The sequence below is a fragment of the Bradyrhizobium sp. BLXBL-01 genome (genome assembly GCF_051853025.1).
Lineage (GTDB): Bacteria > Pseudomonadota > Alphaproteobacteria > Rhizobiales > Xanthobacteraceae > Bradyrhizobium.
Genome location: NZ_CP182471.1, coordinates 5,484,890 through 5,542,560, shown reverse-complemented (window position 1 = coordinate 5,542,560; position 57,671 = coordinate 5,484,890). Strand labels below are relative to the sequence as shown.

Annotated in this window: 49 protein-coding genes (2 of these 49 running past the window's edge); 21 read left to right on the top strand and 28 right to left on the bottom strand. The window is 65.4% G+C overall.

Going from position 1 to position 57,671, the window contains the following annotated elements; genetic code table 11:
- From ACNJYA_RS25815 to ACNJYA_RS25790, 6 genes are all read right to left on the bottom strand, one after another.
- Positions 1–1,143, bottom strand: the 5' portion of a protein-coding gene (locus ACNJYA_RS25815; RefSeq protein ID WP_260382933.1) for a thiamine pyrophosphate-requiring protein. It extends 492 nt beyond the left edge of the window; 1,143 of the gene's 1,635 nt are visible here — the first part of the coding sequence; it begins with the start codon at positions 1,141–1,143; the stop codon falls past the left edge of the window.
- Between the two features lie 106 nt (positions 1,144–1,249).
- A complete protein-coding gene (locus ACNJYA_RS25810) occupies positions 1,250–4,021 on the bottom strand; it encodes a winged helix-turn-helix domain-containing protein (protein WP_439363717.1) in 2,772 nt (923 codons plus the stop codon).
- A gap of 292 nt (positions 4,022–4,313) precedes the next feature.
- Entirely contained in the window at positions 4,314–4,736 is a 423-nt protein-coding gene (locus ACNJYA_RS25805; RefSeq protein ID WP_172784227.1) for a putative quinol monooxygenase, read from the bottom strand.
- Positions 4,737–4,809: 73 nt separating this feature from the next.
- Positions 4,810–5,643 carry a VOC family protein gene (locus tag ACNJYA_RS25800; protein ID WP_439400939.1) on the bottom strand — a complete coding sequence of 278 codons (834 nt, stop codon included), beginning with the start codon at positions 5,641–5,643 and terminating at the stop codon, positions 4,810–4,812.
- A 94-nt stretch (positions 5,644–5,737) separates the two neighbouring features.
- Positions 5,738–6,751 (bottom strand): aldo/keto reductase, encoded by a 1,014-nt coding sequence (locus ACNJYA_RS25795; RefSeq protein WP_439363715.1) that lies wholly within the window; start codon positions 6,749–6,751, stop codon positions 5,738–5,740.
- A gap of 55 nt (positions 6,752–6,806) precedes the next feature.
- Complete coding sequence (locus ACNJYA_RS25790; RefSeq protein WP_439400938.1) at positions 6,807–7,562, bottom strand: alpha/beta fold hydrolase; 756 nt, start codon at positions 7,560–7,562, stop codon at positions 6,807–6,809.
- A gap of 335 nt (positions 7,563–7,897) precedes the next feature.
- Between ACNJYA_RS25790 and ACNJYA_RS25785 the strand changes: the two genes are divergently transcribed.
- The 6 genes from ACNJYA_RS25785 to ACNJYA_RS25760 all read left to right on the top strand — a co-directional run bounded on the left by ACNJYA_RS25785 (position 7,898) and on the right by ACNJYA_RS25760 (position 13,410).
- Complete coding sequence (locus ACNJYA_RS25785; protein ID WP_439400937.1) at positions 7,898–8,833, top strand: helix-turn-helix domain-containing protein; 936 nt, start codon at positions 7,898–7,900, stop codon at positions 8,831–8,833.
- A gap of 81 nt (positions 8,834–8,914) precedes the next feature.
- Positions 8,915–9,379: a (2Fe-2S)-binding protein gene (locus tag ACNJYA_RS25780; protein WP_439363713.1), complete on the top strand. Its 465-nt coding sequence runs from the start codon at positions 8,915–8,917 to the stop codon at positions 9,377–9,379.
- 1 nt (position 9,380) lies between these two features.
- Positions 9,381–11,636: a xanthine dehydrogenase family protein molybdopterin-binding subunit gene (locus ACNJYA_RS25775; protein ID WP_439363712.1), complete on the top strand. Its 2,256-nt coding sequence runs from the start codon at positions 9,381–9,383 to the stop codon at positions 11,634–11,636.
- Between the two features lie 8 nt (positions 11,637–11,644).
- Positions 11,645–12,340, top strand: coding sequence for a hypothetical protein (locus ACNJYA_RS25770; RefSeq protein WP_439400936.1), 696 nt, complete (start codon positions 11,645–11,647; stop codon positions 12,338–12,340).
- Positions 12,337–13,026 carry a type 1 glutamine amidotransferase domain-containing protein gene (locus ACNJYA_RS25765; protein WP_439363710.1) on the top strand — a complete coding sequence of 230 codons (690 nt, stop codon included), beginning with the start codon at positions 12,337–12,339 and terminating at the stop codon, positions 13,024–13,026. The genes ACNJYA_RS25770 and ACNJYA_RS25765 overlap by 4 nt, the downstream gene beginning before the upstream one ends.
- Before the next feature lie 78 nt (positions 13,027–13,104).
- Entirely contained in the window at positions 13,105–13,410 is a 306-nt protein-coding gene (locus ACNJYA_RS25760) for a putative quinol monooxygenase (protein WP_172784235.1), read from the top strand.
- Between the two features lie 255 nt (positions 13,411–13,665).
- Here the strand turns inward: ACNJYA_RS25760 and ACNJYA_RS25755 are convergent, their stop codons facing one another.
- From ACNJYA_RS25755 to ACNJYA_RS25740, 4 genes are all read right to left on the bottom strand, one after another.
- The gene (locus tag ACNJYA_RS25755; protein ID WP_439363709.1) at positions 13,666–14,082 is read right to left on the bottom strand and encodes a hypothetical protein; all 417 of its coding nucleotides are present in this window, start codon (positions 14,080–14,082) and stop codon (positions 13,666–13,668) included.
- Positions 14,083–14,310: 228 nt separating this feature from the next.
- The gene (locus tag ACNJYA_RS25750) at positions 14,311–14,475 is read right to left on the bottom strand and encodes a Flp family type IVb pilin (RefSeq protein WP_172784237.1); all 165 of its coding nucleotides are present in this window, start codon (positions 14,473–14,475) and stop codon (positions 14,311–14,313) included.
- Positions 14,476–14,746: 271 nt separating this feature from the next.
- On the bottom strand, positions 14,747–14,983 hold the full coding sequence (locus ACNJYA_RS25745; RefSeq protein ID WP_172784238.1) for a hypothetical protein: 237 nt from the start codon (positions 14,981–14,983) through the stop codon (positions 14,747–14,749).
- 59 nt (positions 14,984–15,042) lie between these two features.
- Positions 15,043–16,035, bottom strand: coding sequence for a Ku protein (locus ACNJYA_RS25740; RefSeq protein WP_439363708.1), 993 nt, complete (start codon positions 16,033–16,035; stop codon positions 15,043–15,045).
- A 230-nt stretch (positions 16,036–16,265) separates the two neighbouring features.
- On the opposite strand from ACNJYA_RS25740, the gene ACNJYA_RS25735 reads away from it, so the two are divergent.
- From ACNJYA_RS25735 to ACNJYA_RS25670, 14 genes are all read left to right on the top strand, one after another.
- The gene (locus tag ACNJYA_RS25735; protein WP_162832009.1) at positions 16,266–16,421 is read left to right on the top strand and encodes a hypothetical protein; all 156 of its coding nucleotides are present in this window, start codon (positions 16,266–16,268) and stop codon (positions 16,419–16,421) included.
- A 241-nt stretch (positions 16,422–16,662) separates the two neighbouring features.
- On the top strand, positions 16,663–17,337 hold the full coding sequence (locus ACNJYA_RS25730; RefSeq protein WP_036035233.1) for a response regulator transcription factor: 675 nt from the start codon (positions 16,663–16,665) through the stop codon (positions 17,335–17,337).
- A 108-nt stretch (positions 17,338–17,445) separates the two neighbouring features.
- Positions 17,446–18,822 carry a sensor histidine kinase gene (locus tag ACNJYA_RS25725; protein WP_212256918.1) on the top strand — a complete coding sequence of 459 codons (1,377 nt, stop codon included), beginning with the start codon at positions 17,446–17,448 and terminating at the stop codon, positions 18,820–18,822.
- Positions 18,823–18,982: 160 nt separating this feature from the next.
- Complete coding sequence (locus ACNJYA_RS25720) at positions 18,983–20,383, top strand: hypothetical protein (RefSeq protein WP_212256917.1); 1,401 nt, start codon at positions 18,983–18,985, stop codon at positions 20,381–20,383.
- A gap of 100 nt (positions 20,384–20,483) precedes the next feature.
- Positions 20,484–20,753, top strand: a complete 270-nt coding sequence (locus ACNJYA_RS25715; RefSeq protein WP_172784242.1) for a hypothetical protein — start codon at positions 20,484–20,486, stop codon at positions 20,751–20,753.
- Between the two features lie 132 nt (positions 20,754–20,885).
- Positions 20,886–21,992 (top strand): c-type cytochrome biogenesis protein CcmI, encoded by a 1,107-nt coding sequence (gene ccmI / locus ACNJYA_RS25710; protein ID WP_439363707.1) that lies wholly within the window; start codon positions 20,886–20,888, stop codon positions 21,990–21,992.
- Positions 21,993–22,029: 37 nt separating this feature from the next.
- Entirely contained in the window at positions 22,030–22,563 is a 534-nt protein-coding gene (gene ccmE, locus ACNJYA_RS25705) for a cytochrome c maturation protein CcmE (RefSeq protein ID WP_172784244.1), read from the top strand.
- The gene (locus ACNJYA_RS25700) at positions 22,560–24,542 is read left to right on the top strand and encodes a heme lyase CcmF/NrfE family subunit (protein WP_212256915.1); all 1,983 of its coding nucleotides are present in this window, start codon (positions 22,560–22,562) and stop codon (positions 24,540–24,542) included. The genes ccmE and ACNJYA_RS25700 overlap by 4 nt, the downstream gene beginning before the upstream one ends.
- A gap of 4 nt (positions 24,543–24,546) precedes the next feature.
- Entirely contained in the window at positions 24,547–25,041 is a 495-nt protein-coding gene (locus ACNJYA_RS25695) for a cytochrome c-type biogenesis protein (RefSeq protein WP_212256914.1), read from the top strand.
- A 116-nt stretch (positions 25,042–25,157) separates the two neighbouring features.
- Positions 25,158–26,501, top strand: a complete 1,344-nt coding sequence (locus ACNJYA_RS25690) for a methyl-accepting chemotaxis protein (RefSeq protein ID WP_212256913.1) — start codon at positions 25,158–25,160, stop codon at positions 26,499–26,501.
- A 221-nt stretch (positions 26,502–26,722) separates the two neighbouring features.
- Positions 26,723–28,303 (top strand): Do family serine endopeptidase, encoded by a 1,581-nt coding sequence (locus tag ACNJYA_RS25685; protein WP_212256912.1) that lies wholly within the window; start codon positions 26,723–26,725, stop codon positions 28,301–28,303.
- A gap of 275 nt (positions 28,304–28,578) precedes the next feature.
- The gene (locus tag ACNJYA_RS25680; RefSeq protein WP_036035209.1) at positions 28,579–29,259 is read left to right on the top strand and encodes a response regulator transcription factor; all 681 of its coding nucleotides are present in this window, start codon (positions 28,579–28,581) and stop codon (positions 29,257–29,259) included.
- Complete coding sequence (locus ACNJYA_RS25675) at positions 29,243–30,703, top strand: ATP-binding protein (protein ID WP_439400935.1); 1,461 nt, start codon at positions 29,243–29,245, stop codon at positions 30,701–30,703. The genes ACNJYA_RS25680 and ACNJYA_RS25675 overlap by 17 nt, the downstream gene beginning before the upstream one ends.
- A complete protein-coding gene (locus tag ACNJYA_RS25670; RefSeq protein WP_439400934.1) occupies positions 30,700–33,669 on the top strand; it encodes a bifunctional [glutamine synthetase] adenylyltransferase/[glutamine synthetase]-adenylyl-L-tyrosine phosphorylase in 2,970 nt (989 codons plus the stop codon). The genes ACNJYA_RS25675 and ACNJYA_RS25670 overlap by 4 nt, the downstream gene beginning before the upstream one ends.
- On the opposite strand, the gene ACNJYA_RS25665 is transcribed toward ACNJYA_RS25670, so the two are convergent.
- From ACNJYA_RS25665 to ACNJYA_RS25645, 5 genes are read right to left on the bottom strand one after another with little or no spacing between them, the layout of a single operon-like run.
- Positions 33,644–33,877 (bottom strand): formate dehydrogenase subunit delta, encoded by a 234-nt coding sequence (locus ACNJYA_RS25665; protein ID WP_172784251.1) that lies wholly within the window; start codon positions 33,875–33,877, stop codon positions 33,644–33,646. The two genes, ACNJYA_RS25670 and ACNJYA_RS25665, sit on opposite strands and share 26 nt — an antisense overlap.
- A complete protein-coding gene (gene fdhD, locus ACNJYA_RS25660) occupies positions 33,867–34,694 on the bottom strand; it encodes a formate dehydrogenase accessory sulfurtransferase FdhD (protein WP_439400933.1) in 828 nt (275 codons plus the stop codon). The genes ACNJYA_RS25665 and fdhD overlap by 11 nt, the downstream gene beginning before the upstream one ends.
- A gap of 5 nt (positions 34,695–34,699) precedes the next feature.
- Positions 34,700–37,585 carry a formate dehydrogenase subunit alpha gene (gene fdhF, locus ACNJYA_RS25655; protein WP_439400932.1) on the bottom strand — a complete coding sequence of 962 codons (2,886 nt, stop codon included), beginning with the start codon at positions 37,583–37,585 and terminating at the stop codon, positions 34,700–34,702.
- Between the two features lie 10 nt (positions 37,586–37,595).
- Complete coding sequence (locus ACNJYA_RS25650; protein WP_439400931.1) at positions 37,596–39,152, bottom strand: formate dehydrogenase beta subunit; 1,557 nt, start codon at positions 39,150–39,152, stop codon at positions 37,596–37,598.
- Positions 39,149–39,625, bottom strand: a complete 477-nt coding sequence (locus ACNJYA_RS25645; protein ID WP_439400930.1) for a formate dehydrogenase subunit gamma — start codon at positions 39,623–39,625, stop codon at positions 39,149–39,151. The genes ACNJYA_RS25650 and ACNJYA_RS25645 overlap by 4 nt, the downstream gene beginning before the upstream one ends.
- A 225-nt stretch (positions 39,626–39,850) precedes the next feature.
- On the opposite strand from ACNJYA_RS25645, the gene ACNJYA_RS25640 reads away from it, so the two are divergent.
- Positions 39,851–40,744, top strand: coding sequence for a LysR family transcriptional regulator (locus ACNJYA_RS25640; protein WP_172784256.1), 894 nt, complete (start codon positions 39,851–39,853; stop codon positions 40,742–40,744).
- Between the two features lie 187 nt (positions 40,745–40,931).
- Here ACNJYA_RS25640 and ACNJYA_RS25635 read toward each other — a convergent pair whose 3' ends face one another.
- From ACNJYA_RS25635 to ACNJYA_RS25575, 13 genes are all read right to left on the bottom strand, one after another.
- On the bottom strand, positions 40,932–43,262 hold the full coding sequence (locus ACNJYA_RS25635; RefSeq protein ID WP_172784257.1) for a PAS domain-containing sensor histidine kinase: 2,331 nt from the start codon (positions 43,260–43,262) through the stop codon (positions 40,932–40,934).
- A 226-nt stretch (positions 43,263–43,488) separates the two neighbouring features.
- Entirely contained in the window at positions 43,489–44,862 is a 1,374-nt protein-coding gene (locus tag ACNJYA_RS25630) for a cation-efflux pump (RefSeq protein ID WP_439400929.1), read from the bottom strand.
- A 209-nt stretch (positions 44,863–45,071) separates the two neighbouring features.
- Positions 45,072–46,040 carry a zinc-binding dehydrogenase gene (locus ACNJYA_RS25625; RefSeq protein ID WP_439400928.1) on the bottom strand — a complete coding sequence of 323 codons (969 nt, stop codon included), beginning with the start codon at positions 46,038–46,040 and terminating at the stop codon, positions 45,072–45,074.
- 25 nt (positions 46,041–46,065) lie between these two features.
- Positions 46,066–47,061, bottom strand: coding sequence for an NAD(P)H-dependent flavin oxidoreductase (locus ACNJYA_RS25620; protein ID WP_172784260.1), 996 nt, complete (start codon positions 47,059–47,061; stop codon positions 46,066–46,068).
- Positions 47,062–47,370: 309 nt separating this feature from the next.
- Positions 47,371–48,021, bottom strand: coding sequence for a hypothetical protein (locus ACNJYA_RS25615; protein ID WP_439400927.1), 651 nt, complete (start codon positions 48,019–48,021; stop codon positions 47,371–47,373).
- A 54-nt stretch (positions 48,022–48,075) separates the two neighbouring features.
- The gene (locus ACNJYA_RS25610) at positions 48,076–48,273 is read right to left on the bottom strand and encodes a hypothetical protein (protein WP_210268228.1); all 198 of its coding nucleotides are present in this window, start codon (positions 48,271–48,273) and stop codon (positions 48,076–48,078) included.
- 192 nt (positions 48,274–48,465) lie between these two features.
- Positions 48,466–49,872 carry a hypothetical protein gene (locus tag ACNJYA_RS25605; protein WP_439400926.1) on the bottom strand — a complete coding sequence of 469 codons (1,407 nt, stop codon included), beginning with the start codon at positions 49,870–49,872 and terminating at the stop codon, positions 48,466–48,468.
- A 544-nt stretch (positions 49,873–50,416) separates the two neighbouring features.
- A complete protein-coding gene (locus tag ACNJYA_RS25600) occupies positions 50,417–51,199 on the bottom strand; it encodes a fumarylacetoacetate hydrolase family protein (RefSeq protein WP_439363702.1) in 783 nt (260 codons plus the stop codon).
- Positions 51,199–52,218 carry a 2-dehydropantoate 2-reductase gene (locus ACNJYA_RS25595; protein ID WP_172784264.1) on the bottom strand — a complete coding sequence of 340 codons (1,020 nt, stop codon included), beginning with the start codon at positions 52,216–52,218 and terminating at the stop codon, positions 51,199–51,201. Before ACNJYA_RS25595 ends, ACNJYA_RS25600 begins: the two co-directional genes overlap by 1 nt.
- Before the next feature lie 224 nt (positions 52,219–52,442).
- A complete protein-coding gene (locus tag ACNJYA_RS25590; protein ID WP_172784265.1) occupies positions 52,443–52,871 on the bottom strand; it encodes a CBS domain-containing protein in 429 nt (142 codons plus the stop codon).
- Positions 52,872–53,045: 174 nt separating this feature from the next.
- Complete coding sequence (gene oxlT, locus ACNJYA_RS25585) at positions 53,046–54,368, bottom strand: oxalate/formate MFS antiporter (RefSeq protein WP_439400925.1); 1,323 nt, start codon at positions 54,366–54,368, stop codon at positions 53,046–53,048.
- Positions 54,369–54,632: 264 nt separating this feature from the next.
- Positions 54,633–55,922 (bottom strand): oxalate/formate MFS antiporter, encoded by a 1,290-nt coding sequence (gene oxlT / locus ACNJYA_RS25580; protein ID WP_172784267.1) that lies wholly within the window; start codon positions 55,920–55,922, stop codon positions 54,633–54,635.
- A 411-nt stretch (positions 55,923–56,333) separates the two neighbouring features.
- Positions 56,334–57,671: the 3' portion of a tripartite tricarboxylate transporter permease gene (locus ACNJYA_RS25575; protein WP_172784268.1), read on the bottom strand. 162 nt of this gene lie beyond the right edge of the window; only the last 1,338 of its 1,500 coding nucleotides appear in the window; its start codon lies beyond the right edge, outside the window; its stop codon occupies positions 56,334–56,336.

The following is a 57,671-nucleotide window of genomic DNA, read 5'->3' as shown; positions in this document are numbered from 1 at the left end:
GGTGATGATCGTATTCTCGATATCCACGGTGTGCTGCAAGTCCCACAGCACGCGATAGGGGCTGAGCGGCGCGTCATTGCTGGTCAGCTTCGGCATCCATTTCGCCAACCATTCCTTGTGCGAGGCCGCGATCTCGGCCGCGATTGCCGATGCATCGCGATCCGCAGTGACGGTCTTGCCGATCTCCTCCAGCAGCGCGTCGAGCACGAGGCCGGCATCGCCGACCAGACCGATCTTCGCTTCCACATCCTTGTTGAGATGATTGGGATCGAGCGTCGAATGAATGATGGTCTTGCCCTTCGGCATCGCGATGCCGAAATTGGTCTCGGTGAAGGAGCAGCCGATGCCGAAGATGACGTCGGCCTCGGCCAGAAACTTCGGCACCGCGCGCGGCACTGCGAGGCCGCCGGAGCCGAGCGACAGCGGATGCGTCTCCGGAAACGATGATTTGCCCCCTAAGCTCGTGGTGACGGGGATCGCCAGCCGCTCGGCGAGCCGTTTCAGCTGCGGCCAGGCCTGCGCATAATGCACGCCCTGGCCGGCATAGATCACCGGCCGTTTTGCATTCACCAGCAGGCCGGCGGCGTCCTTGACGTGAACGGGGTCGGCGCCGTAGCGGGTGCGCAGCACCGGCGTGTAGTTCAGCGGCTCCGGCACCTCCTCGTTCCACATGTCCGAGGGGATCTCGACGATCACGGGTCCGCCGCGGCCGTTCTTCAGCTTGGTGAAGGCGCGGCGGAAGATGTTGGCGACTTCGGTCGCGAGGACGATCGGCTCGGACGATTTCGCGAACGGCTTCATCGCCTCGCTGGAATTGAAGTTCGGCTCGATATGCGCCAGCCTGCGCTGATAGCCCATCGGCAGCACCAGCACGGGGACCGATTCGCCGAAGCATTGCGCGACGCCGCCCATCGCATTCTCCGCGCCCGGCCCGTGCTGCATGCAGAAGGCGCCGATGCTGCGCCCCGACGTCACCCGCGAGATCGCGTCCGCCATGTGGATGCCGACGCGCTCCTGCCGCACCATCACGGGCCGGATCTCGGCCTTGGCCGCGTGCTCGATCAGATGGTTGACCGGATAGCCGCAGAGGATCTCGATGCCCTCGCGCCTCATGATTTCCGCAATGGCGGTGCCGAGCTTCATGGCGTCTCTCTCCCTGGCAAGGCCGGTTGATCCGGCTTGTTGCGAAGAGAGGATCAGGAATTTCCGGAAGCGTAAAGCGCGCGCGGCGAGCGTGGCGGTAGGCCAGCTATGCGTCGCGAGCGTGCACCGGCTCCATCCTGTGATGGTCGCCGTAGCCGCGCGCGGTGGGCCGCACGCGCTGCAGCAGATGCGTGGCCGCAAGCAGATCCGGCGTCTCGAAGCCCTCGGTGAACTCGCCATAGATCGGCGTGAGCAACCGGACAGCCTTGGATCTGCGGCCGGTCGCGATCCAGTGTGCCGCGAGATCGGTCGCGATCCGCAACTGGAATGTCATCGCGCCGATTGCGCGCGCTTCGGCCAGTGCTTGCTGCAGCCGCTTTTCGGCGCGCAGCGGCTCGCCCGCCTGGAGAAGGATCGCGGCGTCAACCCGCTGGAGCTCCGCGCGGCACCAGCGCTCGCCCTGGCGTTCCTGATGCTCGATCGCCCGGGTGATGGCCTGGCGCGCTTCGGCTATCTGTCCCTGCTTCAGATAGACGCGGGCGAGGACCGCAAGATAGCTGCCGATCCGCATCAAGAACCGGCATTCGATCAGCTCGTCGATCGCACCGCGAATTTCCTCCACCGCGCGTGGATCGCCCCTGAGGTCGCGAAGGCAGGCGGAGAAATAGCGCTCGACCGGAACCCAGCGTGAGATGCGCTCGCGTTCAAGGTTGCGGCGCAGTCGCTCAGTGTAGCCTGCGAGCGCGTCCAGATTGCCGGTTTCGAGCGCGACGGGAAGTGCGGCGAGCCCGAGTGCGTTCGACTGCGACACCCAATGGCCACTGCGATCAGCGGCGTCGACGGCGTCCTTGGCCAGCCTCGCCGCGTAGTCGGCTTGTCCTTGCATCCACGCCACGAAAGGCAGGTTGAAGCGGACGGTGATGAACCGGTAGACTTCGTTCGCATCCTTGCGCGAACGGCTCTCTGCCAGCGAATAAGTCGCTGCGAGGCGATCAAGAACCGGGCGGCTCTTGCTCAACTCGCCGGCAAAAGCGCGGGCCCAGGCGAGTGCCCGATCGGCTTCGGACGTTGCCGTGAGGTCGCGGTCGCGGTCGGCAAGCTCCGTTGCTTCCTCGAGATAAGTCGTGGCGCGCGGCACCTCGCCAATCTGCAACAGGTAGAAGCCGAAGCCGACCAGCGCCCGCTGCTGATATTCGATGTTGCCGGCCCGCCTTGCAAAGAGGATGGCATCGAGCCAGGCAATCTCGTTCTCGTTCGACATTTTGCGGGCGTAGAATAGGCTCCATCCAAGGGCGCAGGCGAGTTTTGTCTTCGACAGATCGTCGCACGGGACGGTCTTGGCCAATGCGAGCGCATCCGCCAACCGCGCCTGCGCTTCCGACAGGATCGACGTTTCCGACCACAAGGTGATCGCCGCAACCGTGAGCCTGATCCCGAGCACGGGATCGCCGTGCTCGCCGAATGCCCATGAAAGAGCTGCGCGCAAATCGGCGATGCGGCCAAGGTAACGCTGTGTCCAATCGGCCGGCTCGCGCCATTTCCACTCCTCCTCGGACTGCTCGAACAGCGTGAGGACACGTTGCGCATGACGGCGCAGCGCCTGGTCGCAGGCCGGATCGGCCCGGCGCCGCTCGCCCGCGTAGCGGCACGTGCTGTCGAGCAGGCGATAGCGAAGGCTCGCGCCATGTGCCTGCGCGCTCAAGAGCGACTTGGCAACGAGACTGCCAAGGCCGGTGACGACGTCGACCGGCGTGAGTCCTGCCGCCTCGGCGACGAAGACCGCGTCCTCAACCTCGAACGCATCACTGAACACCGAGAGCAGGCCGAACAGTCTGGCTTCCCGCTGCGACAACAGCCTGAAGCTCCAGTCGATCGTCGCCATCAGCGTTTCATGGCGCGGCGGCGCGCCATCGGCGGCGGGGGCACGGAAACCCAGATTCTGGTCGAGTAACTCCACCAATTGGCGAGGATTGAACCTGCCGATTTGGGCTGCCGCCAATTCGATGGCCAGCGGGAGGCCGTCGAGCGAGTGGCAGATTGCGGCGACGGCCTCGCAATCATCGTCGACGAATTGGTAGTCCGCCCATTCGGCGGCGCGGCTGACGAACAGCTGCACTGCCGGAAACCTGACGGCTTGATCGGCGGTCAGGGCGTGGCCGGGTCTTGGTGAGACCAGCGAGCCGAGCCGGACGACATGCTCGGTGGCGGTGCCGAGCGGTTCTCGGCTCGTCGCAAGCAGCCTGGACGGCGATGTGTCCGCCATGAACCTGCCGGCGAAGATCGTCGTGGCCGGCAGGACGTGCTCGCAATTGTCCAGAATGACCAGCATCTGCCGCGGTCTCAGATAGTCGATGGCCGCAGCCAGGCTGTTGTCCGGATTGCCCCTGATGCCGAGGGCCGTCACCAGAGCGGCGCCGAACAGCGTCGGGTCGGAGATCGTTGCGAGATCGACGAAGCACACGCCGTCGCGGCACTGTGGCGAAAATGCCTGGGCTACAGCCAGGGCAACCGTCGTCTTGCCGATTCCTCCTGCGCCAACCAGAGTCACATGCCTGTTGCCGGTCAACAGACCCGTGATTTCGTCGATTTCCGCTTCACGACCGACGATGCCGCGCAGCATTGGCGGACTGGACGAGGGGAGCGGTTCGGCGAGCGCAAGATCGTCCTCGACCTCGCCGATGCTGATCTGCACCTCCGCGATGAACTTGTATCCGCGGCGTGCCACGGTCGCGATGTAGACGGGCTCGATCTGGGTATCTCCCAGCGAACGCCGCAAGCTCCACATGTTGACCTTGAGATTGCTGTCGTGGAGGAAGGTGCCCGGCCAGGCGGCCGCCATCAGCTCATTCTTGCTGACCAGCTCGCCGCAGCGTTGCACCAGCAGCTGCAAAAGCTCGAATGCGCGTCCACCCAGCTTGACGGGGCGCCCTTTGAGAAGAAGCAACTGGCGGCGGGGAACGAGTCGAAAAGGGCCGAAGCAGTAGGTGAGCTCCCGCCGGTCTGTGCCCCGTTGTCGTATCTCCGTGGCAGCCCGCATTGCTCATTGCCAATCGATCGAACCGATCGACCGTAATTATCATGCACTGCAATAATTTTGAAGAGAGCGGTTCCGAATTCGTACGATTTGCCGCAGGGCAATTGCGGCAAAGCGCTCGCGCGGGACAGTTCGGCTATTTCTTGGGCTTGCCAAGCATGGCCATGCGCATGATTTCGACACCGCCGTCGGCAAGTTCCGGAAGCTTGGCGAACCAATCCTTCACATAAGGCATCGCGTTGTGCGCGTCGAAATCGGCCTGGCTGGCGAACACTTCGTAAAAGATGAAGTGGCCGGGCTTGGCGCGGTCTTCCTGAAGGAAATAGACCAGGTTCTTGGGATCGCTGCGGACCAGGTCGATCAGCGGCAAGGTGGCGGCGCGCAGCATGTCTTCTTTTCCAGGCTTGGCGCGCACCTGCGCCACCACGGAATATGCACCCTCCGGGATCTCCTGATAGTGCACGCGCGGCGTTTCCTGAGCCACGGCCGGAAGCGTCGCCGGCGCCGTAGCGGCGGCGATCAGCAGGGCGGCAAGCGAGTTGCGGACGAGAGTTTGCATGGTGAAGTCCTCGAGATGTGACTGTATCGCCGGGTGACCTGCTAAGGCACTGACCGCCGCCCCGCACGAGAGTCTAGCGCACGATGGTCTGTTGCCGTTTTGCCAAGGCCTCGCTGAAGCGCTTCTTGACGGGACCGAGCGCCTTGACGAACTTGAGCTGCTCGCCCTCCGGTCCCTTGCAGTAGATCAGCTCCCAACCGTTCGAGGGTTCGGCGGTCACCCGGTTCGTGTTGCTGCTGCGGGGAGCGGCCTTGCGATCCGCTTCCGTTATGACGCGGACCGTGCGGTTCGCTCTCACCTGCGTCATGCCGCGGCGTGCCGATTCCGCTTCGAGATCGGCAATGAACTTGTTGAAGTCGACATCGTCGCGAACATAGAAGCAGATATGCATCATGCGCGGGAAAGCAGGGCTCATGTGCTCCACCGGTTCGGCGAAGCTCTTCGCGCTGCCCATGGGCTGATCAGCCTCGCGATATTGCAGCAGCTCCAGCACCATGTTGTCGAACTGGATGAAGCGGACATCGAGCCGCTGTGCTCCGCTTCGCAAGTCGGGCACGCCGATGGTTCGCGGATTGACCCCGCGTGCGTTCGCCTCGATCTCCTGGTCGGCCAGCAGCGTGTTCTGCACCCCGTCGCCCTGGAAGTCGCCGTGCCGGAACACCTCGGTGCCGCCAAGCACCTCCGTGTAGAACTGGTAGGCCCGTTCCATGTTCTGGACCGTCAGCCCGAAATGCTGGACGCCCTGGAGCCGCGCGCCGAGCGGCGCCTCGTCGCGCTCGGCGTCCTGTGTCGCGGCCCGTGCGTCGATTGCCGTGCCGGCGACGAGGCCCGTGACGACGGCTGCGCCGGCGGTCTGGAGCAGGGCGCGGCGATCCATGGCGGTGGCGTTGTCGGCTTCATCTGTCATGTCGCTCTCCTTGGTCGTTCGGTGGATTGGTCTGCGTTGTCCTGCCGGCCGGAGCGGTGCTCGGCCGGGGTAAACCTGCCGCGCCCTCGGGCTTTCAATCGGCGACGGGAAGCGGGGCTGCGGGGCTGACCAGCCCCTCGGCGCGGAGCTCGCGCCAGAAGTCCGCCGGGATGGCCTCCTCGAGCGCAGCGCGATCCTCGGCGATGCGGCCCGGGCGGCTCGCACCGGGAATGACGGCCGCGACCACCGGATGGGCGAGCGCGAACTGCAGGCCGGCCGCCTTCATGCTGATGCCATAGCGGTCTGCGATCGCTTTGATCCGCGCCACCTTCTGGAGGATTTCGGGAGGCGCCGGCGCATATTCGAAGTTCGGGCCGCCAACGAGTGCGCCGGAACTGTAGGGTCCGCCGACGACGATCGCGAGCTCGTGCTCCGCGACCACCGGCATCACCCGCTGCAGCGCCCTTGCGTGGTCGAGCAGCGTGTATCGGCCCGCCAGCAGAAAGCCGTCGGGGCGCGGCTCGTCGAGCGCGAGCAGCAGCTCGATCGGCTCGACCCGGTTGACACCGAGTCCCCACGCCTTGATCACGCCCTCGTCGCGCAGCCGGTCGAGCGCTCTAAAGGCGCCCTTGCGGGCGCTTTCGAACACCGAGAGCCACTCGTCACCGTAGAAATCCTGCGCAACGTCGTGCACGAAGGCGACGTCGATGTGGGAGATCGCGAGCCGCTTCAGGCTGTCCTCGATGGAGCGCAACGTTCCGTCCCGGGAATAGTCGTTCACGATCCGGTTCGGGCGTCCGTGTCTGAAGACGCCACCCTTCTCGCCGAGATCGCGGGCATCGACATCCTCGATCTCGTCCAGGATCAGGCGGCCGACCTTGGTGCTGACGACATAGTCGCTGCGCGGCCGGCCGGCGAGCGCGGCGCCGATGCGGATCTCGGCAAGACCCGCGCCGTAGAACGGCGCGGTGTCGAAATAGCGGATGCCGTCGTCCCAGGCCGCATTCACCGTCGCGAGTGCTTCCTGCTCCGGGATGTCGCGGAACATGTTGCCGAGCGGCGCTGCGCCGAACCCCAGTTTTCCCGGCAGAATATCCTTCAGGGCCATGTTGCGAGTCCTTGTCTGCGGCAGGAAAGTCCGTCGGTGTGCGGCGCAGCCGATCTCAGTCGGTCGCGGACGTATCTGCGCTTCTGATGAAGGCCGCGACCTCGCGCGGATGCGACAGCATCACTGCGTGGCTGCTTTTGATCTCCGTCACCTTCGCGCCCGATCGCTTGGCCATGGTGCGCAGCAAGCTCGGAGGGATAATGTGATCCTCCATCGTCACCATGTAATAGGTCGGCTTCGTCTTCCAGGCCACGCGCTCGACCTTGGTCTGCACCGCCTGCAATCCAAACGGCAATTGCGCCGCAGCCATGAAGCGGGTCGTGGCCGGGTCGACACCGGCGGCGAAGGAGGTCGGGAATTTATCGCGCTCGACGAAGAGATAATTGCCCTCGGTGACCAAGGGACCCTTGTGCTCGCCGGGCGGCACGGGTGCTTCCGACAGCGTGGCGACCGACTCCCCGACATCGGGAGCATATGCCGCGAGATAGACCAGGCTGCGAACCTTCGGATTGTCGCCGGCTTCCGTGATGACCATTCCACCATAGGAATGCCCGACGAGAATGACCGGATGCCGCGCCCTGGCAATCACGCGCTCGGTCTCCGCGACATCGTCACGAAGCGAGATCGTCGGCTGCTGGACGACGAGCACCTCATAGCCCGCTTTCGAGAGAATGTCGTAGGTGTCCTTCCAGCCCGATCCGTCGACGAAGGCGCCGTGGACGAGGACGATGGAGACGGTCCTCTCGGCCGCGACCGCGGTGGAGGCCGTTGCAATCGACATTGCAGCAAGCGCAAAGATAAGCGTCTTCATAACAGGCTCCGATCTCGATACGGCGACATTGCCGTTGATGCGCCTTTCACTAGCGCACGCCCGCATTGCGGTATTTCCGATTCCTGCGCGATGACGTACGCATCTTGCTGAGGTGCGCCGAGATCAGCTTTCGAAGCCGAACACGCCCGGCTCCAAGCCTTTGCCTTGCCTGGCTTTTACCTCTTTTAACCGCGCCGCCTCTGGACTTCGCTGGCGCGGCTTGTGAGTAATTCGCGATCGGCGTGGCAGTGACCGGGGCTGCAACTCACCACCGGATGGAATGATCGCTCGCGCGATACGGGGCCGGGATTCGCCGCAATGAAGCGGAGGTCGTGATGGCGCTCGTGACGCATGGAGATGAGAAATACAAGAACAGCGAGAAGCTCGCGGAGGCCAATGATTGGCCGGGGCTGAGCATCGAGCATCGCAAGTTCGAGGCGGGCCGTCAGGCAACGCCCGTTCCCATCTGCACCGAGCTCATCATGCTGCTGTCGGGCGGCGGGATGGTGTGCCGCGCCGGCAACGGCGAAGTCCAGAAAAGCCTCGCACGTCCGGGGATGAGTTATCTCGTGCCTGTAGGGACGCAGGAGAGCCATCTCGAGCTTTCCGACCGCATGGAATGTCTTCATCTCTATCTGCCGCCGGCGTTGCTCGACCACAGCGCACTTGCGGATTTCGACATCGATCCGGCGAAGGTCGAGATCGCCTACGCCCACGGCCTGCCGGACCAGGTGCTCTTCCACATCTGCTCGCCGCTTCGCGATCTGCTCCATCGACCGCGCCAGCCGACCGACGCGCTGTTCGTCGAGGGGATCCAGGTCGCCCTCGCGGCGCATCTTCTGGGCAATTACACGATCGACCGTTGGCGCGCGCCCGACAAGTCGCCGGCGCTCGACCCGCGGCGCCTCCAGCGCGTGCTGGACTATATCGAGGCTTCTCTCGGCAACGATGTCAGGCTCGAGGATCTGGCGGCTCAGGCCTGCCTCAGCCCCTATCATTTCTCCCGGCTGTTTCGCGAAGCGACCGGACTGTCACCGCACCGTTACGTCACCGATCGCCGCGTCCACGCCGCGCGACAGGAGCTCGCCCGTGACCGCCTGTCCCTGGTCGAGATTGCCCTGGAGTTCGGTTTCGGCTCGCAGGCCAATTTCACGCGAGTATTCCGCAAGGCCGCAAATATCACGCCGGGGCAGTATCGCGAATTGTGCTGCGGCCAGGCCGAGGTGAAACCCGATTACGTCGAAAAGCCATTTCGCAGGGATTGCGCATGATCCAGCAGGATTCGGGAATACGGCTCAACGTGCATCGGGCAGTGCTGTTGCGGCGACCAGGCAGGCGAAGGACACATCGATATGATCGAGCTCACGGTGAACGGGATCAAGCGCCAGGTCGACGTCGTTCCCGAGATGCCCCTGTTGTGGGTGCTGCGTGACGAGCTCGGCATCACCAGTGCCAAATACGGCTGCGGGGTCGCGCAATGCGGTGCCTGCACCGTTCACATCGACGGCAGGGCGGTGCGGTCCTGCCAGTCCCATATCGGCGAGATCGCGGGCAAATCGGTCGTCACGCTCGAAGGACTGCACAACAAGGAGCAGAACCCCGTCTTGCAGGCCTGGATCGCGCACCAGGTGCCGCAATGCGGCTACTGCCAGACCGGCCAGATCATGCAGGCCATCTCGCTTCTTGCATCGATCCCCAAACCGACGGACGAGCAGATCAATCAGGTGATGTCCGGCAATCTCTGCCGCTGCGGCACCTATCCGCGGATTCGTGCGGCGATCCATGCGGCTGCGGCCAACAAGATGGCGGAGAAGTGAGATGGGCCAGATGCAGGCCTTTTCGCGTCGGGCTTTCGTTTTCGGCTCCGCTGCCGTCGCCGGCGGCATCGCGTTCGGTACCTATGGTCGGGCCGAAGCGGCCGCGCCGAGCACTGAGGGCAATCCGCTGGCCGCCGGCCTCGGCCCGAATTCGGTGACCTTCAATCCATGGGTCGAGATCAGCCCCGACAAGATCACGCTGATCGCGCAACACGCCGACATCGGCCAGGGTGTCGGCTCGGTGCAGCCGATCATGATCGCCGAAGAGATGGATCTCGACCCCGGCCAGTTCGAAATCCGGTTCGCTGAGCCAAGCCCCGCCTATTTCAACACGGGCTTCGCCGACGAGTTCGCGCCGTTCGTGGCCGCGGACCAAAGCCCTGCTGCGGAGGAGGCGCGCGCGGCCACGCTCGAATGGCTGCGCAAGTCCGGCCTGCAAATGACGGGTGGATCGAGCTCGATTCCGGACACGTATCAAAAGCTGCGCGTCGCCGGTGCGGTCGCGCGCGAGACGCTCAAGGCCGCCGCGGCCAGACGTTCGGGCGTCGCGGTGGCCGACCTTCGCACGCAATCAGGCCATGTGATCCTGCCCAACGGGACCAAGATCGCCTATGTCGCACTCGCGGCGGAGGCATCGAAAATTCCGCCGGTGCTCGATGCGCAGCCGCGCGATCCGTCCAGCTGGCGCATGCTCGGCAAGCCGATGATGCGGCTCGACGTCCGCGCGAAGGTGATGGGCGAGCTGAAGTTCGGCATCGACCTGAAAACGGACGGCATGCTGTACGCGTCCGTCAAGCTGAATCCCAATAAGGGGCAGCCGCTGAAATCGTACGACGCCAGCAAGGCGCAGTCGGTGCCGGGGGTCAGGAAGATCCTCGAAATCAAGAACGGCGTCGCGGTGATCGCCACGAACAGCTGGTACGCGATGAGGGCGGTCGACGCCATCGCTTGCGAGTGGGCGCCTTCGGCCTATCCCGCCGAGCAGGCCGACCATTGGAAGGTTCTGGAATCCTCCTTCAAGCCCGAGTTTCTCGGCAAGGAGTGGCGGAAGATCGGCGATATTGACACCGGCCTGAAGACCGGCAGGCTCGTCGAAGCCGAATATCGCGCGCCCTATGTGGCGCATCAGCCGCTCGAGCCGCTCAACGGGATCGGCCTCGTCACCGACAAGGGCATGGAGATCTGGGTCGGCCATCAGAGCCCACGCTTCGTGCAATGGGTCGCGGCGACTGCGATCGGCCTCAAGCCGGAACAGATCACCTTCCACAATCAGTGGACCGGCGGAAGCTTTGGCCACCGTCTCGAGTACGAGAACGTCCGCGTTCTCGCCGAGATCGCCAATCAGATGAAGGGCACGCCGATCAAGCTCGTGTTCTCGCGCGAAGAGGATTTCCTCCAGGACATTCCGCGGCAGATCGCGATCGCCCGGCACCGCGGCAGCATCGACAAGGGCAAGATTCTCGCTGCCGACCTGCAGCTGGCCTCGACGGCGCCGCTCAAGGGACTGCTCGAGCGTTCGGGCACGCCCTCGAAGGATCCGGATGGGCAATTGGCCGCCGGCCTGTGGAACGTCTACTACGACATTCCCAATTTCCGGGCCACCAGCTACGAGGCGCAGGGCTTGTCGCCAAGCACCACATGGCGCTCGGTCGGCGCGTCGACATCCGGTTTCTTCACCGAGAGCTTCATCGACGAATTGATCCATGTGGCGGGTCTAGATCCGATGAAGGCGCGCATCGCGATGTGCACCGTGCCGCATTATCGCAAGGTGCTGGAGACCGTCGCGCAGATGTCGGACTGGAAGGGACCGCTCGGGAACGGTCGTGGCCGCGGCGTCGCTTTCGTCGAGTCGTTCGGGACACCGGTCGCCGAGGTCGTCGAGGTGACGGCGACGGACCGCGGCATCAGGATCGACAAGGTCTGGGTCGCGGTCGACGTCGGCAAGGTCGTCGATCCCGTGAATTTCGAGAACCAGGTGCAGGGTGGCGTCGTCTGGGGACTGGGCCACGCCATCAATTGCGAGCTCACTTATTCAAAAGGCGCGGCGCAGCAGACCAACTATAACCACCATGAGGCGATGCGGATCTACCAATGCCCGGTCATCGAAGTTCGCGGGCTCGAGAACGACCCTAAGGTGAGGGGCGTCGGAGAGCCGCCGGTGCCACCCGCCGCGCCAGCGCTCGCCAACGCGATCTTCGCGGCGACCGGAAAGCGCATCCGCGAAATGCCGTTCAACAAGTTCATCGATTTCGTGTGAGACGCGCCATGCAGAGATCTCTGATCGCGTTCGTCCTGGCAGCTTCGGCCGTCGCGGCCCTGACCGGGATCGTCGCAGCCAAGGACGAGGCCGCCAGGGACGTGCTGCCGCCCGGCAGCGTCAGCCGCGCCGAGGGGCTGGAGGCGTGGAAGCGGATTGAGGCCGTCGTGACACATCCACGGTGTGCCAATTGCCATGTCGACGCCAAGGCCATCCCGATCTGGACGCCGGCCGGCGAAACCAAGCCCCGCCCGCATGGCATGAACATCCACGGCGGCGAGAGCCGCATCGGCACGGAAGCCATTCCGTGCTCGACCTGTCACATGACCTCCACCCATGCGAACGAGCCGGCGCCGTCGCCGCCGCGCGCCGGCATCGACTGGCAGCTGGCCCCGGTGGCTTTCATCTGGTTCGGCAAGAGCGGTGCCGAGATCTGCGCGCAGTTGAAGGATCCCAAGCGCAATGGCGGTCGCGACGCCGCCGGTCTCGTCGGGCACTTGCGGCACGATGCGTCGCTGAGTGGCTTCATCCCGCGCGGCTGGGCGCCTGGGGCCGGCCGCTCGACGCCGCCGGGCACCTTCGAGGACCATGTCAAGGACATGGCCTTGTGGGGGGCGGCCGGGCAGCCTGTCCGAACTGATGCGTTCTCCGCGTCGCGGAAGCGCGATCACACACACAGCGTCATCGAAAGGAGAAAACCGTGACCCAGCATGTCCTCTTCATTGTCACCAACGCAGCCGTGATCGGTCCGCATAGTCGCAAGACCGGCTTCTTTTTCGCCGAGGTCGCCCATCCTTTCGAGGTGCTCGACAAGGCTGGGGTCGCAGTGGAGTTCGCGTCCCCGGCCGGGGGGTGGACGCCTTACGATGCGTACGACGAGAAAGATGCCGCTCAGAAGGAGTTTCTCGCGAGCAAAGCCTTTCGCCGCTTGAATCACAGTCGCAAATTGTCCGAGGTGGACGCCGCGGACTACGACGCCATCCTGGTGCCCGGCGGTCTTGGGCCCATGGTGGACATCCAGCGCAATGCTGCGGTCCAGAGTGCCATCGTGCGTGCCTGGAGCACTGGCAAGCTCGTCGCCGCTGTCTGTCACGGACCGTGCGCGCTGCTTGGCGTTGACCTTGGCGATGGCGTCCCTTTCGTGCGCGGCAAGAAGCTCACGTCGTTCTCGAAGAAGGAAGAGTACGACTACGCCCGCGATGACGTACCTTACGAGCTTGAGGATGCGTTGAGGGCGGAGGGTGCCGAGTACTCGTCCGTAGCCAACTGGCAACCTCACGTCGTCGTCGATGGCCGGCTCATCACGGGGCAGAACCCCGCGTCGGCCGGAGCGCTGGGAAAAGAGTTGCTGGCCGCCCTCAAGGATAGGAGCAGCGCCGCGAAGATTTGAAGATTCGCAAGTGTGGAATTCGAGAGGGATGGGCTCGGCATCTGAAGCCGCGCTTACCCTCTCATGGGGAGCCATCGAATGACGCAATCGCCATCCAAGATCACCGCTATCCTGGTTGCTCGCCCGGGCAAGTCCGCTGAACTCAGCGCATTGCTTGTCGGCATGGCACCGCCTTCCAGGGCTGAGCCCGGCAACCTGCGTTGGGATGTCTGGCGCGACATATCGAACGAAGATCGCTACGTTCTCGACGAGCTGTACCGCGACGTTGCGGCCGTCGAAGCTCACCGAGCCTCGCCGCATTACCAGGCCTACCTGGCCAAAATTCCCGAGCTGGCTGATCGGACGGCCGTGGTCTTGGAAGCGCTCGAGGTTGGAGACAGGTGAACGGCGTCGGCGAACCTTCGAAGTAGCCGCATCCCTATTTGCAGTAGGGCTATCGCTTTTGGGAATTTTTCCCCGCTGCCATCCTTCGAGACGCCCGCTTTAGGCGGGCTCCTCAGGACGAGGGCGGAGTGCGCGGCAGCAGGTTCAACGAGCACTCATGCTGATTCGCCCCATCCTGAGGAGGCGCGCAAGCGCCGTCTCGAAGGACGAGGCGTGCGCGCAGACCGCCGCCACAAGTCATATGCGATTGCCCTGCTATTTGCAGTTCTGGCAGATCATCAGCTTTCGCTTCAACGCCTCATCTTCCTGATCGAGGCCATTTGCATCTGGATTGGACCCGGCGTCCCTTGCTGCGCGTGAACGCGTAGGTGGCGCCACGCGGCTCGCCGTGTTAACGTCATCGACGGTGCCGACGCTGAAGCCATCGTAGTCGGCGGCCGGATTCGGCATCGGTTGAGGCCCGCCAATCACGGAAGGCTCTCTGCTGGACGCCGCCGGCGGAGCTCTGTTCGTCGTCACCCGCGCAGGCTTGGCGGCACCCGGGCGTGGCGGCGATGCATCGGGCGGAGCAAGCGAAACCGGCGGCGCGGCCGAAGTCTGGCCTCGCGCGCTGTCCTGCGACCACGCGACGACAAACATGAGGCCGAGAGCCAGGAGCGTCACGTTTCTCATCCGCTTCCTCTCGGCAGCGCTGGTTGATCGATTGACGGCACGGCTCGTCGAGCCCGCTCCGCCGAAGAATATCAGCACTCAGAGGGCCGTCAAAGCGCCGTAGTCTGGATGGAGCGAAGCGCAATCCGGGGTGTTGTCGTGAACCAGGAACAGATGCTGTTGGCCCAGATCATGGCCCGCAAGTCCGGCGGGCACGGGCCAGCCGCTGCGCAGGCCGTTGGCCGGCGGTTACTTCATCGCCGTGCTGACCGAGTTGAACTTGTTGTTGAGCAGCGCAGCGCCCGTGCTGTTGACGATGGTCACGATTGCCAGAGCGATCCCTGCGGCGATCAGACCGTACTCGATTGCGGTCGCGGCATTCTCATCGGCAAGAAAGGACCTAACCAGACGCATAGCCAACTCCTGTTCATCCGATCCGATGGAAGGTCGCGTCGTTATCGGACTTGCAAATCGATCGAATAAGTCTTCGTGCGCGCCAAATGAATCGAGCGAGGGCGATCGCACCTTATCTCCTACGACGGCATTCATTAAATTAAGGTTCCGTAGTTCCGTCCAAATGAAGTCAAATCGGCCGCCCCGCGCGGGCATTGCCCTCCGTGCTGTGGCCCTTAACCGATTGTTGAGCCTGTTCGTCAACGAACAGGCAAGGACATCTCGATCGCGCTCATCCGCGCCGGCCGTCCGCATTCAGCGCCCGCAACATCGCGATGCGCGCGAACATCACCCAGCCGCCGCCGGTCTCGGCCGCATTGATCAAGGTCTCGATCGCGGTCTGCCAATGCGCCTCGTGCTGGGCGTCCTCGGGCAGCTGCATGATGTAGTCGGCGGCCTCTTGAAGCGTGAGCAGCTTGCGCTTGTTGCTCACGCGAACGGGATCGTCGAACGCCGTCGACCAGGGCATGTCAGACCGGCCGATCGGCGAGGAGAGACATCACGGCGCGATCGCGGGGTGTGATGCTGTTAGCCGGCCTTCTTTGCCCGCGCGGGGGCGCGCACCGGCTTGTCGGCGGCCTTCTTCGGGTTGGTCGCAGCCTTGGCCGCGGCGTCCTTGCCGCCCTTGCCAGCGATCGGCAGAAGCATCTCGCGCTGGCCCTCGACGCGCTTCTTCGGCTTCTTGGCCTTGGCGCTTTCCTTGGCCGTGTCCCTGGCGACCTTCGCCGCGGGAGCAGCCTCCTTCTCGCTCGCGATGCTCTTCTTCAGCGCGTCCATCAGGCTGATGACGTTGCCGCCGGTCTTCGGTGCGGCCTTGGCGGTGATCGGCATGCCGCTGCGCTTCTTGTTGATGAGATCGATCAGAGCGGTCTCGTAATGATCCTCGAACAGCTCGGGCTCGAACGCGCCGGACTTCTTCTCGACGATGTGCTTGGCAAGGTCGAGCATGTCCCGCGTCAGCTTCACGTCCTGGATGTCGTCGAAATATTCCTTCTCGCTGCGGACCTCGTAGGGGTAGCGCAGCAGCGTGCCCATCAGCCCGTTCTCGAGCGGCTCCAGCGCGATGATGTGCTCGCGGTTGGTCAGCACCACGCGGCCGATCGCGACCTTGTCCATGCTGCGGATGGTCTCACGGATCACGGCATAGGCGTCGTGGCCGACCTTGCCGTCCGGCACGAGGTAGTAGGGGCGGATCAGATAGCGGTTGTCGATGTCGGCCTTGGGCACGAACTCGTCGATCTCGATCGTGTGGGTGGAGTCGAGCGCGATGTCGTCCAGCTCGTCCTTGCTGACCTCGATGTACGTGTCGGTGTCGACCTTGTAGCCCTTGACGATGTCCTCGGAAGTCACCTCGTCGCCGGTCTCGGCGTCGACCTTGAGGTACTTGATGCGGTGGCCGGTCTTGCGGTTGATCTGGTTGAACGAGACCTTCTCGGTATCCGAAGTGGCCGGATAGAGCGCGACCGGGCAGGTCACGAGCGACAGACGCAGAAAACCCTTCCAATTGGCGCGGGGGGCCATGGGCTACTCCAGACGCAACAGAGGACAAGCCCTGAAGATACCATCGCCCAGTTGCGAATCATAGCAAGCGCCGACGCGGAATCTTGCAACGGCGTTAATCGTCGCCTGCACCGCGTCGTCTGGCGGGCCCATGGCCCGGAACATCGCCCGAGATGACGCGTTGCCCCGGCAGTTCATCGCCGCGAGGAGGTCGCGGCCATCCGACGCGACAGCCACAGATTGAGGTCACCATGGCAACCACGCGAGAGCAGAACCGGATCGTCGAAACTCCGACCGAGGCGCGCCAGGGCGAGCCTGGGCCTTCGGTGGCGGCGCTGCTCGCCATCTCGACCGGGCTTGCGATCCTGATCCTCGCCGTCGTCTGGTTCGTGTTCTTCCGGACCTGACGGCCGGCAAGGCACGCCGGCACCTTCCGGCTCGCCGCGCGATGCGGCACCTTGCGCCCACCATGCCGCCGGCTCCTCCGGCGGCATGGTGGGCGCAGTCGCATTTACGCGCGGCAGGTCGTATATGACCAAAAAGTAACGTCGGCCGGTTCCCCGCGTTCATATTCGGTTCACGCCGGAATTGCTCATCTCTGGCGGTGTTCAACTCGCCTGTTCTGGCAGCCCATTTTTGGAGAGAAGCGTGCGCCTGCTCGTTGTTGAGGACGACCCCGATCTCAATCGCCAGCTCACCAAGGCGCTGACCGACGCCGGCTATGTCGTCGATCGGGCCTTCGACGGGGAGGAGGGGCACTATCTGGGCGACAACGAGCCGTATGACGCCGTGGTGCTCGATATCGGCCTGCCCAAGAAGGACGGCATCTCGGTGCTGGAGGCCTGGCGCCGCAACGGCCGCACCATGCCGGTCCTGATCCTCACCGCACGCGACCGCTGGAGCGACAAGGTGCAGGGCTTCGATGCCGGCGCCGACGATTACGTGGCAAAACCGTTCCATCTGGAGGAGGTGCTGGCGCGCATCCGCGCCCTGCTGCGCCGCTCCACCGGCCATGCCCAGAGCGAATTGACCTGCGGCCCGGTTACGCTCGACACCCGGACCGGCCGGGTCAGCGTGTCGGGCAATCCCGTCAAGATGACCTCGCACGAATATCGGCTTCTGGCCTACCTGATGCATCATTCCGGGCGGGTGGTCTCGCGCACCGAGCTCGTCGAGCATCTCTACGACCAGGATTTCGACCGCGACTCCAACACCATCGAAGTCTTCGTCGGCCGCATCCGCAAGAAGCTCGACGTCGACATCATCCAGACCGTCCGCGGCCTCGGTTATCTCCTGACCCCGCCGCCGGCGCCGGGCGCTTGAGGCGTTCCGGCCTTTAAGTATCTTGGCTTGACGGGAGGCCGAACAGGGCCCTTGGTCCGGTCATGACGTCCAACCACCTGCCATCCTGCGCCGACCGGGATCATTCCGATGGCCGCTAGCTCGCTTGCGAACCGACTGTTCCTGTCGGCGACCGCCTGGCTCGTGGTGATCCTGGCCATCACAGGAATCGTGCTGTCGTCGGTCTACAAGAACGCCACCGAGCGCGCCTTCGACCGCCGGCTCAATCTCTATCTGCGCACCCTCATCGCCGAGGTCGCCACCCCCGACGAGCCGCCGGACCGCCAGTTCCAGTCGCTCGGCGAGCCGCTGTTCGAGCTGCCGCTGTCCGGCTGGTACTGGCAGATCACCCGCACCGACACCGAAAAGCCGGAAGTGCGCTCCTCGCGCTCGCTCTGGGACAAGAAGCTGCCGAAGCTGGAAGAGCAGGGCGCCGAGCTCACCGCTGCCGGCATCCGCCTCGCTTACGTCGACGGGCCGGAAGGGCAAAATCTGCGCATGGTGGAACGGCCGGTCGATCTCGGCGCCGACGGCAAATTTCTGGTCAGCGTCGCCGGGGACGACACCGAGATCTTCGACGAGACGCGCAGCTTCGACTACTACCTCGGCGGCACCTTCACCGCGCTCGGCATCGTGCTGCTGCTGACGACCGTGTTCCAGGTCCGCTTCGGCCTCGCGCCGCTCAAGCGCATCTCGGAATCGATCGCCGACATCCGCTCCGGGCGGGCGGAACGGCTCGAGGGTGAATTCCCGGTCGAGATCGCGCCGCTCGCGCGCGAGACCAACGCGCTGATCGACGCCAATCGCGAGATCGTCGAGCGCGCGCGCACCCATGTCGGCAATCTCGCTCATGCGATCAAGACGCCGCTCTCGGTGATCGTCAACGAAGCCAGCGCGCATGCGGCCGATCCATTCGCGGAGAAGGTGATGGAGCAGGCGGATGTGATGCGCGACCAGGTCGCCCATCATCTGGAGCGCGCCCGCATCGCGGCACGGGTCTCGGTGGTTGCGACCGTGACGGAGGTGGCGCCCGCCATCGAGGCGCTGCGGCGGACCATGGAGAAGATCCATCGCGACCGCGGGATTGTGGTCGAAGCCAAGGCCGATCCGTCCGCCAGGTTTCGGGGGGAGCGGCAGGATCTGGAGGAGATGGTCGGCAATCTCGTCGACAACGCCTGCAAATGGGCGGCCTCGCGCGTCTTCATCGAGGTCCTCGTCGAGCCGCCCCCCAAGGCCGGCGCCGGCCCGCGTTTGCGGGTCATCGTCGATGACGACGGCCGCGGCCTGTCGGAAGCGGAGCGCGCCCAGGTCGCCCGGCGCGGGCAGCGCCTCGACGAATCCAAGCCGGGGTCGGGGCTGGGACTGTCAATCGTGACCGACCTCGCCGCCCTCTATGGCGGCAGCCTTTCGCTCGGCAGCGCGCCGACTGGGGGCCTGCGCGCCGAGCTGGTTCTTCCCGGCCTATAATCCCTTGTTTCGACGACAGTTTCCGGCATGGCCGACGCTCCTCCAGGGAAAAGCGGGGGCATTCGAGGCGGCTTCCTAAACGGCTTCTTAAGTGGGGACCTCCTATGATCGTGCCGGACCCATCCCATGTCCGCCATTTTACCGTGCATTACCCGGGCGCATGAGCCAGACATCGATCGAGCGGCTGAGGGAATATCTCGCGCAGCTCCCGCCGCAGTCGCAGGCGCTGCTGATGCGGGAGTTCGAGCGTGCGCTGGAGCGCGGCCAGGACACGGCGGTGGCCACCCTCGTGCTCGAGCAGCTGCGCAAGATCGTCCGCAAGAGCGAGGCCGAGGAGGCTTTGCCGCCGCGTACGGACGATCTGTCGCGGCTGTTGTTCCAGGTGTTGGAGCCGTTCCTGGTCGAGGCGGGCACTCCCGTCAGGGCCGGGCAGATTCGCCGCTCCTCGCTGCAGCCGATCTGGCAGTGGCTTGGCCGAGACGGCGCATCGGCCAAGGTGAACGAGTTCGAGGCGGCGCTGGCGCGCATGCCGGCGGACAGTGCAGGGCAGGTCGAGGCCCTGGCGCAGAAGCTTCAGGCCGTGGCGGCGGATGCCATCTTCGAGCTGACGGGGCCGGGCGGCGGCGACAAGTCGCGGGCGCTTGCCCGGGTCGGCCCGCCCAACGTGATCGAGGATCTCTATTCGATCGGTGCGGTGCTCCAGGTCCGGGACGCCATCGCAACGTTGAACGAGAAATTGCCGCGCACCTTGCGGGCCTTCGGGGATCCTCAGATCGCCTCGGTGACGTCGGCGCTCAACATTCCAGCGCTTCAGACGCCGCAGATGCTGCCTTTCGCCTTGTCGATCGTCGTGCAGCGCATGACCGCGCCCTGGCAGATCATCCGCCTTGCGGTCAAGATAGCGGCATCCGACGACGAGATCCGCGTCGCGGCGACGCCCTACGGTATCGCCGTCACGATGGCCTTGCATGATCTGTCCTGCGTTGCCGCGATCCTGCGCATGGACATCAAGCGCGGCCATTTCGACAATGTCGCCGGCAATCTCAAGACGCTGCACGACGGCGTGCGCGGCCTCCGCACCGAGCTCGACCTGCGCAACGATTCCGCCTGGGGCAAGCAATTGACCTCGATCCGGGCCGACATCTCCAATGCGCTGCAATCCGAGATCGACAGCGTGCCCGGCCGCGTCCGCCGCATCCTGCGCCAGCGTCCCGAAAAGGACATTCCGCCGGGCGCGCGGATCGACAGCACCGAAGTCGAGGAGACGGTGGCGCTGATCGATTTCGTCGCGACTTGCCGCAACTATGCGAGCGAGCTTGCGATCAACGAGGTGACGCTGCGCACCTATTCCGATCTCCAGCAATATGTGGAACGCTCGACCGAGCAGTTGGTGCAGTCGCTGCGCGCCGCCGATCACAAGGTCCGCACCTATCGGCAGCAGCAGGTGCAGGCCGCGATCCGCTTCTGCCAGGTGCTGTTCGGCGACGACTATGCCTCGTTGATGAGCCGGGCCGCGGAAAACGCACTCACGGGCGAGCGCAAATCGTCGCGCGCGGGTTGATCAGCGCGCATCTTTTTTTGATCACAATTTGAGGTTGACGACACATGTGGCGCGCCCTACGCTCCCGCCGCAAGTCCGGGGAATTTCTATCTGTGGGCGCATGAAACCCGTTATCAGCTCGATCGAAATTGAGAACCGCGTCATCGTGGCCAAGTATCAAAGGCTGATGGTTGGGGCCAAGGTGGTGCTGGTCGAGAAGGCCAGCGATCGGCAGCTGCCTGAGACCATCACGAGGGTTGCATCAAGGGTTCCGGTCGGAGCGCTGCGCATCAGATTGCCCGATGCGATCAAGCCGGGAACATACTTCCTGAAGGCCTTCGACGGGCACGGCGAGCACGCCGCCCAAAGTGTCGACTTCGAGATCGGCTAAGCCGTTGGATTTTCACCCTTTCGGGACGACATGCCGGTCGCGCCGAATTGACAATTGTCAATTGCCGCATCCTCCGGCCGTGGTGTAAAGGCACCTACAGGCGCGGTTCAGGCGCCGCCGGAAGCTTGCCAGATGACGCTATGGTTCGTGTTCGCGCTGATGACGGTCGCGGCGATTTTCGCCGTGCTCTGGCCGCTTGGTCGCACCAGCCGCGCGCAAGATCAGGGCAGCGAGGTCGCGGTCTACAAGGACCAGCTGGCCGAGATCGAGCGTGATCTGGCCGCAGGGTTGATCTTGGCGCCCGAAGCCGAGGCTGCGCGCGTCGAGATCAGCCGCAGGCTGCTTGCGGCGGCGGCCAGCGAGCCGGCAACGGCGCCGATGTCGAACCTCAAATGGCGCCGCGCGGCGGCCGTGCTGGCGCTTGCCGGCCTGCCGCTCGTTGCGATCGGCGTCTACATGCCGCTCGGCTCCCCCCGGCTGCAGGACTTCCCCCTCGCGCAGCGGGAGCGAGGGTCCGGCATGGCGCAGTCGCTCGAGAACCTCGTCGTGCAGGTCGAGCAGCATCTGGAAAAGAATCCGACGGACGGTCGCGGCTGGAACGTGCTCGCGCCGGTTCTGGAGCGGCTCGGCCGCTTCGACGACGCGGTGCGCGCCTATCGCAACTCGCTCACCTACAATGGCGAGAGCGCGGAGCGCCGGTCCGATCTCGGCGAAGCGATATCGGCCGCCGCCGGCGGCGTGGTGACCGCGGAGGCCAAGGCCGAATTCGAGCGCGCACGCGGCTTGAACGCCGACGACCCCAAGGCGAATTATTTCCTGGGTCTTGCCGCCGAGCAGGATGGGCGCAAGGAGGATGCGGCCAATATCTGGCGCGCGCTGCTTACGAAAGCGCCTGCGGACGCACCGTGGCGTGCCCTGGTGCAGTCCTCGCTGGCGCGAGTCGGTGGGGGCGGCACGATGCCCGCGCTGTCCGACGAGACGGTTGCTGCCTCCAAGGACATGGCCGAAGTCGATCGCAATGCCATGGTGCGCGGCATGGTCGATCGTCTGGCGACGCGGCTGAAGCAGAACGGCGACGATGTCGAAGGCTGGCTGCGTCTGGTGCGCGCCTATCTGGTGATGGGCGAGCGGGACAAGGCAATGGGGGCGTCAGTCGATGCCCGGCAGGCGGTTGCCAGCAACGCCGAGCGGCTGCGCCAGCTCAACGAAGGCCTGAGGACTCTCGGGATCGGCGGATGACGATTTCGGGACGAGAGATGCGGAGAACGGATACGCCATGACGCGCAAGCAGCGACGTATGACCATCATCGGCGGATCGCTCGCCGTGCTCGCGCTCGCGGCCGCGCTGGTGCTCAACGCCCTGCGCGACTCCATCGTGTTCTTCTCGACCCCGACCATGGTCGCCGAGAAGCATGTCGAGGCCGGCAAGCGGTTTCGCCTTGGCGGCCTGGTGCAGCCCGGCTCGCTCCGGCGCGGCGACAATCTCGCAGTGACGTTCGAGGTCGCCGACGGCAACGCCAAGCTGCCGGTCGCCTACAAGGGCATTCTGCCCGACCTGTTCCGCGAAGGGCAGGGCGTCGTCGCCGAAGGCGCGCTCGACGCCAACGGCGTGTTCAAGGCCGATACCGTGCTTGCCAAGCACGATGAGACCTACATGCCCAAGGACGTCGCCGATGCCCTGAAGAAGCAGGGGCACTGGAAGGACGATTACGGCGCCCAAGGCTCTGGTACCCAAGCCTCTGGTACCCAAGCCTCCGGTGCCAGGCCCGCGGCGACCGCGCAGGGCAATCCGCAGGGAGCGGTGCGGTGATCGCAGAGTCCGGACATTACGCGCTGGTGCTGGCACTCGCTCTGGCCCTGATCCAGTCCATCGTGCCGCTGATCGGCGCGCGCCTCGGCGACGCCGCCCTGATGAACGTGGCGCGCTCGACCGCGCTGGCGCAGCTGCTGTTCGTCGGCGCCTCGTTCACGGCGCTGGTGATGCTGCACGTGTATTCGGATTTCTCGGTCGCCAACGTTTACGAGAATTCCCACTCCATGAAGCCGCTGCTCTACAAGATCACCGGCGTGTGGGGAAACCATGAAGGCTCGATGCTGCTGTGGGTGTCGATCCTCGCGCTGTTCGGCGGATTGGTCGCAGGCTTCGGCAACAATCTGCCGCTGTCGCTGCGTGCGCACGTGCTGGCCGTACAGGCCTGGGTCGCCAGCGCCTTCTATCTGTTCATCCTGATGACGTCGAACCCGTTCCTGCGCATCGCCAGCCCGCCGATCGAGGGACGCGACCTCAATCCGGTGCTTCAGGACATCGGCCTCGCCGTGCATCCGCCGATGCTCTATCTCGGCTATGTCGGCTTCTCGATCTCGTTCTCATTCGCCATTGCGGCGCTGATGGAGGGCCGGATCGATGCGGCCTGGGCGCGCTGGGTGCGGCCCTGGACGCTGGTCGCCTGGATCTTCCTGACCCTCGGCATCGCCATGGGCTCGTACTGGGCCTATTACGAGCTCGGCTGGGGCGGCTGGTGGTTCTGGGATCCGGTCGAGAACGCTTCGCTAATGCCCTGGCTCGCCGGCACCGCGCTCTTGCATTCGGCGCTGGTGATGGAGAAGCGCAACGCGCTGAAGGTCTGGACCATCCTGCTTTCGATCCTGACCTTCTCGCTGTCGCTGCTCGGCACCTTCCTGGTGCGCTCGGGCGTCATCACCTCGGTGCACGCCTTCGCGACCGATCCGACCCGCGGCGTGTTCATCCTGCTGATCCTCTGCCTGTTCATCGGCGGCAGCCTGTCGCTGTTCGCGGGCCGCGCCACCTCGCTGAAGCAGGGCGGCCTGTTCGCGCCAATCTCGCGCGAGGGCGCGCTGGTGCTGAACAATCTGCTGCTCACCGTCGCCTGCGCCGTCGTGCTGTTCGGCACGCTCTATCCGCTGGCGATGGAGATGCTCGCCGATTTCAAGATGTCGGTCGGCGCGCCCTTCTACAATCTCACCTTCGCGCCGCTGTTCGCGCTGCTGCTGCTCGCGGTGCCATTCGGGCCGATGCTGGCGTGGAAACGCGGCGACCTGCTCGGCGTGATGCAGCGCCTGCTCGCGGCCGGCGTTGCCGGGCTGGTCGTGGTCGCCATCGTCTGGGCCTGGGTGCGGGGCGGCAGCGCGTTGGCGCCGCTCGCGATCGGGCTCGGCGTCTTCGTCATTGCCGGCGCCGTCACCGACCTCGTCGAACGGACCGGCCTGGTGCGCCTGCCGTTCGCAACGGTGCTGCACCGGGCGCGCGGCCTGCCGCGCTCGGCCTGGGGCACCGCATTCGCGCATGCCGGCCTCGGCGTCGCGCTGATCGGGATCGTCTGCGAGACCACCTGGAACAGCGAATACATCGCGACCATGAAGCCGAACGACGTCGCCCACGTCGCCGGCTACGACCTGAAGCTCGACGGGCTGTTTCAACGCCAGGGCCCGAATTACCGCGAGATGATCGCCGAGTTCAAGATCAGCCGCGATGGCGAGGTGGTCACGGTGATGACGCCGTCCAAGCGCAGCTTCACCACGCGCGGCTCCTCGACCACCGAGGCGGCGCTGCTGACGCGCGGCGCGAGCCAGCTCTACGTCTCGCTCGGCGATGCCACCGCCGAAGGCGCCATCGCCGTGCGCATCTATCACAAGCCGCTGGTCCTCTTGATCTGGTGGGGGCCGGTGCTGATGGCGTTCGGCGGCGTGCTCTCGCTCTCCGACCGCCGCCTGCGGGTCGGCGCGCCGAAGCCGGCACGGGCCAAGCAGCGCCTGCAGCCCGCGGAATGATCCGATGCGCTGGATGATGGCCGCGTTCATCGCGCTGCTGCTGGCTTTGCCGGCGGCCCACGCGGTGCAGCCCGACGAGATCATGTCGGACCCGGTGAAGGAATCGCGCGCGCGCGAATTGTCGCGCGAGCTTCGCTGCATGGTCTGCCAGAACCAGTCGATCGACGATTCCGATGCGCCGCTGGCACGCGACCTGCGCCTGCTGGTGCGCGAGCGCATCGCGGCCGGCGACAGCAATTCGCAGGTGCTCGACTTCCTGGTGGCGCGCTACGGCGAGTTCGTGCTGCTCAAGCCGCGCTTCGAGCGGCAGACCCTGCTGCTGTGGCTGCTCGGGCCGGTGCTGCTGCTTGGCGGCGGCCTGGCGTTGTGGCTGCAAATCCGCCGTCGCGCGCGAAGCGGTGTGGACGTACCGGCCCCGCCGCTCACGCCCGACGAACAGGCGCGGCTCGCGGCCTTGATGTCGGACGAACCAAGTCGTCCTGAAACCAAGTCGTCCTGAAGCCGTCGAGCTACGTGGTGCCACGTAGGCCGCGGCAGCGGCTGCGTGGTTCATGCTAAATTGACCTTTGTCTGGAAGCTTGTCGCGAGATCTGATCCCAGCTCCTGAGTCCCCCGATGTTCGCGAACAGCAATCTGACGATCCGCTTCCTGGTCGGCGCCGTCGTCGCTGCTTTATTGTTCCTGCTTGGCATCGGCGGCGGCACCGGCTTCATCGCGGTGCTCTATCTCAACAACGAGATCACCAGCCTGTCCTCGGACTTCGCCGCACTGAGCGGCCCGGCGCGCGACCATGCCATGCAGATCTACCAGCAGGCGCAGACCGCGTTCTCCTATTTCCTGGTCGCCTGCGGCGTGATCGCCGTCGTCGCTTTCGCGATCTGCTTCACCACCTGGTTCGCCGTGCGCAACGGCATCCTCAATCCCCTGGCGGCCATCGTCCATGCCATGCGCGAGGTTGCCGATCAGAAATTCGACACCTCCGTTCCGGGGCTCGGCCGCAGCAACGAGATCGGCCTGCTTGCCGGTGCGCTGGAGGTGTTCAAGACCAACGGCATCGAGCGGCGCCGCCTCTCCGAGCAGCAACTGCATGAAGCGCAGCATCAGGCCGAGCGGTCGAAATTCCTCGATAACAGGATCAAGCGCTTCAACGATCTCGTCGCCAGCGTGGTCGCCAGCGTGGCGTCATCGGCCGTGCATCTGAAGACCAACGCGGAGACGCTGTCGCGGACCGCCAACGACACCAGCACCAAGGCCAATGCGGTGGCGAGCGCTGCGGGTCAGGCCAGCGCCAGCGTGCAGACGGTCGCAGGCTCTGCCGAGGAGATGACGAATTCGATCGGCACGATCAGCCGCCGCGTCACGGACGCGACCCAGCGCGCCGAAGGCGCCGCAAGCCAGGCCGAGAAGAGCCGCGATACCATTCACACGCTGTCGGATGCCGCCGAAAAGATCGGCGAGGTCGTCCAGCTCGTGCAGGCGATCGCATCGCAGACCAATCTCCTGGCGCTCAACGCCACCATCGAGGCGGCACGGGCCGGCGAAGCGGGCAAGGGATTTGCGGTGGTCGCCTCGGAAGTGAAGAATTTGGCGCATCAGACCAGCAAGGCGACGGAGGAGATCACCTCGCATGTCGCCAGCATTCAGGGCATCACCGCGGAGACCCGCGGCGCGATTGACGGCATTTCCAAGACGCTGTCGGAGATCTCGTCCATCATGTCGGGCATCGAGATCGACACCGCCCAGCAGCGCAACGCCACGCAGGAGATCACGCGCAGCGCCCAGGACGCCGCGCGCGGAACCCTCGACGTCTCCAACCATATCGTCCAGATCACCTCCACCTCCGCCGAAACCGGCCGCATGGCGGCCGAGGCCAGGGATTCGGCGGTCGATCTGTCGCAGCAGGCCGAGACCTTGAAGCGCGAAGTCGACGAGTTCATCGTCAGTGTCAGGGCGAGCTGAGGGGGAGAAATCGCGCCCGCCGCTTAGTCAGCGGAACTCGATTAAGTTCCTGTAAGACCATGATTTTCGGCCTGTGCTAAACTGCCGCATCCGCTTCGTCCGTTCATTACGAAAGTTTAACCCCGCCGCCAGCGCGCGGTAAGGCGGGAGTCCCCATCTTCAGGTCCGCAAGGTGCCGACATCCGGCACCAAAAGGAATTCAGGGCCCTGGAGATTTCTGCATGAACGATCGTATCGACCTCTCGAACCTCCCGTCCTACCGGCAGCCGCGCCGGTCGGTGTTTTCCGCGCGCAAGTTCGCGCTGATGGCCTCGGTCGTCGCCGGTCTCGGCGCGGCCGTTTATGGCTTCAGCCCGTCGACGTCGCCGGCCGACCTGTTTTCCAGCCCGGCGCATGCGCAGGTCAACAACGAGGTCCGCAAGGTCGAGCGTCCCATCGGCTTTGCCGACATCGTCGAGCGCGTGAAGCCCTCGGTGATCTCGGTCAAGGTCAACATCAAGGAGAAGACCGCCAGCAACGATGACGGCGACGATTCGTCCTCGCCGTTCCAGCCGGGCTCGCCGATGGAGCGTTTCTTCCGCCGCTTCGGCGGTCCGGATGGCATCCCAGGCCTGAAGGGCGGCGGTCGTGGCCGCGTCGTGCAGGGCCAGGGCTCCGGCTTCTTCATCTCGGCTGACGGCTACGCCGTGACCAACAACCACGTGGTCGACGGCGCCGACAAGGTCGAGGTCACCACCGACGATGGCAAGACCTACACCGCCAAGGTGATCGGCACCGACCAGCGCACCGACCTCGCGCTGATCAAGGTCGAGGGCAGCACCAACTTCCCGTTCGCCAAGCTTGCGGATAGCAAGCCGCGGATCGGCGACTGGGTGCTCGCGGTCGGCAATCCCTTCGGTCTCGGCGGCACCGTGACCGCGGGCATCGTCTCCGCCAGCGGCCGCGACATCGGCAACGGTCCGTATGACGATTTCATCCAGATCGACGCGCCCGTGAACAAGGGCAATTCCGGCGGTCCTGCGTTCGACACCAACGGCGAGGTGATGGGCGTCAACACCGCGATCTACTCGCCCTCCGGCGGCAGCGTCGGCATCGCGTTCTCGATTCCGGCCAACACGGTCAAGAGCGTGGTCGCGCAGCTCAAGGACAAGGGCTCGGTCAGCCGCGGCTGGATCGGCGTGCAGATCCAGCCCGTCACGTCCGACATCGCCGACAGCCTCGGCATGAAGAAGGCCGAAGGCGCGCTGGTGGCGGAGCCGCAGGCGAACGGTCCGGCGGCGAAGGCCGGCATCGAGTCCGGCGACGTGATCACGGCGGTCAACGGCGAACCCGTCAAGGATGCCCGCGAGCTCGCCCGTACCATCGGCGGCATGGCGCCCGGCGCGTCCGTGAAGCTCAACGTGCTGCACAAGGGCCAGGACAAGGTCATCAACCTCACCCTCGGCCAGCTGCCGAACACGGTCGAGGCCAAGGCCGACACCGACAATGACAGCGGCAAGGGCGCCAGCAAGGGCACCGACGTGCCGAAGCTCGGCATGACCGTTGCGCCCGCCAATTCCGTGGCCGGCGCCGGCAAGGAAGGCGTCGTGGTCACCGAAGTCGATCCGAAGAGCGCCGCGGCCGAACGCGGCTTCAAGGAAGGCGACGTGATCCTCGAGGTCGGCGGCAAGAGCGTGGCGACCGCCGGCGAAGTCCGCGACGCCATCAACGCGGCGCGGACCGACAACAAGAACAGCGTCCTGATGCGCGTGAAGAGCGGCGGCCAGTCGCGCTTCGTCGCGGTGCCCCTCGCCAAGGGCTGAGGCCTTCAGGAGGCCCACGAGATGAAGGGTGTCGCCGGCATCAGTCGCCCCCGCCGTCGGCGCCCTTCGGGGAAGCAGCGCAAAGCTGGCTTCCCTCGTCTACCTTCCGGTGGAATTACGCCCCCCTCCGTCGGAAGGCCTAGGGCGGTGAGGTCCCCCCAGCTTCACCGCCCGCCTTTTTCCCGCTTCGAGCTTCTCCCGCTCGGCTTGCATGCGATTGCCGCCCGCGCCATGTTTAGAGAAGGTTGACCTCCTTGATCGCCGCCGAACGCACGATGCGCCTCCTCATCATCGAAGACGACCGCGAATCCGCCGACTACCTGGCCAAGGCGTTTCGCGAGGTCGGACACATCGCCGACCACGCCGCCGACGGCGAGGAAGGCCTCGCCATGGCCGAGAACGGCGAGTACGACGTGCTGGTGGTCGACCGCATGCTGCCCAAGCGCGACGGCCTGTCCCTGATCGGCGCCTTGCGCGACAAGGGCAACACCACACCGGTGCTGATTCTCTCCGCGCTCGGGCAGGTCGATGACCGCATCAAGGGCCTGCGCGCCGGCGGCGACGATTATCTGCCAAAACCCTATTCCTTCGCCGAGCTCTTGGCCCGCGTCGAAGTGCTGTCGCGCCGCCGCGGCGGTCCCGCCGAAGAGACGCTCTATCGTGTCGGTGATCTCGAACTCGATCGGCTCTCGCATCGCGTCGCCCGCGGCAAGGACGAGCTGACGCTGCAACCGCGCGAATTCCGTCTGCTCGAATATTTGATGAAGCACGCCGGCCAGGTGGTGACGCGCACCATGCTGCTGGAGAACGTCTGGGATTATCATTTCGATCCGCAGACCAACGTCATCGACGTGCACATCTCGCGGCTGCGCTCCAAGATCGACAAGGGCTTCGAGCGGCCGCTGCTGCACACGATCCGCGGCGCGGGATATATGATCCGTGACGGCATTCGGTAAACTCGTCCGCACCACGGCGTTCCGGCTGACGCTGGTCTATCTGCTGCTGTTCGCGATGTTCGCGGCTTCGCTGCTGGCCTATTTCGCCTGGAACACGCGGCGGCTGATCACCGAGGAGATCACGCAGACGGTCAATGCCGAGACCTCGGAGATCAACGAGATCTACGGCCGCGGCGGCATGGTTCGCCTGGTGCGCACGATCGAGTACCGCGCACTGCGGCCGGGCGCCAACCTCTACCTCGTGACCACGCCGACGGGCCAGGCGATTGCCGGCAATGTCGGCTCGCTGGCGCCGGGGGTATTGGCGACGCGCGGCTGGTCGGAGACGGCCTACCGGCGGATCGAGGACAGTGATGACCGCGATCATCGCGCGCTGGTGCGCGTCACCGAATTGGAGAACGGCTTCCGGCTTCTGATCGGCCGCGACCTTGCCGAGCGGCGGCGCCTGTTCGGCATCGTCGCCAAGGCGGCGCAGTTTTCGGTGCTGATCGTCGTCGTGCTCGGCCTCGGCGGCGGCATTTTCGTCGCACGGCGGGTGCTGAGGCGCATCGACGCGATGACCGGTACGGCGCAGCGCATCATGACCGGCGATCTCAGCGAGCGCCTGCCCGTGGGGCGCAGCGGCGACGAGATCGACCGCCTCGCCGAGAACCTCAACGCCATGCTGGAGCGGATCGAGGCGCTGATGGCGGGGCTGAAGGAGGTTTCCGACAACATCGCCCACGACCTCAAGACGCCGCTGACGCGGCTGCGCAATCGCGCCGAGGAGGCGCTGGCGAAATCGGGCTGCGAGGCGGATTATCGCGCCGCGCTGGAGCGGACCATCGAGGAGTCCGACGGGCTGATCCGGACCTTCAACGCGCTTCTGATGATCGCGCGGGCGGAATCCGGACAAGCGCGGGGCAACATGGACGACTTCGACGCCGCGGAGGTCGCGGAGGGCATCCACGAGCTCTACGAGCCGCTCGCCGAGGACGACGGCATGACCTTGAAGGTCAGGTGCGAGCCGACACCGGTTCATGCCAATCGGGAGCTGATCAGCCAGGCGCTCGCCAATCTCGTCGAGAACGCGATCAAATACGGCAAGCCCGCGGCACCGACCGCGGGAACCGTGGTCAGCATGGACGCAAGGCAAATCACGATCGAGGCGAGGCGCGATGGCGACCACGTGCTGCTCAGCGTCACCGATCGTGGTCCGGGGATCCCCGAAGCGGATCGCAAGCACGTCATCGAGCGATTCGTGCGGCTGGAGGCCAGCCGCACGCTGCCGGGCTCGGGCCTCGGCCTCAGCCTCGCCTCGGCGGTTGCGACGTTGCACGGCGGCGAATTGCGCTTGGGCGATGCCCATCCCGGCCTCGTCGCCACGCTCGTGCTGCCGGCGCGCGCGGGTGCCGGCGACAGGGTTGCTCCGCCAATACCGGATGTGCCACAGAAGGTGGCATGAACCACTCCGCGCCGGGAAACGCGGACAAGCATGGTGAGAGGCTGGCCGCACGCTTCGCGGAGGCTCCCCATATTGCCGCTTCCGCAATCGACGAAGGCCGTTTCGAAAGCTGGCTGGCTGAGCTCGAGCCGGCACAATCGGCCCGTCTCGAAACGCACCTGGGCCATCCCTTCGCCCGCGACATCCTCGCCGGGATCGCGGAATTTTCACCCTATCTGTTCGATCTCGTGCGCGCCGATGCCTTGCGCCTGATCCGGCTGCTCGACTGCGATCCGGATGTGCATCTGGCGGCGCTGGTCGCGGAGGCGCGCAGCGCGGTGCTCGCGGCCTCGGATGAGGCCGAGGTGATGCGGCTGCTCCGCCGCATGAAGGCGGAAGCTGCGCTCCTGATCGCGCTGTGCGACATCGGCGGTGTCTGGCCGGTGATGCGGGTGACGGCGGCACTGACCGATGTCGCGGTGTCCTCGGTGCAGGCGGCGCTGCAATATCTGCTGCGGCAGGAAGCCGCACGCGGCAAGCTCTCACCGCCCAATCCCGAAGCACCCGAAGAGGGCTGCGGCCTGATCGTGCTCGCGATGGGCAAGATGGGCGCGGGCGAGCTGAACTATTCCAGCGACATCGATCTGATCGTGTTCTTCGATCCCGATGCGACGACCCTCGCGCCCGATATCGAACCGCAGCCGTTCTTCGTCCGCGTGACGCAAGGCATGGCGCGCATCCTGCAGCAGCGCACCTATGACGGTTACGTCTTCCGCGTCGATCTGCGGCTGCGGCCCGACCCGTCCTCGACGCAGGTGGCGATCTCGCGGGACGCCGCGCTGAACTATTACGAGCGGGAAGGGCGCACCTGGGAGCGCGCCGCGATGATCAAGGCGCGGGCCTGTGCCGGCGATCCCAAAGCGGGCGAGGCATTGCTCGCCGAGATCGCCCCGTTCGTCTGGCGCAAGCATCTCGATTTCGCAGCACTTGCCGACGTGCACGACATGAAGCGGCAGATGCAGACCTATCGCGGCCAGAGCGAGGTCGCGGTGGAGGGCCACAACGTCAAGGTCGGGCGCGGCGGCATTCGTGAGATCGAGTTCTTCGCGCAGACCCAGCAATTGATCGCCGGCGGCCGCCATCCGGAATTGCGGGTGCGGCCGACGCTGAAGGCGCTCGACGTGCTCGCCTCCAGCAACTGGATCACTGCGGCGGCGCGCGACGAGCTGACGACCGCCTACGAATTCCTGCGCCGGGTCGAGCATCGCCTGCAGATGATCGCCGACGAGCAGACCCACACGCTGCCCGAGGACAAGCAGGCGGTCGAGCGCTTCGCATGGTTCTTCGGCTATCAGAATCGCGAGGCCTTTGCGCGCGACCTCTTGCACCAGCTCCAGATCGTCCAGGGCCACTACGAAAAACTGTTCGAGGGCGACGACCCCACCGGCACGGCCAAGCTGCCGGCGCTCGACTACGGTGCGGGCCCCGACGATCCGCGCCTGCTGCAGCACCTGGCGGCGCTCGGCTTCAAGAAGCCGGCCGCGGTCGCGCAGACGGTGCGCGACTGGATCACCGGCGATTATCGCGTCTTCCGCGTTGAGGCGACGCGAAGCGCCTTCGTCGAGTTCGTGCCGGCCCTGATCGACGGCCTTGCCCATGCCGAAGAGCCGGATCGCGCCGTTGTTTCGTTCGATCACTTCCTCGGGGCGCTGCAGCGGGGTGGCCGGCTGATCACGCTGCTCGGCCAGAACCGCGATCTCGTCGCGCTGGTGGCGCTGGTGCTGGGAGCAGCGCCCCGGCTCGGCGACATGCTGGCGCGGCAGCCTCAGCTCATGGACGGCCTGATCGATCCGCGCTTCTTTGGGGCCATGCCCGACAGGCAGGAATTGTCGGGGCGGCTCGCGACAACGGTGCAGGACGCCGGTTCATACGAGGAGTTCCTCGATCGCCTGCGCCTGTTCGGGCAGGAGAGCCTGTTCCTGATCGGCACGCGCATTCTCTCCGGCACCGTCTCGGCGCAGCAGGCGAGCACGGCCTTCGCCGACGTCGCGGAGGGAATCGTCCACACCGTGCACGGCCTCGTCGCCGACCGCTTTGCCGCCCAGCACGGCCGGATCAAGGGCCAGGAGACCGCGATCATCGCGATGGGCCGGCTCGGCAGCCGCGAGATGACGGCCTCGTCCGATCTCGACCTGATCCTGCTCTACGATTTCGACAGCGACAATCCTGACTCCGATGGGACGAAATCGCTGCAGGGTGCGCATTATTTTGCGCGGCTGACCCAGCGCCTGATCAGCGCCTTCACGACACGCACCAATTACGGCGTGCTCTACGAGATCGACATGCGGCTGCGGCCCTCGGGACGCGCGGGCCCGGTGGCCTCGAGCCTCACCTCGTTCGCGGACTACCAGGCCAACGAGGCCTGGACCTGGGAGCACATGGCGCTAACGCGTGCGCGCGTGGTGTCGGCGTCGCCCGAATTCCGGGAACGGATCGAGCGCGTCATCCGCGATGTCCTGACTCGCCGCCGCGACCCCGCCATCACCGCCAACGACGTCGCCGACATGCGGCGCGCAATCGCGCAGGAGAAGGGCGAGGCCGATTGCTGGGATCTCAAGCACGCCGCCGGCGGCATGGTCGATATCGATTTCATCGCGCAATATCTCCAGCTCGTGCATGCGCACGACAAGCCCGAGATTCTCGACGTCAGCACGCTGCAGGTGCTGGAGAATGCCTGCAGGATCGGCGTGCTCGCGCAATCGGAGACGGAGATCCTGCGGGCCGCGGCGCGGCTCTATCACGACCTCACCCAGATCCTGCGCCTCTGCGTCAGCGAGCGCTTCAAGCCGGAAACCGCCGGCACCGACCTGCAGCGCGTCATGGCGCGCGCCGGCGACGCGCCGGATTTCTCCTCGCTCGAGGCACGGGTGAAGGAGACGCAAAGCGAGGTGCGGCGCGTATTCAGGGCGCTGCTGGAAGGGTCATAGCCTGCTTCAGCGCCGTAATGGCCTCGCGCACGTTGGGCTCCAGGCCGGCACCGCCGGCATCGAGATGGGCGAAGATCGCGCGCTTCATGCGGGGATCCCAGAACTTCCTGATGTGCTCGGCAATACCAGGCACGTCCTTGTCATGGCCCTGGCTGCCGAAGAACTTGCCGATCTGGTTGGCCATGTAGATCAGGCGGTCAGGCGACATCGGCAACCTCCGTGGCATGGCGCACGACGATCCGGCCGCCATGCGAAAACACTTCGAACCCGTCCTGGCGGGCAATGGCGATCAGCGTGATGCCGGCGGCCTCCGCCGTGCGCACCGCGAGTGCGGTCGGCGCGGATACGGCGACCATCACCGGCGCGCCGATCGCGGCGGTCTTCTGCACCATCTCGACCGAGACGCGGCTCGTCAGCAGCACCATGCCGCCGCGCGGCTCGTTGCGGCTGCGGGCGAGGGCGCCAGCGAGCTTGTCGAGCGCGTTGTGGCGGCCGACATCCTCGCGCAGCGCGACGATTTTGCCTGTAGGAGACCAGAACGCGGCGGCGTGAACGGCGCGCGTCTGCAGATTGATCGATTGCAGCGGCGCGATGGCCTGCATCGCCGCCATGACCTGCTCGGGCGTGAAGGTCTGCCCGTTCGGGACGATCGCCGCGGGCCGCACCGCTTCGGCGATGGACTCGACGCCGCAAATGCCGCAGCCGGTGGGACCTGCGATGTGGCGGCGGCGCTGGTTGATGTGCGCGGCATCTTCCGACGCGAGCCACATGCGCAGCTCGATGCCGTCGTCGAGGCGGACCATTTCGAGCGACTTGATGTCGTCGACCGACTTGACGATGCCTTCGCTCACGCTGAAGCCGATCGCAAAATCCTCCAGGTTCTGCGGCGTCCCCATCATGACGGCGTAGGTGCCGCCATTATAGGTGAGCGCCAGCGGCGTCTCCTCGGGAACGAAACGCGTTCCTTCCGAGGCTGCGCCGTTGCGCCAGATGTCGCGATCGATGGCATGGACTGCTACGTGCATGCGCCTTACTCCGCGGCTTCGGCCGGTACGATGCGGCGGGATTGGCGCGCCTGTGTATCATAGGCCTTCTGCCAGTCGGACGGGCCGTTCGAGGGCGAGACCTGCACCGCCGTGACCTTGTATTCGGGGCAGTTGGTTGCCCAGTCCGAATAGTCGGTGGTGATGACGTTGGCCTGCGTGTCCGGATGGTGGAAGGTGGTGTAGACGACGCCCGGCGCGACGCGGTCGGTGATTTCCGCGCGCAGCGTGGTCTCGCCGGCGCGGCTCTTCAGCCGCACCCAGTCACCGTCGCGCACGCCGCGCTGCTCGGCATCATGCGGGTGGATTTCGAGGCGGTCCTCGGCGTGCCAGACCACGTTCTCGGTGCGCCTTGTCTGCGCGCCGACATTGTACTGGCTGAGGATGCGGCCCGTGGTGAGCAACAGCGGATAGCGCGGGCCGGTGCGCTCGTCGGTCGCGACATATTCGGTGACGACGAACTTGCCCTTGCCGCGGACGAAGCCGTCGATATGCATCACCGGCGTGCCCTCGGGCGCCTTGTCGTTGCAGGGCCATTGCACCGAGCCGAGCTCGTCGAGCTTGGCATAGGAGACGCCGGCGAAGGTCGGCGTCAGCGCCGCGATCTCGTCCATGATCTCGGAAGGGTGGCTGTAGTTCATCTCGAAGCCCATCGCCTTGGCAAGGCCGATGGTGACCTCCCAATCGGCCAGGCCGTTCTTCGGCGTCATCACCTTGCGGACGCGCTGGATGCGGCGCTCGGCGTTGGTGAAGGTGCCGTCCTTCTCGAGGAAGCTCGAGCCGGGCAGGAAGACGTGGGCGTAGTTCGCGGTCTCGTTCAGGAAGAGGTCGTGGACGATGACGCATTCCATCGCCGACAGCGCCGCGACCACGTGGCTGGTGTTGGGATCGGACTGTAGGATGTCCTCGCCCTGAACGTAGATCCCCATGAAGGTGCCTTCGACCGCGGCATCGAACATGTTGGGGATGCGCAGGCCCGGCTCGGGGTTGAGCTTGACCTTCCACAGCGCCTCGAACTGGTCGCGCACGGCATCGCCCGAGACGTGGCGATAGCCGGGCAACTCGTGCGGGAACGAGCCCATGTCGCAGGAGCCCTGCACGTTGTTCTGGCCGCGCAGCGGGTTCACGCCAACGCCGGGACGGCCGATATTGCCTGTGACCATCGCAAGGTTCGCGATCGCGATCACCGTGGTCGAGCCTTGGCTGTGCTCGGTGACGCCGAGGCCGTAATAGATCGCGCCGTTGCCGCCGGTGGCGTAGATGCGGGCAGCTTCGCGCAGGTCTTTCGGATTGACGCCGGTGAGGATGGCGGTGGCTTCGGGGCTGTTGTTCGGCTGGGCGACGAAGGTGGCCCATTCCTCGAACTCGCTCCAGTCGCAGCGCTCGCGAACGAAGGCTTCGTTGACGAGCCCTTCGGTGACGATGACATGCGCCAACGCGGTCATGACTGCGACGTTGGTGCCGGGCATCAGGGGCAGGTGCAGCGCCTTCACATGCGGCGATTCCACCATCTCGGTGCGGCGCGGATCGATCACGATCAGCTTGGCGCCCTGGCGCAGCCGCTTCTTCAGGCGCGAGGCGAACACCGGATGGGCGGAGGCCGGGTTGGCGCCGATGACGACCACGACATCGGTGTCCTCGACCGAGTCGAAATCCTGCGTGCCGGCGGAGGTGCCGAAGGTGGTGGCGAGCCCATAGCCGGTCGGCGAGTGGCAGACGCGGGCGCAGGTATCGACATTGTTGTTGCCGAAGCCGGCGCGGATCAGCTTCTGCACCAGATAGGTCTCTTCGTTGGTGCAGCGCGAGGAGGTGATGCCGCCGATGGCGTCGCGGCCGTATGTCTTCTGGATGCCGCGCATCCTGGCGGCGGCAAACGAGAACGCCGCGTCCCAGGACACTTCGCGCCAGGGATCCTCGATCCGCTCGCGGATCATGGGCTTGAGGATGCGCTCCTTGTGGTTGGTGTAACCCCAGGCGAAGCGGCCCTTGACGCAGGAATGGCCGCGATTGGCCTTGCCGTCCTTGTAGGGCACCATGCGCACGACTTCCTCGCCGCGCATCTCCGCCTTGAAGGCGCAGCCGACGCCGCAATAGGCGCAGGTGGTGACCACCGAATGCTCGGGCTGGCCGATCTCGATCACGGACTTTTCCGTCAGCGTCGCGGTCGGGCAGGCCTGCACGCAGGCGCCGCAGGAGACGCATTCGGAGCCCAGAAAACTCTCGCTCATGCCGGGCGAGACGCGGCTGTCGAAGCCGCGGCCGGAAATCGTCAGCGCGAAGGTGCCCTGCACCTCCTCGCAGGCGCGGACGCAGCGCGAGCAGACGATGCACTTGGAGGGATCATAGGTGAAGTACGGGTTGGACTCGTCCTTCGGCATCCAGTGGTCGTTGTCGCAGCCGTGGGACTTGCCAGGTGTCTTGGCGAAGACGTGGTTCTCGCCCTCATAGCCGTAGCGCACGTCGCGCAGGCCGACGGCGCCGGCCATGTCCTGCAATTCGCAATCGCCGTTGGCGCCGCAGGTGAGGCAGTTGAGTGGATGGTCGGAGATGTAGAGCTCCATCACGCCCTTGCGCAGCTTCTTGAGCCGCTCGGTCTGGGTGTGCACGACGAGGCCGTTCATCACAGGCGTGGTGCAGGAGGCCGGCGTGCCGGCGCGGCCCTCGATCTCGACGAGGCAGAGCCGGCAGGAGCCGTACGCGTCCACCATGTCGGTCGCGCAGAGCTTCGGGATCTGGTGGCCCGCATCCATCGCGGCGCGCATGATCGACGTGCCCTCGGGCACCGTGACCTCTCTGCCGTCGATGGTCAGCGTCACCATCGTTTCCGATTTGGAGCGTGGCGTGCCGTAGTCGATTTCTTCGATCAGAGACATCGTCGTTCTCCTATTCAGCAGCCTGCAGCGTGGTCGGGATGGGTGCGAAATCCTCCCGGAAATGCTTCAATGCGCTGAGCACGGGGTAGGGCGTGAAGCCGCCGAGTGCACAGAGCGAGCCGAATTTCATGGTGTTGCAGAGGTCCTCGACCAGCGCGATGTTTTCATGGACGCGCTCGCCTCTCATGACCTTCTCGATGGTCTCGACGCCGCGGGTCGAGCCGATCCGGCACGGCGTGCACTTGCCGCAGGATTCGACGGCGCAGAACTCCATGGCGAAGCGCGCCTGCCTGCGCATGTCGACGCTGTCGTCGAACACGACGATGCCGCCATGGCCGATCAGGCCGTCGCGTGCGGCGAAGGCCTCGTAGTCGAAGGGGGTGTCGAACAAAGCGCGCGGGAAATAGGCGCCCAGCGGACCGCCGACCTGCACCGCGCGGACCGGGCGGCCGGTGAAGGTGCCGCCGCCGATGTCATCGACGAGCTCGCCGAGCGTCACACCGAATGCCGTCTCGAACAGGCCGCCGTAGCGGATGTTGCCGGCGAGCTGGATCGGCATCGTCCCGCGCGAGCGACCCATGCCGAAATCGGCATAGGTCCTGGCGCCCTCGGAGAGGATGAAGGGGATCGCGGCAAACGACAGCACGTTGTTGATGACGGTCGGCTTGCCGAACAGGCCGTGATGCGCCGGCAGCGGCGGTTTTGCACGCACGATGCCGCGGCGGCCTTCGAGGCTCTCCAGCAGCGAGGTCTCCTCGCCGCAGACATAGGCGCCGGCGCCGACGCGGACTTCGAGATCGAAGGTTTGCTTCGAGCCGCCGATCTTGTCGCCGAGATAGCCGCCGCGCTTCGCAACCAGAATGGCGGCGTTCATCGCTTCCACGGCGTGCGGATATTCGCTGCGAATGTAGATATAGCCCTTGGTCGCGCCGACAGTGAGGCCGGCGATGGTCATGCCCTCGATCACCAGGAAGGGATCGCCTTCCATGATCATGCGGTCGGCGAAAGTGCCGCTGTCGCCTTCGTCGGCGTTGCAGACGATGAACTTGCGGTCGGCCTTGGCCTGCGCGACGGTCTTCCACTTGATGCCGGTCGGAAAGCCCGCGCCGCCGCGGCCGCGCAGGCCCGATGCGGTGACTTCGGTGAGGACCGCATCCGAGCCAAGCGACAGAGCCCGCGCGAGGCCCTTGTAGCCGCCATGGGCGCGGTAGTCGTCGAGCAAGCGCGGATCGATCACGCCGCAACGGGCGAAGGTGAGGCGGGTCTGGCGCTTCAGCCAGGGGATCTCGTCGGTGGCCCCGAGCCGCAACAGATGCGGCGTGTTGCGGGCGAGCGCGTCGAGCAGCGAGGGCACGTCGGCCGCGGTGACGGGGCCGAAGGCGATGCGTCCCTGCGGCGTTGCGACCTCGACCAGCGGCTCCAGCCAGTACATTCCGCGCGAGCCGGTTCTGACGATCTCGATGGCAACGCCGCGCTTGGCGGCGGCCTGCTCCAGCGCCAGGGCGACCTCGTCGGCACCGACGGCGACCGCGCCGGCATCACGTGAGACGTAGACACGCATGCTCATCGCTGCACCTCCGCAACCAGTGCATCGAGGCGCTTCTGGTCGAGCCGGCCGATCAGGCGGCCGTCGAGCATCGCGGACGGCGCGGTCGCGCAGAGGCCAAGGCAGTAGATCGGCTCCAGCGTGACGCGATCGTCGGCCGTGGTGTTGCCGAGCGACACGCCGAGCTTCGCCTCGGCCCGCGCAGCCAGGGCATCGCCGCCGGCAGCCTGGCAGGCCTCGGCGCGGCACAGCTTCAGAACGTGACGGCCGGCCGGTTTGTGTCGGAAGTCATGATAGAAGGTGAACACGCCATGCACCTCGGCGCGCGACAGGTTGAGCGCTTGCGCCACCATGGGAATCGCCGCCTCCGGCACATAGCCGAACGCCTCCTGAAGCGCGTGCAGGATGACGAGCGTCGCGCCCTCCTGGCCGGCATGTTCGGCGATGATCTCGGCGCCGCGCGTCTCGTTCCAAGGCTCAAAAACCGCTGTCATTCTTCGTTCTCAACCAGAGCGTTTCCTTCGCCGCAAACTAGTTGGAATCATTCGCAGATCAATAAAGCTGTCCCGTGCTGCGATTGCGGATTCCGATCGATTTGCAACCGCGATTGATTGATACGGATTGGTAATGAAAGTTGGATCGGCTGCCGGTTTTTACGTGTTGGTGCAGGCCCGGCGTGCTAACTTGCATGCCACGATGGAATTCGAGGGGACGACCGGTTGATTGACAAGCTTGAGCTATTGCTGGCGTTGGCCAAGGAGCGACATTTCGGACGCGCGGCCGAAGCCTGCGGCGTAACGCAACCGACGATGTCGACCGGGCTCAAGCAGCTCGAGGAAATTCTCGGCGTGATGCTGGTCCAGCGCGGCTCGCGCTTTCAGGGATTTACCCCCGAAGGCGAGCGGGCGCTCGACTGGGCGCGGCGGATCGTCGGCGATGCCCGCGCGATGCGCGACGAGATCAACGGGCTGAAGCATCAGCTCTCCGGCGAGATCCGCATCGCGGCGATCCCGACCGTGCTCGGCATGGTCGCCGCGCTGACGACGCCGTTCCGCGCCAAGCATCCCGAGGTGCGCTTCCGCATCCAGTCCACCACCTCGTCCGAGGTGCTCGGGCTGCTCGAAAATCTCGAGGTCGATGCGGGACTGACCTATATCGAGAACGAGCCGATCGGCAAGGTGCGCACCATTCCGCTCTACAACGAGAGCTACCGCCTGCTCACCGCGCCGGACGCGATGTTCGGCGACCGCGAGACGGTGACCTGGACCGAGGTCGGGCAGGTGCCGCTGTGCCTCTTGACGCCCGACATGCAGAACCGCCGCATCATCGACCGCGCGCTGCGATCGGTCGGTGCGGAGGCGACACCGACGCTGACGTCGAACTCGCTGCTGGTGCTGTTCACGCACGTCAAGACGGGACGCTGGGCGAGCGTGATGCCGGCGAAGCTCGCCGAGACGCTCGGCCTGTCCGACACCGTGCGGTCAATTCCGATCGTCGATCCCGAGGTCAATTACAGCATCGGCATGGTGGTCCCGCAGCGCGATCCCATGACGCCGCTGATCGCAGCGCTGGTCAACGTCGCGCGGGAAGTCGCGCCGACGCTGCAATTGTAGGGGCTAGGCGGGAGGGCCTGAGCAAGCGCCTCGTCCTTCGAGACGCCCGCTTCGCGGGCTCCTCAGGATGAGGCTCCGTTGTATCGGTGTTCGTTGAAACTGCTGCCGCGTATTCCGCCCTCATCCTGAGGGCCCGCCGGAGGCGGGCGTCTCGAAGGATGGCCGCAGGCGAGCTTCCCGCCGTGCGCTACGCCGCAGCCGATATCCCCGACGCGGCCTTGATCGCATCGCGCGGCAGGGTCACGCGCACGACGGTGCCGACGTCGATCTTCGAGCGCAGGCGCATCGAGCCGCCATGGAGCTGCGCCAGCGAGCGGGCGATGGCAAGGCCGAGGCCCGAGCCGTGATAGGTCTTGGTGAGCTGGCTCTCGACCTGCTCGAAGGGACGCCCGAGCCGCGCCAGCGAATGCGGCGCGATGCCGATGCCGGTGTCGGCGATCATCAGCACGATCCTGTCGTCGAGCTGCCGGCTGCGCACCACGACGCGTCCGCCGTCGGGCGTGAACTTCACGGCGTTGGAGAGCAGGTTGACGATGATCTGCTTGGTGGCACGGCGGTCGGCGACGACCGAGATGGATTTTGCGATGTCGGCATCCAACTTCAGGTGCTTGTCCTGTGCGCGGCCGGTGACGACCCGCAAGGATTCGGCCAGCGTCTGCGCGAGGTCGAGCTCTTCCATGTCGAGCTTCATGCGGCCGGCCTCGATCTTGGACATGTCGAGGATGTCGTTGATGACCTCGAGCAGATAATGGCCGCTGGTCAGGATGTCCTGGCAGTATTCCTGGTACTTCTCGCTGCCGAGCTCGCCGAACATGCCCGAGCCCATGATCTCGGAGAAGCCGATGATGGCATTGAGCGGCGTGCGCAGCTCGTGGCTCATATTGGCGAGGAATTTCGACTTGGTCTGGTTGGCTTCCTCGGCGCGGGTCTTCTCGCGCTGATACTTTTCCGCGAGGTCGGCGAGCTCGACCGCCTGGCGCTCCAGCGCGGCCTGCGAGCGCTTGAGGTCGATGACGGTGGCGCGCAGGCGCAGATCGTTGTCGACCAGCTTCTGCTCGTGCTCCTTGATGCGGGTGATGTCGGTGCCGACCGAGACGTAGCCGCCATCCTTGGTGCGGCGCTCGCTGATGTGCAGCCAGCTGCCGTCGTCGAGCTGCGCCTCGAAGGTACGCGCGCCCGGGCCTTGGGCCGCAGTCTCGTTGTGGCGGGTGCGCACCTCCGGCATGCGGCCGACCTCGAGCACGGTCTCGTAGGAGGTGCCGGGGATGACGGCGGTGTCCGGCAGCTTGTGCAGGCGCTGGAAGTGCGAGTTGCAGAGCACCAGGCGGTCGCTCGCATCCCACAGCACAAAGGCCTCCGGAATGGTCTCGATCGCGTCGCGCAGGCGAAGGTCGGCTTCCACGGTCTTTTCGGCAAGGCTCTTCTGCTCGGTGATGTCGACCGCGATTCCGATCAGGTGCACGCTGGAATCCGTGGCGCCGCGGGTCTTCTCGCAGCGGACGCGGAGCCAGATCCAGTGGCCGTCGACATGCTGCATGCGGAAGGTCTGGTCGATGTGGTCGATCTTCTCGGAGATGAGCTGGTCGGCAATCTCGAACAGGTCGATGTCGTCGGACTTCACCAGCGCGTTGACCTCGCCGAAGGTGAGGAGCTCGTGACGGCCGTCGAGGCCGAGCATCGAGAACATCGACTGCGACCAGAAGATCCGGCCGCGCGACAGGTCCCAGTCCCACAGCCCGCAGCGGCCGCGGTTGAGCGCGGTGTCGATGCGGCCGCGCACGGCGTCGTTGATGAGATCGCCTTCGCGGGCGCGGGTCGACTGCCAGTGGAAGGCGAAGCCGAGGATCAGGACGACGAAGCCCGTGGTCGCCGACAGCGTCACCGAGAGCGCGGCGTCCGAGCCCCAGATCGGCTCGTTGCGCTCCTGGATCACGGTGACGAAGCCGGGCAGCGACTTGATCTGCCGCGAGGTCGCCATCGCCGCGTTGCCGCTCGGCAGCGTCATGTCGGCGATGTTGCCGTCGCGCGGCGGCGCTGCGATCAGCTGCGCGGTCGTGATCGCATCGAGCAGGCGGTCGTTGCCTGAGGGATCGCTGTCGGCCGGGATGCGGGCGAGGATGCGGCGGTCGATGCCGGCGGAGGTGACGATGACGTGGCGGCCGGAGGCCGTGGCCCAGGACGGAATGAGATCGGGCAGCAGCGTCGGCAGGCTCTCGATGTTCCTGAGCCGCTCCTGACGAACCGAGGTGAGGCGGTCGATGCGCTCGGCGAGCAGGTCGGCGAGCGCCGAAATGTCGTGGCGGACCACCAGTCGCTTCTGGCGCGTCTGATCGACCACCTGCACGAACGCGCCGAGGCAGATCGTGATCAGGAAGGCGATGATGAGCGTCGGCACGGCGCGGCGCAGCGCCGGCTCCGCGATCAGGAGCCGGTGATAGGCAGGTTTCGCGATCGATTGCGCCAATCCCTTGATCGAATCGGATTGGACGCACGCGCTCGCGGCGTCTGCGCGCGACATGCCTTCGGCCCCCTGAAAACCAGCTTGCAACTGAGGTCCGGAAGCAGCCCCACATCGCTTCCGAATCACACCGATTTGAATCCAGTTTTCGCGGGCTGTCGAGAGTCAACGAATCGTTAACGCGAAATTATTCTTATCCAACGCGCAGTTTATGCATCGCGCGTCCGCAAACTCACGGACGCGAGGAGTCCGAAACGAGAACGTGTGACTCGCCGCGCATTCTTCATCACGCGCGCGGCGGCTCGGCGTGGCTGATGACGCGCTTCACGCTCGGGAACGCGCGCCGCAACGCGCGCTCGATCGCGTCGACATGCTCGTGCACCTTGATCACGCTCATCGACGGTGCCGCGCGGCAGTGGAAGTTGACGATCTCGCCGGCGTCGGTGTTGCGGACCCGCACATTGTGGATGTCGTGGATCTCGCCTTCGCCGGCGAACTCGGCCAGTGCGGCGGCGATGGTCTGCACCCTCTCGGGCGCGGCATCGACGCCGAACGGCAGTTCCGGTTCCAGCGGCTCGATGTGAACGTCGACCTCGACGTCCTCGCCGAACTCCTCCTGGATGTTGCGCTCCAGCGTGTTGGCGACGTCGTGGGCGGCCTCGAGTGCCATGTCGGCATCGACCTCGAGGTCGATGCTGACGATCAGCTTGGCGCCAAGATCGTGCACCGTGACGTGGTGGACGGCGAGGGCGGAATTGCGCGCGATCACCATGATGCGGTCGCGCACGGTTTCGTTGTCGCGCGCGACGGGCACTGCGGCGAAGGTGAGGTCGGCATCGCCGAAAGCCCTGGCGACGGCGGCCTGCGCGTTGCGCTTGATGTCCTCGACGCGGTCGATCGGATAGGTTCGCGGCACCTTCGCGATGGTGTCGATGAACGTGGTCGCTCCGACCATGCGCACGCGCAAGCGTTCGACGTCGATCACACCAGGCACGCCGCGGATCGCGGCTGTGGCCTTCTCCTGCGCGCCTTCGGGCGCGCGATCGACCAGCGTCTGCACGGTCGAGCCGGCCATGCGCAGGCCGAGCGCTGCGATCATCACGGCAACGGCTGCGGCCGCCGCGGCATCGCCCCACCAGAAGCCGAGCCCAGCCAGGATCAGGCCCACGATCACGGCGCAGGAGCCCATTACGTCCGAGGCGAAATGCAGCGCGTCCGCCGCCAGCGCCTGGCTCCTGGTCTCGCGCGCGGCACGATGCAGGGCGCGGGCGCGCCAGAGATTGACGGCGATATCGATCACCAGCACCACGAACGGCACGGCGGAGATGGTCGGCGGCGGGGTTCCCTCGCGCAGCCGGCTATAGGCCTCGACCAGGATGCCGCCGGCGAGCACGTAGAGCAGGGCGGTGACCCCGAGCGCCGAGACGCTTTCCAGCTTGCCATGACCGTAATGGTGCTCCTCATCCGCGGGCTTGTCGGAGACCCGCACCACCGCCCAGGTGATGATGGTCGCGACCAGGTCGATCGAGGAATGCAGGGCCTCGGAGATCAGCGCCAGCGAGCCGATCGCGATCCCGACCACGAATTTGGCCGCCGCCATGCCGCCGCTGGCGAAGATCGAGATGGCCGCGACCGAGGTCTTGTTGTGCTGGGAGGTCATGGCGGGGATTTAGCAGCCCATGGCTGAACATCAAGCGCCGATCCACAGCTGTAGTCGCGAGTGAGTTGCAGGAGCGTTCTACGCCTTGCTCCGGCCAAGTAGGGTGGGCAAAGGCGCGTTAGCGCCGTGCCCACCATTCGTCCGCGATGGATACAGAGATCGTGGGCACGCTTCGCTTTGCCCACCCTACGGGACCGCTGTCCGCGCCCTCACACCGTCACCACGATCTTCCCCAGATGCTTGTTCGCCTCCATGTGCGCGAACGCCTGGTCGATGTCGCCGAACGCGAACACCTTGTCGATCGGCAGTTGCAGCTTGCGCGATTCCACCGCGCCCCAGATGTCCTTGCGGACCTCGGCAAAGATCTCGCGGACCTCCTCGATCGTGCGGGTGCGGAAGGTGACCCCGACATAGTCGATGCGGCGGGCCGCGTGCAGGTCGAAATTGAAGTCGGCGTGGGTGCCGCCGAGGCGGCCGACATTGACGATGCGACCCTTCACCTTGGTTGCGGCGAGGTTCTGATTGGCGACCTTGCCCGAGACCTGGTCGACGATGAGGTCGACGCCTTCGCCGTTCGTCGCCTTCAGCACCTCGTCCACCCATTTCGGATCGGAGCTGTCGACGGCGAGGTCGGCGCCATATTCCTTCAGCCGGCCGCGGCGAGTGGCGTCGGTGGACGAGCCGATCACGAGTTTTGCGCCTTTGAGCCTGGCAATCTGCATCGCCATCAGGCCGACGCCGGAGCTCGCACCTTGGATCAGCACGCTCTGTCCTGCCTGCACGCCGCCAACGGTGACGACGGCGTTGTGCATGGTCGCGAGCGCGACGGGGAGGGTGGCGGCCTCCTCGAAATTCATGTTCGAGGGCGCGTGGAACAGCCGGCCGTGATCGGCCAGCGTATATTCGGCGAAGGCCGCACCGCCCGAGCCCATGATGCGGTCACCGACTTTGACACCCTTCGCGTCGGGCCCGAGCTCGGCAACCTCGCCGGCCCATTCCATGCCGAGCACGGTGCCGACGCCGCCGGCCGCGCCATGGGCGTGGCCCTTGCGCATGCCGGTGTCGGCGCGGTTGAGGCCACAGGCGCGGACGCGGACGAGCACCTGCGTGCCCTTCGGCTTCGGTTGAAGGATGTCGGAAATCCTCGCGCCTTCAGGGCCGTAGACGTAGGCTTTCATGCAATACTCTCACGTGTTGCAGTGATTATTCCGCTGCTTCGCGTTGTGGCTGAACGATCATCCCCTCCAGCCGGCTGCGAATGATCGCCTCCGCCTCGCGCACGATGCGGGAGACGAGTTCGGCACAGCTCGGGATGTCCTGGATCAGGCCCTGCACCTGGCCGGCCGACCAGATGCCTTCGTCGGAATTGCCGGTGGCATAGACCATCTTGCCGCGGGCGCCGGCAACCAGCTCGCGGATATCCTCGAACTTGGCGCCTTCCTTCTCCATCGCGACGACCTTGGTCGAGACGGCGTTCTTGGCCACGCGCGAGGTGTTGCGCATGGTGCGGAAGATCAGCTCGGTCTCGCGCTCGTCATTGGCGACGATCTTCTCCTTGATGGACTGGTGGATCGGGCTCTCCCTGGTGGCCATGAAGCGGGTGCCCATGTTGATGCCCTCGGCTCCCAGCGCCAGCGCCGCGACGAGGCCGCGGGCATCTGCGAAGCCGCCCGAGGCGATCATCGGGATCTTGATCTTGTTGGCAGCGGCCGGGATCAGGATCAGGCCGGGCGTGTCGTCCTCGCCGGGATGGCCGGCGCATTCGAAGCCGTCGATCGAGATGGCGTCGACGCCCATCCGCTCGGCCGAGAGGGCGTGACGGACGCTGGTGCATTTGTGCACGACCTTGACGCCGTGCTTCCTGAACTCGTCGACGTGCTCCTGCGGCTTGTTGCCGGCGGTCTCGACCACCGTGATGCCGCTCTCGATGATCGCGGCGCGGTACTCGGCATAGGGCGGCGGCTTGATCGCCGGCAGGATGGTGAGGTTGACGCCGAACGGCTTGTCGGTCAGGTCGCGGCAGCGCGCGATCTCCTTGGTCAGGTCCTCCGGCGTCGGCTGGGTCAGCGCCGTGATGAAGCCGAGCGCGCCGGCATTGGCGACCGCCGCCACCAGCTCGGCCCGTCCGACCCATTGCATGCCGCCCTGAACGATCGGGTGCTGGACGCCGACGAGCCTGGTGAACCGTGTCTGCAACATGATCTGTTTCCCCCGCGCCCGGCGTGGCGCTCTGTTATCCATTGACTGGCGGGGAGGATGCCGCCGGGGGTGGGAAAAGTCTATTGCGCCGCCGGGCGGGGCGACCATGCGGAAGGCGAGGAGATTCCGCAGGGCGGACAATTGGCGTGCGCTGCTGTCTGCACAAGCCTTTGCTCAAGACACCGTCGTCATGCCCCGGCTTGACCGGGGCATCCAGTACGCCGCGGCGTCTCGGCTCTAGCCTCGCGGTCTCTGGAATACTGGATTGCCCGCCTACGCGGGCAATGACACCGAGTATGGGGCGAGGAGCTACTTCGCCGACAACCGCACCATCTGGCGCCTGCCGTTGATTTCCTTGAGGCTGTTGACGAAATTTTCCGGGCGTTGCCAGCGATGGGGCACCTTCAATCCCATGAACTCGGCGATGTCGCCGATGAAGCCGGTGCAGTTCACGGTCTCGGCGTTCCAGACCGGAGAGCTGGCCTGCAACTCCTTGATGTAGGCGAACACACGCTTGGCGTCGGCTTCGTTCAGGTAGACCCGATAGCTCGCGGTCAGATATTCCGGATCGAGATCACCGTAGCTGGCACCGGTCTCGGATGGCACAAAGGTGATGTGACCGAGCACGTAAGCGAGCGTGTCGCCGGCCGGCGTCAGGCCCGCAACCTCGACGGCCTTCTCGCTGGTCTTGCCGTACCAGACGAAGGCATGGCCCCAGCTCGCGGCCGTGCGGGCGCGGAAGTCGACGTAGTAGGGGCCTCTCTCCGCACGCGCGACGGAGCGCCGCGTCGATTGCGGCTGAGGCCGCGCGGCGGCGTCGGTCGTAGCAGGCGCGTTCGCATCGGCAACGCGCCTGTCGGCTTCGTGAGCCGAGGCCGAGGGCGTCGTGCACGAGAGCATAGCCGCAAGCGCGAAGCCCGCGAGGATGCAGGATCCCGATCGACCAGCTTTGTTCGTCACGTTATTCCCCCTCGACCATCGGCCGCAAATGTCTCGCGCGGACTTCGCTGCGCGTCAGTAACGCGCCGCGACCGGGCCCGGCGCCTTGCCGATCGGGGCCTTTCCAACCGGGCTCTTGCCAATCGGCATCTTGCCGATCGGTGCTTGCTCGGCCGGGTAGACCGGCACGGGCTGGCGGCGCGGCAGATCCGCGGCGTTCGCGGCCGTCGCAAGAGCAAGCGTGGCACCCAGAGCAAATACAATCTTCTTCACAGCGATACCCCTAGAAGGTTTGGTCCAAACACGGTCATGCCGTGCCCCCAGACACGCCTCCCAAAAGGGCGACCGAATGCGTCCAAGTTGCGGCGCGCACGGGACATGTTGGCGGCATTGATCGGGCGCGCGGAGATGTGATGTGTCTGGATGTTTCCGGGGGGCGGGTCGACGCTGCGGCCTACGAAAGAGTCACCCGATCCGATTCAAACTATTCCGGATCGTCGCGAAGATGCCACCGATGTCCTTGCGAAGTGCATCGAGCGCGTTGAAATTCTCGAAGACGCGGGCGAGGCGGTCTTCGACTTCGCGCTTGCTTCTGGTCAGCATGTCGACGCGCGAGGCCAGCGTCATGCCGGCGCTCGCCTCGATCTCGCCGACGGTTTTTACCAGGAGATCGCGGGTGGCGCCGACCTCGGCGATCATGGCCTCGATGCCGAACACCGGCGCCTTGAGCGGGATGAGGTCGGCCTGCGACTTCGACAGCTCGGCCTTGAAGGCGTTCATCGTCGCCAGCGTCTCCTGCAGCGCGCCGAGGCGCTGGCGCGACTGGAGCACGAAATCGTTCAGCGCGTTCTGGCGGTCGGTCAGGGTCTTGCCGTCCGCATCTGTCTCGACATCGGCGATCGCGCGTTCGAGCTCGACCCGGCGCTGGCTGAGCTCCTCGAAATCGAGCCGGATCCCTTTCAAGACGTTGAAATTGTCGTCGATGCGGGCGAGGCGCTGCTCGATCACGATCTTGTTCTGCGACAGCGTCTCCACGCGGGTGGGAAGCGGCGCCTCGCCGCCCGTCTCGAGCTCGTCGATGCTTTTTTCGAGGCGGTCATGGCTGAGGCTAAGCTCGCTGATCAAGGCATTGATGCCGGTATCGGTCGAGCGCAGTGGCGCCAGCTCCGCGTGAGATTTCGCCAGATCCTCCTTGTACCGGTTCAGGGTCGCAAACGTCTCCTGGACCGCGCTCACCCGTGTCAGCAGTCCTGAGACGTCGCGTGCGATGTCCTTGAGCCGGTCGGCGAGGTTGTTCTTGCGGTCGTCGGTCTCGAGGTCGTGCAGGGCGCGTTCGAGCTGGTTCTGGCGGTCGCGGATCTCGGTGAAGACGGGCTCGACCGCACGGCGCTGCTCGGCGACCTTGCCGACCATCTCGCGCAGCGCCTGCTGGCGGCGGCGGATTTCGGCGAGCTGGTCGTGCATGTCGGTGGATTCGTTGCGGCCTTGCTGGAGCAGGGCGCGCCGCTCGGTCTCGCCCAGCTTGTCGTGGAGGGCGGAAACCGCTTCCCGGGGATCGCTCTCGATCAAATGCTGGACGGTGGCATCGAGGTGGTTTTGCAGGGCGTGGGCGACCACGACGTCCTCGCGGGTCCTCCTGAGGCGATCGCGGAGCGTCTTCAGGCTGCGGTCCTGCCGCGAGAGCCGCCAGGCGGAGCCGGCGATCAGGGCCAGGGCAAGGACAGGGATGGCGCCGGTGGCAATGCGCTGCGGCACGGACAGGCCTGCGAACCAGGCGGGCAGGTGGGCAATGTCGTAACCGAACGCCTGCTGGGCAAAGACTGCGATGACGGCGAGCAGGGCGATCCAGGCAACCAGGAAAAACAGCCACATCGTGAATTCCTCACGCCGGCGCACTCCTGTGTTGCTATTGAAGAGCGGAACCGAGATCAAGAGGCCGGGGCGACGCGGGACGTTTGTGGCCAAACGATCCACAGCCGGCTCGGGCTCGGCGGCGCACGGGGAGAAGCCGGATTATCCGAAATTCGGCTTGGTGCTGACGGGGCCGCTGGCTCGCCCGGGGGCGCGCAGCACCGGGATCCCGTCAACGCCAGGCGCTGCGGAAAGATGCGAGGTGGCGCGCACGTCGCTGTGCCGGCCCGCTTGCACCCAGGCCAGCCGCGAGCGCCAAGACGAACCAACGTGCCCTGGGCTATTGCTTCCCGAGCAGGTTCGACCGGATCTTGTCGGCGAACCAGACCACGAAGATCGCGGCGAACGAGAGAGCGAAGTACAGGGCCGTCCACAAAAGCGCGTTGCCGGCATTCGTCATTGCGTCCTCCCTTGCATCAGAAATCAATTTTGCCGGGGAGGATAGCGTTGGCCGCGACGGCCGATTTGCGCCGGATCAATTTTGCTGCGCTGCGGCGGCGAAAGATTACAGTCGAAACTCGTTGGTGAGCTCGCCGATGCCGTCGATCGCGACGGTCACACTGTTCACGGGCTCCTTCATCACGCCGACGCCGACAGAGGTACCCACCGCGATGAGGTCGCCGGGCAGCAAGGTCATGTCGTGGGAGATCCTGCTCACCAGCTCCTGCGCGCTGAAGATCATGTCCGAGATCGGGTAGTTCTGTCGCTCCGCGCCGTTGAGGATGGTGCGCACCGTGAGTTTTGCGGGATCGAGACCGGTCGCGATCACAGGGCCGAACGGGCCGTAATCGTCGATGCCCTTGGCACGGGCCCATTGCGGGAAGGTGGGGTCGCGCGTCAGGATGTCGTTGGCGGTGATGTCGTTGACGCAGGTGTAGCCGAAGATGAAGCCATCGGCCTCATCAGGCGAGACGTGCGCGCAGGTCCTGCCGATGACGATGCCGAGCTCGCCCTCGTAGGTCGTCTTGCCGTCGTAGTAAGAGGGGCGGCGGATCACGGCGCCGGGTGCGGCGATGCTGGTGGTGGCCTTGAGCAGGTAGAGCGGCTCCGGCGGTTCGGGCTGGTTCAGCTTGGCCGCGAGCGCATGGAAATTATTCCAGAGCGCGACGATCTTGCTGGGCACGCAGGGCGCAAGCAGCTCGACCTCCGACAGCGCGAGTGTCTTGCCGGTGCTGGCATTGCGGCCGAACATCTCGCCCTCGTGCAGGCTGATGCCCGATGACGTCAGCGTGCCGAAGCCCGTGGTGCCGGCATGGCGGAAGCGCAGCCATTTGGTCGCGGTTGCCATCACGCCACCGCCAGTGCGCGCGGATCAGCCGGCGTCGAGACGCCGTCATAGAGGCCGGCGATGCGGGCGCGCTGGGTCACCATCGCCAGCACCGAGTCGAGCGCAGGCGTCGGGATGCCGGTGAGCCTGCCCATCTCCTGCACGACGGTGACGAGCGGATCGATCTCCATCGGGCGGCCGCGCTCGAGATCCTGCAGCATCGAGGTCTTGTGGGCACCGACCTTGCGGGCACCCTCGATGCGGCGCTCGACGTCGACGCGGAACTTGACGCCGAAGGTCTCGGCGATGGCTTGCGTCTCCACCATGATCGCGCGCGACAGCGCGCGCGTGGCGGGATCGGTGCAGATCACGTCGAGCGTGGCATGGGTCAGCGCGCTGATCGGGTTGAAGCAGACATTGCCCCAGAGCTTCAGCCAGATCTCGTCGCGGATGCGGTCGAGCACGGGGGCTTTCAGGCCGGCCGCGACGAAGAGATCGGCGAGCCGCTGCACGTCGGAGGTGATCTCGCCCGAGGGCTCGCCGAGCGGAAAGTTGTTGCCGTAGACGTGGCGGATCACGCCGGGCGCCTCGATCTCGGTGGCGGGATAGACGATGCAGCCGATGGCGCGCTCGGCCCCCAGCTCGCGCCACTGCCGTCCGCCGGGGTCGATGCTCTCCAGCGTCGAGTTCTCGTATTGGCCGCCGTGCTTGTAGAAGTACCAGTAGGGGATGCCATTGACGGCGGTGACGATGCGGGTGTGGGGCCCGAGCAGCGGCTGCATCTTCTCGATCACGCCGGTGATCGAATGCGCCTTCAGCGTGATGATGATGAAGTCCTGCACGCCGAGCTCGGTGGGATCGTCGGTGCAGCGCGGATGAACGGTGTGCTTCTCCTCGCCCGCGAGCAGCGTCAGGCCGCGCTCGCGCATGGCGGCAAGGTGCGCGCCGCGTGCGATCAGGCCGACGTCGGCGCCCGCGCGCGCGAGCTGAACTCCGAGATATCCGCCGATCGCGCCGGCGCCGTAGATGCAGATCTTCATGAAATCCTCGCGGGACCAATTTGGTAGTTGGGTGGATCGATCGGGCCATAGGCTCCCTGCACCTCTCCCGCTTGCGGGAGAGGTCGACGTGCTCGAAGAGCGCGGCGGGTGAGGGCTCTATCCTCTTGGGGAGTCTCGCTGGCGGAGACAGCCCTCTCCCCAACCCTCTCCCGCAAGCGGGAGAGGGGGCAGCTCTTCCGTGACTGAAAGTAGGGCGAGCTCTTTTAGGCTGCCGCTTGCGGCGCACCGTTGAGCGCCTCATCCATCGCAGCGGCGATGTCGCGCATGCTGATGACGGAGACGAGGCTGTAATCGTCGATGACCGGCAAATGGCGGATGTGATGACGGTTCATCAGATGCCGGACCTGCTCGATCGTGTCCGAGGAGCTGCAGGATACCAGCTGCTGCACCGAGACCAGCTGGGAAACCTTGACGTTGACGGCGCCCGCGCCGTGCTCGGCGACGGCGCGCACCACGTCACGCTCGGTGAACATGCCGACCGCGGTGTTGCCCTCGGAGCGGACCACGTCCTTGACCACCAGCGCGCTGATATTGTTGGCGCGCATCAGCTTGGCCGCGATCCCCACCGTTTCGTTCATACGCACCGTGACAACGCGCGGCGTCTTCTTGCGCAGAATGTCTCCGACCAGCATTGCAACCTCCCTGGGGTGAACGTTGGGAGAAGTGTGGTATACATAATGCCAATCGTCAAGCGCTGGTTTTGGCTGATCCGAAAAATCTTGCGACAGGAATGCTGACGTTTACGTCCAGCAAAAAGAAAGGGGCGCATTGCTGCGCCCCTTAGCAAGCCTTGCAAAATGCGCGGCTTACGCCGTCTCGGTCTTGGCCGTGCCGGTCGCGGCCTCAGTGTGCTCGGCTTCGTTGCCGAGGATGAAGGCGCGGCGCAGCGGCTTGATCACGAACAGCGCCGTCAGCGCCGCCGTGGCGTTCAACGCCACCGCGACCACGAACACGGCCTTCCAGCCATAGGCGGTCGAGATCACGCTCGCGAGCGGGACGAGCAGGGAAGCCGTGCCCTTGGCGGTGTAGAGCATGCCGTTGTTGGTGGTTGCGAACTTCGCACCGAAGGTGTCGCCGCAGGTTGCGGGGAATAGCGAGTAGATCTCGCCGAACACGCCGAAATAGACCGCGGTCGCCAGCACGAAGACGACAGGCACGTGGCCATAGGCCGAGAGCGTCAGCAGCATCAAGGCGGCGGTGCCGAAGGCGATGAACATCGTGGGCTCGCGGCCGATCGTGTCGGAGACCCAGCCGAAGAAGGGGCGCCCGAATCCGTCGAGGATGCGGTCGAGCGAGATCGCGAAGGTCAGCGCCGCCATCTGGAAGCCGGCGAGTGTCACCGGCGTGTCGGCGATCCCAAAGTCGTGCGCGATCGGGGCGATCTGCGCCGCAGTCATCAGTCCGCCGGAAGCCACCATGACGAAGACGAGATACATCACCCAGAAAACAGGGCTGCGCAGCACTTGCGGCGGGGTGAAGTCGATCTTGGTCTGCGGCAGGTTGAGCTGCTTCTTCTTCGGCGGGATGGAGAGGCGCGGCGGCTGGACGAAGAAGGCGAGCGCGAACACGACGAGGCCCTGGCCGATGCCGAAGGTGAGGAAGGCGTGCTGATAGCCGCTCGAGACGATCATGCTCGCGATCGGCACGATCGTGATCGCGGCACCCGCGCCGAAGCCGGCGGCGGTCGCACCCGCCGCGAGGCCGCGGCGGTCGGGAAACCATTTCAGCGCGTTGCCGACGCAGGTGCCGTACACTGCGCCCGCGCCCATGCCGCCGATGATCGCCGCCGCGTAGAGCAGGGTGAGGCTGTCGGCGTAGGCGTTGAGGATCCAGGACAGCGCGATCATCACGCCGCCGAACATGATGACGATGCGCGGGCCGTATCTGTCGACGAACCAAGCCTCGACCGGCACCAGCCAGGTCTCGGTGACGACGAAGACGGTGAAGGCGAGCTGGATCGCGGCGCGCCCCCAATGATGGGCGGCGTCGATCGGATCGACGAACAGCGTCCAGCCATATTGCAGATTGGCGATCATCGCCATGCAGACGATGCCCATGCCGAGCTGGAGCCAGCGGAAACCGGTGCGAAGAGGCGCGGCGGTGACGACGCCGTCCGGGCTGGAAATCATCGAGAACCTCCCAACGCGCCCGTTTGGTCGCGCATCAGTTTGCCAAGATGACCTGATGTCGCAAATGTTGTGGCTTATCGTCGCAGGCGCGGGGCGGAGATTGGTATACCATATTCCAGTTTGCAAGCCCTATCTTGGTTCCCTTTCCACAAAATGCGCGGGTCTGCCTAACTCCTACGGGAGCGCGGGATCTTTGCGTCCAAACGAAAACGCCCGGCCGTTGAGGCCGGGCGGTAGTGTTTGGAAGCCGCTGTTTGGGGCGGGTCAGATCGTCGATTTGGCGACCACGACCTTGCGCCAGGGCTTGAGCACGGCGATCGCCAGCAGCGAAGCCAGGATGTTGGCGCCGGCCGCGATGATGAACACGCTGTCCCAGGTGCCCGACGACTGCTGCATGTAGTTGGCGATCGGCACCAACAGCGCGGCGGTGCCCTTCGCGGTGTAGAGCAGGCCGGCATTGGTGGTCGCGAACTTGGCGCCGAACGTGTCGGTGCAGGTCGAGGGGAACAGCGAGTAGATCTCACCCCAGGCGAAGAACACGAAGCCCGAGAGCAGCACGAACCAGACCGGATCGTGGCCCCAGAGGTAGAGCATCCAGATGCCGAACCCTTCCATGCCGAAGGCGATGAACATCGTGTTCTCGCGGCCGATCATGTCGGAGATCCAGCCGAAGAACGGACGCGTCAGGCCATTGAGCACGCGGTCGATCGTGGCCGCGAAGGTCACCGCCGTCATCGTCACCGCCATCAGCGTGACCGGCACGCTGTCGACCTTCCAGTCAACCGCGATCGGCTTCAGGTTCGCGGTGACCATCAGTCCACCCGCGCCGACGATCACGAACATGAAGTACATCAACCAGAAGATCGGCTGGCGCAGCACTTCGGTCGGCTGATAGTTGCGCCGGGTCTGGATGATATTGGCATTCGCCACCACGTTCGGCACCTGACCCGCTTTTGGCGCGAGCAGGAAGAAGGCGAGGATGCAGATGATGATGCCTTGCCCAAGGCCGAAATACAGAAAGGTGGTCTGGAATCCGCTGTCCTTGATCATCGCCTGGATCGGCGCGACGGTCAGCGCAGAGCCTGCGCCGAAGCCGGCCGCCGTGATGCCGGCCGCAAGACCGCGCTTGTCCGGAAACCATTTCAGCGCGTTGCCGACGCAGGTGCCGTAGACGCCGCCGGCGCCGATGCCTGCGATGATCATGCCGAGGTAGTAGCCGTTGAGCGAGGTCGCCTGCGCGTTGATCGCCCAGCCGATGGCGCAGAGCACGCCGCCGACCAGCACGACGATGCGCGGGCCGTATTTGTCGACGAACCATCCTTCGATCGGCACCAGCCAGGTCTCGAACAGGACGAAGAGCGTGAAGGCCCATTGGATCGAGGCGCGATCCCAGCCGAACTTCTTCTGGATGTCGGGGACGAAGAACGTCCAGCCATATTGATAATTGGCGATCATCACCATCGCCGCCACACCGATCGCCAATTGCGCCCAGCGATAGGCATCGCTTACGCGTGCGGCACTAGGGGCCGCTGCCGACTGCACCATGTCCGTCATCAAAAACCCTCCCGAACGCGCCGATCATTTTTATGCATGCGCTGGCGGGCATCCTGGTATGCAATATGCCAAGATTCAAGCTGGGATGGGAGGGTGCGGCGAAATAACGCGGGCTTGTTCACATGCGCCAGGCGGACATGATTGTAAAGCCCCGATCGCGCTCGGCGGACGGCGGCGATTGCAGCTTGTCCAAGATAAATCGTTGGTTTTGCGTTGCTTTTTCTTGGTTCAGCGATACCGCAGGACGCTATTGAAAGCTTATGCGTTCGGAGATTTTTCCACGCCTGCATTGGTCGCGTCCGCCGACACGCAGTCCGTGGCGGCGGCGCAATTCCTGGAATTCTATATTCCAGAATTCTGGAGTGCGGCAATTTGGCGTTCGCGCCGATGCAGTTTACGCAGATCCCGGCCTTACGCCATCGACGTACGGAGCCGGCTGTAGCCTTCCTGGATCGCGGACCAGAACAGGGCGACCAGGCCGAGCGCCATGATGGTGCTGACGAGGCCGTTGGAGAAGAACACCCCGAGCGAGCCTTGCGAGCCCAGCAGCGATTGGCGGAATGCTTCCTCCGCCTTGTCGCCGAGCACGATGGCGAGCACCAGCGGCGCGAGCGGATAATTGCACTTCTTCAGGAGATAGCCGAGCACCCCGAACACCAGCATCAGCATCACGTCGAAGGTGCTGTTGTGCACCGAGTAGGCGCCGATCGCGCAGAGCACCAGGATCAGCGGCGCGATGATGCCGAAGGGCACGCGCAGGATCGCGGCGAAGATCGGCACGCAGGTCAGCACGACGATGAGGCCGGCGAGATTGCCGAGATACATCGAGGCGATCAGGCCCCAGACGAATTCCTTCTGCTCCACGAACAACATGGGGCCGGGCTGCAGGCCCCAGATCAACAATCCGCCGAGCAGCACGGCGGCGGTCGGCGAGCCGGGCACGCCGAGCGACAGCATCGGCAGCAGCGCCGAGGTGCCGGCGGCATGTGCGGCCGTCTCCGGCGCGATCACGCCCTCGATCTCGCCCTTGCCGAAATTGTTGCCGCGTCGCGCCAGGCGCTTGGCGATGCCGTAGCTCATGAAGGAGGCGGGCGTGGCGCCGGCGGGCGTGACGCCCATCCAGCAGCCGATCAGGCAGGACCGCAGCGAGGTCATCCAATAGGCGGGCAGCTCGCGCCAGGTCTGGAGCACGACGCGAAGGTTGATGCTGGCATTGCCGCCGCGGAAGGCGAGCCCTTCCTCCATGGTCAGCAGGATCTCGCCGATGCCGAACAGGCCGATCACGGCGATCAGGAAGTCGAAGCCGTTGAGCAGCTCGGTGACGCCGAAGGTCAGCCGCAACTGCCCCGTGATCGAATCGAGGCCGACCGCCGCGAGCGCAAAGCCCATCATCATCGCCGCGATGGTCTTGAACGGCGGCTCCTTGCTGAGGCCGACGAAGGAGCAGAAGGCGAGGAAGTACACCGCGAACTTCTCCGCCGGACCAAACCGCAGCGCAAAGCCTGCAACCAGGGGCGCCACCAGCGTGATCATGATGACGGCAAACAGCGCGCCGACGAAGGACGAGGTGAAGGCAGCCGTCAGGGCTTCGCCAGGCTTGCCCTGCTGGGCCATCGGATAGCCGTCGAAGGTGGTCGCCACCGACCATGGCTCGCCCGGTATGTTGAACAGGATCGAAGTGATGGCGCCGCCGAACAATGCGCCCCAATAGATGCAGGACAGCATGATGATCGCCGATGTCGGCGGCAT

Coding starts and splice junctions, on each gene's coding strand:
- fdhF (WP_439400932.1), bottom strand. CDS start 37,585: ATGTCTCTGATCGAAGAAATCGACTACGGCACGCCACGCTCCAAATCG.
- ACNJYA_RS25780 (WP_439363713.1), top strand. CDS start 8,915: ATGATCGAGCTCACGGTGAACGGGATCAAGCGCCAGGTCGACGTCGTT.
- ACNJYA_RS25790 (WP_439400938.1), bottom strand. CDS start 7,562: ATGAAGACGCTTATCTTTGCGCTTGCTGCAATGTCGATTGCAACGGCC.
- ACNJYA_RS25650 (WP_439400931.1), bottom strand. CDS start 39,152: ATGAGCATGCGTGTCTACGTCTCACGTGATGCCGGCGCGGTCGCCGTC.
- ACNJYA_RS25695 (WP_212256914.1), top strand. CDS start 24,547: ATGCGCTGGATGATGGCCGCGTTCATCGCGCTGCTGCTGGCTTTGCCG.
- ACNJYA_RS25785 (WP_439400937.1), top strand. CDS start 7,898: ATGGCGCTCGTGACGCATGGAGATGAGAAATACAAGAACAGCGAGAAG.
- ACNJYA_RS25770 (WP_439400936.1), top strand. CDS start 11,645: ATGCAGAGATCTCTGATCGCGTTCGTCCTGGCAGCTTCGGCCGTCGCG.
- ACNJYA_RS25805 (WP_172784227.1), bottom strand. CDS start 4,736: ATGCAAACTCTCGTCCGCAACTCGCTTGCCGCCCTGCTGATCGCCGCC.
- ACNJYA_RS25635 (WP_172784257.1), bottom strand. CDS start 43,262: ATGTCGCGCGCAGACGCCGCGAGCGCGTGCGTCCAATCCGATTCGATC.
- ACNJYA_RS25605 (WP_439400926.1), bottom strand. CDS start 49,872: ATGTGGCTGTTTTTCCTGGTTGCCTGGATCGCCCTGCTCGCCGTCATC.
- ACNJYA_RS25715 (WP_172784242.1), top strand. CDS start 20,484: ATGAAACCCGTTATCAGCTCGATCGAAATTGAGAACCGCGTCATCGTG.
- ACNJYA_RS25625 (WP_439400928.1), bottom strand. CDS start 46,040: ATGAAAGCCTACGTCTACGGCCCTGAAGGCGCGAGGATTTCCGACATC.
- ccmI (WP_439363707.1), top strand. CDS start 20,886: ATGACGCTATGGTTCGTGTTCGCGCTGATGACGGTCGCGGCGATTTTC.
- ACNJYA_RS25665 (WP_172784251.1), bottom strand. CDS start 33,877: ATGTCGCCTGACCGCCTGATCTACATGGCCAACCAGATCGGCAAGTTC.
- ACNJYA_RS25775 (WP_439363712.1), top strand. CDS start 9,381: ATGGGCCAGATGCAGGCCTTTTCGCGTCGGGCTTTCGTTTTCGGCTCC.
- ACNJYA_RS25750 (WP_172784237.1), bottom strand. CDS start 14,475: ATGCGTCTGGTTAGGTCCTTTCTTGCCGATGAGAATGCCGCGACCGCA.
- ACNJYA_RS25685 (WP_212256912.1), top strand. CDS start 26,723: ATGAACGATCGTATCGACCTCTCGAACCTCCCGTCCTACCGGCAGCCG.
- ACNJYA_RS25735 (WP_162832009.1), top strand. CDS start 16,266: ATGGCAACCACGCGAGAGCAGAACCGGATCGTCGAAACTCCGACCGAG.
- ACNJYA_RS25760 (WP_172784235.1), top strand. CDS start 13,105: ATGACGCAATCGCCATCCAAGATCACCGCTATCCTGGTTGCTCGCCCG.
- oxlT (WP_172784267.1), bottom strand. CDS start 55,922: ATGACGGACATGGTGCAGTCGGCAGCGGCCCCTAGTGCCGCACGCGTA.
- ACNJYA_RS25800 (WP_439400939.1), bottom strand. CDS start 5,643: ATGACAGATGAAGCCGACAACGCCACCGCCATGGATCGCCGCGCCCTG.
- ACNJYA_RS25720 (WP_212256917.1), top strand. CDS start 18,983: ATGAGCCAGACATCGATCGAGCGGCTGAGGGAATATCTCGCGCAGCTC.
- ACNJYA_RS25690 (WP_212256913.1), top strand. CDS start 25,158: ATGTTCGCGAACAGCAATCTGACGATCCGCTTCCTGGTCGGCGCCGTC.
- oxlT (WP_439400925.1), bottom strand. CDS start 54,368: ATGATTTCCAGCCCGGACGGCGTCGTCACCGCCGCGCCTCTTCGCACC.
- ACNJYA_RS25795 (WP_439363715.1), bottom strand. CDS start 6,751: ATGGCCCTGAAGGATATTCTGCCGGGAAAACTGGGGTTCGGCGCAGCG.
- ACNJYA_RS25620 (WP_172784260.1), bottom strand. CDS start 47,061: ATGTTGCAGACACGGTTCACCAGGCTCGTCGGCGTCCAGCACCCGATC.
- ccmE (WP_172784244.1), top strand. CDS start 22,030: ATGACGCGCAAGCAGCGACGTATGACCATCATCGGCGGATCGCTCGCC.
- fdhD (WP_439400933.1), bottom strand. CDS start 34,694: ATGCACGTAGCAGTCCATGCCATCGATCGCGACATCTGGCGCAACGGC.
- ACNJYA_RS25740 (WP_439363708.1), bottom strand. CDS start 16,035: ATGGCCCCCCGCGCCAATTGGAAGGGTTTTCTGCGTCTGTCGCTCGTG.
- ACNJYA_RS25645 (WP_439400930.1), bottom strand. CDS start 39,625: ATGACAGCGGTTTTTGAGCCTTGGAACGAGACGCGCGGCGCCGAGATC.
- ACNJYA_RS25725 (WP_212256918.1), top strand. CDS start 17,446: ATGGCCGCTAGCTCGCTTGCGAACCGACTGTTCCTGTCGGCGACCGCC.
- ACNJYA_RS25680 (WP_036035209.1), top strand. CDS start 28,579: ATGCGCCTCCTCATCATCGAAGACGACCGCGAATCCGCCGACTACCTG.
- ACNJYA_RS25755 (WP_439363709.1), bottom strand. CDS start 14,082: ATGAGAAACGTGACGCTCCTGGCTCTCGGCCTCATGTTTGTCGTCGCG.
- ACNJYA_RS25630 (WP_439400929.1), bottom strand. CDS start 44,862: ATGACCTCCCAGCACAACAAGACCTCGGTCGCGGCCATCTCGATCTTC.
- ACNJYA_RS25600 (WP_439363702.1), bottom strand. CDS start 51,199: ATGGCAACCGCGACCAAATGGCTGCGCTTCCGCCATGCCGGCACCACG.
- ACNJYA_RS25670 (WP_439400934.1), top strand. CDS start 30,700: ATGAACCACTCCGCGCCGGGAAACGCGGACAAGCATGGTGAGAGGCTG.
- ACNJYA_RS25595 (WP_172784264.1), bottom strand. CDS start 52,218: ATGAAGATCTGCATCTACGGCGCCGGCGCGATCGGCGGATATCTCGGA.
- ACNJYA_RS25745 (WP_172784238.1), bottom strand. CDS start 14,983: ATGCCCTGGTCGACGGCGTTCGACGATCCCGTTCGCGTGAGCAACAAG.
- ACNJYA_RS25590 (WP_172784265.1), bottom strand. CDS start 52,871: ATGCTGGTCGGAGACATTCTGCGCAAGAAGACGCCGCGCGTTGTCACG.